The organism is Hyphomicrobium sp. (assembly GCF_041674905.1).
GTDB lineage: Bacteria > Pseudomonadota > Alphaproteobacteria > Rhizobiales > Hyphomicrobiaceae > Hyphomicrobium_B.
The window spans coordinates 1-57,671 of record NZ_JBAYUV010000009.1; the positions used below are offsets into that span (position 1 = coordinate 1).

Sequence of the window (57,671 nt, forward strand, 5' to 3'; positions counted from 1 at the left end):
CGGGCATCATGAAGGGCACCGAGAAGCCAGACTATGCTGCGGCGGTCGACCTTCTGACGCGCGCTGCAATCAAGGAAATGATCATTCCGTCATTGCTGCCCGTGCTGTCGCCAATCGTGCTGTTCGTCGTCATCAATGCCATCGCCGGCAAGGGCGCGGCGTTCTCGGCCGTCGGCGCGATGCTACTCGGCGTGATCGTCACGGGCATCTTCGTTGCCATCTCGATGACCTCGGGCGGTGGTGCCTGGGACAACGCCAAGAAGAGCTTCGAAGACGGTTTCGTCGACAGTGACGGCGTGAAGCACGTCAAGGGCTCGGAAGCGCACAAGGCATCGGTCACGGGTGATACGGTCGGCGATCCCTACAAGGATACAGCCGGTCCCGCCGTCAATCCGGCGATCAAAATCACCAATATCGTGGCGTTGCTCTTGCTCGCGGTGCTCGCGCACTGGTGAGCCGACGCTGATCCATCAAATGAAAAAGGCTCCGGGTCATCCGGAGCCTTTTTTTATTTCGCCGAACGTTCGCGGGCGAGAGATATGCGTCGCTGGAGCCTTTCCGATTTTGGTGGAAGCGCGGACAGGCTCTAGCTCTTTGTTTTGTCGTGCTTCTTATCGGAAAATCGGTGCCCACTTTTCCGGAAGCACTTTAGCCGACGAGATTCGGATCCTCGCTGTCGTGCTCATGCCCGATCGCCTCGAGCAGCCGCTTATCGAGACGATCCGCACGCAGGATCACTTTCTGAAAATGGACGTCCTTGACGGCTGTGCGCGGCACGGCGAATTCGCCGGCATTTTCGACGTAAATGACGATGGACGTTTCGTTGACCTCGCGAACGGCGCCGATGCCTTCCTGGCCGTCGGCAATGAAAGCTATGAAGCCTTCTTCGATATTTTCGGTCATGACGCTACCTGCCCGGTGTTGAGAGGCGAGCATAGAACGGGACGGCGAGAATTTCGCCCGTCAATTTAGGATCGCGCATCAGGCCGACACGGCGAGCCAGCACAGCAGCGCTAGCGCGCGGCACAACCAGCATTGCCGGACGCGGCACGGACGTCGTTAACCGCCGAATGCGCTGCCGGCTCCGAAGAGCTGCTGCTTCCCGAGATTGCGGAACATCTGGTTCAGGATGGTTTCGTCGCGGCCGCCTGGAGCCGGGGTCTTGCGGCTGACGAAGTCGAAGACCTTGCCGTCCTTCAAGCCATAATTGGCGACGTGATCGACGGTGCCGCCTTTGGTGAAATAGACGGCAACCACCTGGCGGCTTTGCTCGGTCGGAAGGAAGAAGGAGGTCTGCGTGTCGGTGCTCGAGATGTAATAGAAGGCGCGGCCATCGCCGATGATGGCGGTCGTCGCAGGCGTACCGAGGGCAGCACGCACCTGGTCCTGGCTCATGCCGGCCTGGACGGCCTGCAGGTCCGTATCCTTGAACACCTGGCCATGCTTCGTGACCGTCCCGCCGCAGCCGGCCAGCGCCAAAAGAGAGGCGAGGGCGATAAGACGGCACGTCGCCGCCACAAGCCCTTCGGTCTTGCCATGCTGTCGCATTCGACCCTTCATCCCCTCAGAATCGCTTCGCTCTCTGACGTGCTGTGTTTAGAATGCGCATCAGAAGCGGGCAACGCGAGCCATACGCGATGCCGCGCACGATCCCCAGACATTTCCCTCGGCTCCCAGGCGGATCAAGGAACCTTACAAGCTATGTTGCACTGGTTCAGGCGACGCGCGGAAGCTCACCGCACAGCAGAAAAGCTTTATGGCAGCGTCGTGGCCGCGGCCCGGCATCCGGCTTTTTATAGGGACATGGGCGTCCCTGACACACCCGAAGGCCGGTTCGAATTGGTCGCAGCGCATCTCTTTCTGATGCTCGAGGGCCTGAAGGGGCAGAATTCGCCCGATCCGGACGTGGCGCAGCGCACCATCGAGACGTTCGTCACCGATATGGACGACTGCATGCGGGAGATGGGCGTCGGAGACATGGTTGTCGGGAAAAAGGTGAAACGTGCCGCAGGGGCTTTCTACGAGCGCACCTCGGTTTACCGGTCGGGGCTGGCGGCGCAAGGAACAGGTCTCGAAGACGGCATCGGCCAGTATGTTTTCGCAGGCGATGCGGCCGCCGGTGACGGCGCCGCTCGTCTTGGGCGATACATGCGGGCAGCGGCGGTTCTTTCATCGGCGGAGCCGTTCGACACGCTGGTGGAGCGTGGGGGCCTTGCTCATCTCCTGGAAGGCAACGGCGTGGAGGAGGCATCGTGAACGAACATTTGCGAGAATGGGTTCACAACGTGACGGATATTCCGGCGGGTGGGCTCGATCGCGAGCGCGAAGCGAGCGAAAGTGAACGCGCGGCCATTGCAGAGGCACTCAAACTGCTGAACCTCGGACGCCTGTCGGCGCGCTATCGCATTAAACTTCAGAGCGACGGCAGCTACCGGCTTGCGGGAAGAGCGACGGCTACCCTCGAGCAGGCTTGTGTCGTGACGCTCGAACCTGTGGCTGACGAGATCGACGCACCGTTCGACGTTGAGTTTCGCCACGAGGTCGCCAATGCGGAGGACGAGGCAAGCGTGCTCGCGGGGCCGGATGTCGATATTCTCGAACGCGGCGTTATTCCAGTCGGCCGTATCGTTTTCGAGACAGTTTCCGCGTCGCTCGACCCTTATCCGCGCCGCCAAGGGGCGGAGTTCGATTGGCAGGACCCGCGTCAGTCTGATCCAAAAGAAACAAGCGCGTTCGCGGCTCTGTCGCAGCTGAAGAGCAAAAAATAGCTCTCCTGCGGCAACCGTGCATGAGGCGCTATTTCGCCTTGTTCGCGGGCTTCAAAAGATTATGGTCTCGACGAATTTCGGGGTTAGAACAGGTTTAAGATCGAGTCCGGCGGAATGTTGCGCCGAACGCGAGCCTTGGCCGGTCGGCGAGCATGGCGAGCCAGAAGACAATCGCAATCGACGCAATGGGCGGCGACCACGGACCAGAAGTCCTGGTTCCTGGAGCCGCGCTTTCGCTCGAGCGGCAACCGGCGCTGGGTTTCATCTTTTTCGGCGACAAGACCCGTATCGATGGGGCGCTTGCGCAGCATCCGGCGCTCGCGGCGCGGTCGCGCGTTGTTCACACCGACCACATCATCTCGATGCACGAGAAGCCGAGCCAGGCCCTGCGTCGCGGCAAGGGCTCGAGCATGTGGCTCAGCCTCGAAGCCGTCAAATCGGGCGAGGCGGACGCCGCCGTTTCGGCAGGCAATACCGGCGCGCTGATGGCGATCGCCAAGCTCGTTCTCAGGCCGATCGCGGGCATCGAGCGCCCGGCCATTGCGGCGCTGTGGCCGACGATCAAATCGGAAAGCATCGTCCTCGACGTCGGCGCCAACATCGGTGCGTCGGCGGATCAACTCACTGTCTATGCGCTGATGGGCGCGGCGATGGCGCGCGCCTTGTTCCACGTCGAGCGGCCCTCGGTCGGGCTGATGAACGTCGGAACCGAAGAGATGAAGGGCAACGAGGAAGTGAAGGCGGCGCATGCGCTGCTCAAGTCAGTCGAGGCGCTGCCGCTCGACTACAAAGGTTTTGTCGAGGGGGATCAGATCGGGCAGGGCGCCGTCGACGTCGTCGTCGTCGAGGGCTTCGCGGGCAATATCGCGCTCAAGACCGCGGAGGGCACGGCCCGGCAGATCGGCACCTACCTCAAAGCCGCAATGACCAGCTCGTTCATGAGCAAGCTCGGTGCGCTTTTTGCCCAAGGCGGCTTCCGCGTCCTGAAGCAGAAAATGGACCCGCGACGGGTTAACGGCGGCACATTCCTCGGGCTTAACGGTATTGCGGTGAAGAGCCATGGCGGCACCGATGCCTTCGGATTTGCGAGCGCCGTCGATCTTGCTTACGAAATGGCGGATTCGGGTTTGATCGCGCGCCTGACGGCTGATATCGACGGTTTTCATCATCGGCTGTCGGCGGCCAGTGGCGGCGGTGTTTCGCCCGAACGTTCCGCCGGCGGCGCGCTCGGAAAGGTCTAGGCGTGGTCGCAGTCCTTCGTTCGGTTATTCGCGGTGTCGGCGCGCATTTGCCCAAGCGCATCGTCTCGAACGAGGATCTGTCGAAGATCGTCGACACGAGCGATGCGTGGATCCAAGAGCGCTCAGGGATCGCCAATCGTCACATCGCGGACGAAACGGAAAAGACGTCCGATCTCGGCGCGGCGGCCGCGAAGCAGGCGCTGGTGCGCGCCGGCATAGATCCGATCGACATCGACCTGATTGTTTGCGCGACGGCGACCCCGGACCGCACGTTTCCGGCGACCGCGGTTCGCATTCAGTCAATGCTTGGTGTCACCAAGGGCGCGGCCTTCGACGTGCAGGCGGTGTGCTCGGGCTTCGTCTACGCGCTGGCGATTGCGGACAATTTTTTGAAGACGGGGCAATCGAAACGCGCCCTTGTCATCGGCGCGGAGACGTTTTCGCGCATTCTCGACTGGTCGGACCGTTCGACGTGCGTGCTGTTCGGCGACGGTGCCGGGGCGGTCGTTCTCGAAGCTCAGCCGCAACACGGCACGCGCAACGATCGCGGCATCCTCGCGACGCGGCTGCGGTCGGACGGGCGCTACGAAGACCTGCTCTATGTCGACGGCGGGGCGGGTTCGACGAAAACGGTCGGACATCTGCGGATGAACGGGCGCGAAGTTTTCCGGCACGCCATCCAGAAGATCTCCGGCGTCATCGAGGAGACGCTCGTTGAAACCGGCTATGCGGCGGACGAGATCGATCTCTTCATTCCGCATCAGGCTAACAAGCGTATTCTCGACGGCATCGCGAAAAAGCTCGGTGTCGCGCCCGAGAAGATCGTCATGACGCTGCACAAGCACGGCAATACGTCGGCCGCGTCGATCCCGCTCGCTCTCAACGAGGCCTTCGAGGCCCATAGGGTCAAGGAAGGCAGCCTGATCCTGATGGAGGCGATGGGCGGCGGATTCACCTGGGGTGCGGTGCTGGCGCGCTGGTAGCCGGCACGCTCTTGCCTCAGAGGAAAAATTGCGCGCTCCGGCAACTTTTTATGTGCTTCTTCAACGCATTACGTTGACCCCGCGACCAACTGCCGCTACCATGATTGGTCTGCGGCGTGGATGGGAGAATAAAAAATGGTCGGCAAGACATTGACGAGGGCGGATCTGGCGGAAGCCGTCGTCTCAAAAGTCGGGCTGCCGCGCAACGAAAGCCAGGATCTCGTGGAGCGTGTGCTCGAAGAAATTTCGGGCAGTCTCGCGGAAGGCGATCCCGTCAAGCTCTCGTCGTTCGGCTCGTTCGGAATTCGGCAAAAGGGCGAGCGCGTCGGGCGCAATCCGAAGACCGGCGAGGAAGTGCCGATCACGCCGCGCAGAGTTCTGGTGTTTCGTCCTTCGAACATCATGAAGGACCGCATCAACAAAGGTCACGTGAAGCGCTAGCGGCGCTTCCCCGTTGAATGCGGGTGACGGCACGGGAGATATTCCCGCGACGACTTCGGCAAATTGGAAAGGCAGTGGCGATGAGCAAATCGGCGGAAGCGTTTCGCACGATCGGAGAAGTCGCTGACGAACTGGAAATCCCGAAGCACGTGTTGCGGTTCTGGGAAGGGCGTTTCCCGCAGATCCGGCCAATGAAGCGCGGTGGCGGCCGGCGCTATTACCGTCCCGAAGACATGGAGCTTTTGCGCGGCATTCGCACATTGCTGCACGCCGAAGGCTATACGATCCGGGGCGTTCAAAAGATTTTGCGTGAGCACGGCGTCGATCAGGTGAAGGCGGCCGCTCGGAGATCCGCCGCGCCGCAGGGTGCCGTTGATGGAGCGGCGGTAGCGCCGCAAGCGCGCAAACGCGGGCGCAAACCGATCGTCGCGCCAGCCGCCAGCGTATCTCTGCGGCAGGACGCGTCGGCTGCTCCGGAGCCGAAAGCTCCCAGCTGCGCGATGAACGTGCATGTTCTTTCCGCTATTCGCGAACTCCAGATCGCGCGCGCGATCTTGCTTGGGCAGCCTGTTGCTCAATCTACGAGCAGCCGCGTCGAGGAGGGGAAAAAGGCGCGCGTGAGCCGCACGTGAGCACGGCTGCGGCGACGGCCCGAGGAGAAGCTTCACGCGCGAGCCTTCAAGATCTCGACGTCGTGTTTGTCGATCTTGATCAATCCCGTGCGCTTATCGAGCGTGAAGAAGCGTGCACGCCTCGGCTTTCAGCGTCCGATCAGCTTCGCGCCGACAGGCTTTCCGATGATCCCGCGCGACAGACCCTTTGGCGCGGAGCGCGGATTGCGACGCGCATCGTTCTCGAGCGCACAGCAGGGCTGGAGATGCGTGGTGCGGAGTTTGTAATTGCGTCCGGTGGACGGCCGACGCTCGGTGAAGGCTGGCCGCACTTCAATGTTTCGCACACGGCGAGCGTGGCTCTGATTGCCGTTTGCCGGTCCTCGCCGGTCGGCATCGACATTGAATGCCGTCGAACATTGTCGATGTCTCCGGATCGGCGGCGGCGGATCGTTGCGGCGGCGGCTGGTCTTGCCGATGGCAACGCGATTGATCCTGAAAGCGACGTCGACGTGCTCAGGGCTTGGGTACGGCTTGAGGCCATCGCCAAGGCGCGCGGATCCGGTATCGGTGCCCTACTTACGGAAGAAGGCGTGATCGGAGGCGCCGCGAGGCTGGCGCAAAACTTCGAACAGTGTTCGCTGGCTACGGCGGCTCTCGATGTGGAGGCGCCCTATATCGCCGCCATCGCCGCCGATACGCTGCCGGTTGAGATCAGCATTCGACGCTTTCCGGTGAGCGCCGAGGCATTGCGAGATTTCCTGCACTAGCCGCGGCGATCAGCAATCGTTGCGCGCTCCTGCGCGCGCAACGTCAGGGCTTATATCCGAAGATCGTGTAGGGGTTATAGACGCGCGCCTGTTCCCTAGGCCGGTTGTTGTAGTATCGAACGCGGCGCCTTGGCGGGGCGTCGGCCTTGGATTCCCTGATCGCGGCTTTCGTCACGATCCGGCTTTTGCGTTGATCCGCATCCGCGACGGGATTCTCGGGCGGGATCACCATGGCAGTAACGGTGCCGTCCTTAACGGCATGCAGCAGGTTCGATTCCATCGGCCGCCAGCGATAGCCGAGACCGAAATCGATCGGTGTGGAGCGGCCTTTTCCGAACACGTCATTGAGCTGTGTCTGGCGTTGTCCGGCGAACAGCGGGATCGGTCCGACATAGCGGCCGTAGGGCTGCAGACGCCAGCCTTGCGCGAAGAAGCGGATCGGTATGCCGGAGTCGTCCTCCAGAATGGCATCGCTGTGCTTCAAGAGGTAATCGCGCACGGTCGAGAACTTGTCTTCGTGCATCAGGTAGGACGCGCTCTTGATGAAGCTGTCGCCGTGACCGAACGTATCGCAGAACTTCATGAAACCGCTGGCGTCGATGCCGCCGTTCGAAAGATCCGTGCTGAAATAATAGAGCGTGCGCTTCTTACCGGTATTGTCGGAGAAGATGATCTTCGCGGCCTTGGCCGTCGCGTTCGCGATCTTCTCGTCCTCAGGATGGAGCGTCCCGTCGGCCTGCAGGTCGAACAGCGAGACGTCGTAGATCGTCTTGCCCGACCGCGCCAGGAACGTCATCAGAACTGGGAGCGTGCCAGTCAACCGTCCGTGACTGAAATCGACGCGCATCGATTTGGTCCGGAAGAAGCTGTAGCTCAGCACCGAATTGAGCGAGCCGCGAAGCTCGCGCAGAGTGCCGGGAAGCTCGCCGCGCGAGAACTTGCCGAGATCGGGAACCGGGCCCGGCGGCTCGAGTCCCGCCATGATGTAAGTATCGGCCGATGGGAAGAATGCGTCCGCGTAAAGGAAGTCCGGGCCGCTGAAGAAATAGAACAGAACCGGCTGCGGGTTGGTCAAATTCTTTGAAACGAAAGAGCGGACCTTGCTCAGCTGCCGCTTTTCGAGGCCGTTCCAGGAATCATCGAAGCTTTTGGCGTGCTGTTTCCAGAATGCGTCGCCGGCGTATGTCGCGATCGGCGACGAAGCCGATGGCGGCAGGCCCGCAAGGAAGCGAGCCGTGTCATCCGGGCTCGTGCTCGCGGCGAATGAAACGTTCGATGCCGATGTCAGTGCAACGACGCATGCGCCGATGATGGTAGCGAGAAACCGCATTCTTGCCATGAGGTGATCCAATTAGATCCGAGCCGTAAGCGGGCGTGATTGGGACACTGCATAAACTCCCAAGCCCGCCAACATGATGGCGAGACCCGCGAGGGACTGTAGCGGCCGCTCTGCGATAAGGTGATACATCATAAAGCCCGTGACACCGAGAAAGATAAGTGGCGTCAATGGGTAGCCCCAAGTCCGATAAGGTCGCGTCAGGCCGGGTTCTTTTGCCCTCAACACGATGACGCCGAGCACCGCCATGAACGAGCAGAGCGTCAGACTGAATTGAATGACGTCGAGCACCGCCTCGAAACTTTGCGTCATGAGAAGGACACTGACGATCGCAAGCTGCAGCAGCAGGGCCGTCGTCGGCACGCCGTCACGTGAGGTCTGAGATAGTGGCGCGAGGAGGGGATGGTCGATGCCCATCGTCATCGTCACGCGCGGCCCGATCCACGTCATGGCGCTGATCGAGGAAATCAGTCCGATGCAGATCAGCGCGCCGACGATGCGGCCGCCGACCTCGCCGAAGATGTGCTTGCCGGCGATCAGGCCGATATCGAGCTGACCGGCCATCGCTTCGATCGGCGTCGTGTACAGGAATACCGCGTTCAGCGCGACATAGAGAGCGACGACGATGAGCGTCGCCGCGATGATGGCCCGAGGGAGACTGACCGCCGGGTCGCGGATTTCGCCGGCGATGTAGGTCGCGGCATTCCACCCGGAATAGGCATACATGACGAAGACGAGGCTCACCGCGAACGGTGCGCTCGCCATATAATTCACGTCGTTTGCCGATGGCGCGAACGAGATCGGCTGCGGTTCGCCGACGGCCAATCCGGCAATGATCAGTCCGACAATCAAGGCGGCTTTGATCAGCGTGGATACGTTCTGGAAGTTCGCCGAGTGCTTGACGCCACTCAGATGGATGAATGTGATGAGCCACGCGACGGCAAGGCCGAGAAGCAGCGGCGACGCACCCGGAACGATGCCTTTGAAATAAAAGCCAAACGCCATCGCTGCGAGCGCAATCGGCGCGGAAAAGCCGACGGTCGCGGAGATCCAGCCGGCGAGGAAGCCGATAGCCGGATGATAGATCCGCGACAGGAAATTGTATTCGCCGCCGGAGCGCGGAAAGGCCGCCGAAAGCTCGGCGTAGGACAGGGCGCCGCAAAGCGCCGCGACGCCGCCGACGATCCATAGCATCAGCACGGAGAACGCCGAGGGGATGTCCTTGACCTGAAAGCCGAGGCTGGTGAACACGCCGATGCCGATCATGTCGGCGACGGCGAGAGCGACGGCCGTCATCGTCGAGACGGTTCGGACATTGAGAGCGGGTGCCTTGGGAGACGGAGCGCTCGTGCTGGTTGAGCTGGTCATCAGAAAGGCTTGGCCCTAGCAAATTCGGCGACAGTATTGAGTCGCATAAGATCCAACAACGGTCGCCGCGACATGTTCAATTCGCGTTGCCAAAATACACCTGACGTCCAGCTGCACCGGGATTTTCGCGTTCGTGCTCGCAGGCAGGCGGAGTTCATTCGTTCTTTAACTCACGATCTGGACAATTTTGGACTTTATGGTCGCGAAAATGCTGCCTGACGCCAACTGCCTATTGCCGGCGAAGGTAAATGGAATTCTAAACTTGGCGGGACATACACTAGAGATCGATCTGTCCGCACAGAATTGCACCTAAGATCATGAATCACGGGCGACGGGGGTTCCTCGCGGCGGCATTTGGAGGTCTGGCATTAACTCTCGGTAGTGCAGGCGCTTGGGCCGCCCGCAAGACCGGAAATCATCGCCAGATTACGCCGTCAAAGACACAGGTCCGGTCGCGCACGGCGCCGCTCGCAACGGCGCGGACGGCGCTCGTCCCGTTCGACACCGCGCCATTTCCCTACCACGGCATGATGCCTGGCTCGGCTGCGCCTTTTCTGAATGTCGTCGAAGGCAGCCGCAAGGGCCACCGCACAGGCTCGGGTCGCGTCTATTGGGAAGATGAGACGTACAACGATAACCGTGTGCTACTGCACATCCCGAAGGGCTTCGACATCCGCCGTCCGGCGTTGATGCTCGTCTTCTTCCACGGTCACGGCGCGACGCTCGAGCGTGACGTGCTCGACCGCCAGAAGGTGCCGGCGCAGATTTCGGCTTCGAATGCCAATGTCGTGCTTGTGGCTCCGCAGCTTGCGATCGATGCGCGCGATTCGAGCGCCGGTAAGTTCTGGCAACCGGGCGCCTTCGGTCGATTTGTTGGTGAAGCCGGGCAGCAGCTGGCACGCCTTTTCGGCGATAAGCGGGCGCTGCGGACGTTCGCCAGCATGCCGATCGTTCTCGTGGCTTATAGCGGCGGCTACGTCGCGGCGGCGTCGGCGATCGAGCAGGGCGGCCTGAAGAAGCGCGTCCGAGGCGTGGTGCTGCTCGATTCCCTTTATGGTGATCTGGATAAGTTCGCGCACTGGATTGAGGCCGATCCGTCGGCATTTTTTGTCAGCGTCTATCTGGGATCGACGCGAAATCAGAATGCGCAGCTCGAGGGTATCCTCGCGGCACATGACGTTGACGTCAGTCCGGAACTCAACACACGGCTTGCGACGGGCGGCGTAACGGTCGCTCCCGGCGGTTCCGGCCGCCACCGCGATCTCGTAACCCATGCCTGGGTCGACTATCCGATCATCGACATCCTGAAGCGGTTGCCGGAATACCGGCGTTAGGCTTCGCGGGCGGCGCCCAAGACGTCCAATCGGGCATTTGTGATCCAGCCCACCTCATCGGCTGCCATCGCGCCTTGACGGGCGGGGAGCGTTCCTTTACCCAACGCGGACGACCGCGACGGTGGCCGTGAGGCCCGAAGAGCGGCTTTCATGACATTGGCGGGACGTCTGGGACGGAGCGTAGCGCAGCCTGGTTAGCGCACCAGTCTGGGGGACTGGGGGTCGGAGGTTCAAATCCTCTCGCTCCGACCAAACGACATGACATTGATGCTTTTGCAAATCTTCAACACGTGTCGGCGTTAAAACCGTTGGATGCGTTCCCCGATCTCGATGAAAAATTTGAAGATTTTATCCCATCAAAGACGAGTATCTAACCGTCGTTCCCGACGCGGCCAGACACCGGTTCGGTATCAACCATTCGTTGGCGAGCCGTCTGCGCCATTGTGTTGCTGAGTGCAATGCCATGCGGTTGTCTTCGGGTCGGCAAGACAAAACTCATCAAGTTCTATGCCTCGGTTATGAGTGACACAGCTCTTGCGAGCTGCCTGCTGCGCGGTCGCTTCAGTATCTCCTGACCCTGAATATGTTTTGTCGCCCATTTCACTGAAGCTCCAGACCGGTTCGCAGGTCCATGAAGCATTCGAGGCTTCCACGGCCATCGGGAAACTGAGAGCGCACATGATGACAAAACGGCGAAGCACGGCACGTCACTCCATAACGAGACCCCTTTGCTAACACCATTTGGTGGCGGGTGGGATCGGCCGTTTAGATTAGGACTGAGCTTTCTGCCTGCTACCGATGAAGCAGCCGTATTCTCATAAGATGCGCCTCGCGCGATGCCGTGCTGGCGCGGACCGTGGATCGCGAAGTCCTGCGCCGGTTCGCCCAAGTGAAGAGCGTGACCGGGCAGGCCCGGGGTAATAGCGCGCGGCGGAAAAGAGCGGACGTCTTTACCATTAATTCGAAACCTCTTTCGCGGATGCTTCCTACGCCATCCACGGCAGCTGTAATGGGGCCATGCCAAACAGCATCTATTTTCAGCCACTCCGGGATTCCGACGAACTTGGCCGAAAGGCTCTACGCGGCGGCGCGATTTCCGTTGTCGGCACGTATGGCAGCGCCATTCTACAAATTGGTGCCGCAGTCGTTTTGGCGCGGCTGCTGACGCCAGACGATTTTGGCTTGGTTGCAATCGTCACGGTTCTCACGAGTTTCGCGCCGTTTTTGATCGACTTCGGGCTGGGCGACGCCACGATGCAGCGGCGCGAGATCACCGAAGGCAATGTCAGCAGCCTGTTCTGGCTCAGCACGGCGATCGGCGCGGCCATAGCCTTACTCGTCGCCATCAGCGGTCCGGTTATCGCTTGGCTCTATCGTGATCCACGATTGGAGCCGATCGCATTCTTTTCCGCGCTTCCCTTTCTATTGGTCGGTATGACGGGGCAGCACATGGCACTGCTTCGGCGCACGATGCAGTTCACGATGATCGCACGCATTCAAATCCTGGCAACTTTAGCGGGCGTCGCCATCGCCATTCCGCTTGCGCTTCATGGGGCAGGCTACTGGGCTCTCGTTGCACGGCCAATTGTGAATGCGTTGCTTGTCGCCATCGGGGCATGGCTGGCGTGCAGCTGGAGGCCGGGTCTGCCTGAGTCCGGCGGCGAGGTCGCCTCGATGGTACGCTTCGGAATGCACGTCGTCGGATTTTCGACGACGGTGGCCGTGGCAAGATCGGTTGATCGCATTGCGCTCGGCTTATTCTATAGTCCGCACGACGTCGGGCTTTATCAGAACGCTCTCGTTTTTTATGATAACTCGATCGTCAATACGCTTGCCCAGGTTCACACCGTCGGCAGCACCGCGCTGGGCAAGCTGCAAGCCAGTCAGGAAGCCCTGAGACGGAAGTTTTATTCCGCGCTATCCGTGCTCTCCTTTTACGTCATGCCGGCCGCCGCGATCATATCCGTGACGGCGCATGATTTCGTTGTCACAATTCTCGGTGAGAAGTGGCGGGAAAGTGGACTTATCTTAAGCATCCTCGCAGTGCGCGGCATTTTTCATGTCGTACATAGTTCGCAGGGCTGGCTGCATCTCGCAATCGGCAGGCCGGATCGCTGGAGAAACTGGGGCGTCATGACGGCGTCGGCACAGGTGCTGGCGGTATTGGCCGGGCTACCGTTCGGTCCGATCGGAGTGGCGATCGCCGTTTCCATCGCCGGTTCTCTCATGGCCTTTCCGGCAATCACCTATGCAGGCAAGCCCGTCGGCATCGATGCGACATCCGCATTTCACGCGGTGAAGGCGCAATTGATTGCTTCAGTTCTAATCCTCTTGGCGGGTTGGTTCTTGCAGGATCTGTTTCCTGCCAATTTTTCAGGCGTGGCGCGGATGCTGTTATCCGGATTGTTTTGTAGTCTTTTGTATTTGAGCATTGTCGCCGGGCTATTCCACTGTACCGAACCCATTAAGGTTGCGGGAAAACTCCTGGAGGATCATCTGCCGGCAAGCTGGCGCAAACGTGTTTGAGGCTCAATCGTTGCTGCGATGCTCGGTTCGCAGGGTCAGCGAACCCGGTTAGGGATGCTGCGCGGTTCGCCTGTGAATGGCAAATAGCCGTGCTATAGCTCCCGTCCCGCGACGGGTATCGACTTGATTACGCTGTTGGGCTGCGGAGCTTGAGCACACAAGCTTTCTAGCCGGTGGGGCAAACGTACATGGGAACTGAATATCGCAGCGAGATCGTGTCCGAGAGCCGGTATGACGAGTGGCTTAAGTTCGTGGCCGCGTCTCCGGAGGGCACCATTTATGCGTTGCCACAATATTTGGCCGCTCTAAGTCGCGCGGACGGAGGACGCTTCACGCTGATTGGTGTGCGACGGGGCGATGAGCTTGCCGGAGGAGTGGCGCTCTATGAAAAAGATTCCAGATCCGGACCGTGCTCTTTCCCCCGGCCGCTCCTCTATTACAATGGCATTCTCCTGCGCCGGTTCGATACCCGCTATCCGTCCGAGCAGACGTCGCGATACCTGAAAATTATCGAAGTGCTGGAACCCGCGCTCAGGCAAAGAGGCTGCGGGCTTCTTACGTTGGCGAGCCCGAGTTCGCTGAGTGATGTACGGCCGTTCGTGGCAGCAGGCTGGGCCGCTACGCCGCGCTATTCTTATGTCGTCGATATCTCAGATACCGATGCACTTTGGAATCGCGTCGAGCAGAACTTGCGGCGCCTCGTGAAGCGCTGCGAGCGAGAGGGCGTATTGTTTCACGACAATGGTGATTTTGACGCCTTCTACAAGCTGCATGTTTCAATCATGGACCGGCGCGAGCACGGTCACTATTTGACAGACCGGACATTCAAAGCGTTTTTCCAAGACTTGCAATCGGCGTCGCTATGCCGGTTGTTCGAGGCGCGCGACACGTCTGGCCGTGTCATTGCCAGTCAGCTCGTTCTTCTTGGGCCCAATCCGATATGTCATATCGCTGCCGCGGCGACAGATCAGGAATTTCAGCGGAGTGGGGTTTCGGCGTTCCTGCGCTGGAAATCGTTCGAGGCTTTGTCGACACTCGGCTACTCTGGCGTCGACCTCACGGACGCCGCGCTGAATTCGGTTTCGCACTTCAAAAGCCAGCTTGGCGGTGAACTTCGAACGACATTCGTTCTCGATGCGCCGCGCCGTTTGTCATATCGCATGATATCGGGAGCAAGAGGCTTGCTGTCGAACATCAAAGGGTTGGCAAGGCGCTCGGGGGGGCGCGCCAAACAATGAAAACGGGCGCCGCTCAACTGTGCTCATATCTCGTTTCGCGCGGTGTCAGCCACGTGTTTGGTGTTCCAGGCAGTCAGAACATCGCGCTCTATGATGCACTCCGCCAAAGCAGCATTCATTCGGTGCTGACGACCAATGAACTGGCGGCCGGGTTCATGGCAATCGGCTATTATCGCGCTTCGGGCCGCCTGGCGCCGCTTTTCACGATTCCTGGACCTGGCTTCACGTGGGCGCTGACTCCGATTGCGGAAGCGTTGCAGGACTCCGCCGCGCTTCTCCATGTGGTCGGACGAACGCCCGGCACTGACCATCGTCGTTATCTGCAGGCCATCGATCAGCGGGCTGTCGTTGCACCGCTCTGCAAGGGAACTTTTCGGATCGATGTGGCCGCCGATATTGGGCCTGAACTCGAAAAGGCGATCGCGCTCGCTCTTAGCGGCGAGCCAGGCCCGGTCATCGTCGAAACCCTGCAAAGCGCTCTCGAAAGCGCTGCCCAATCTGACGAGCGTAGCGCGGAGCAAGATCGGCTCGATACTTCGTTGGCAGACTTGGATGATGTGGTTACGACTCTGGCGAATGCGAAGCGCCCGATTATTTTCGTCGGACAAGGTGCGATTGGGGGTTCGCAGCGTGTGCGCGAGCTTGCCGAGATGATTGGGGCGCCGGTTTGCAGCACTGCGTCTGGGCGCGGCGTATTACCTGAAGATCATCCTCTTGCACTTTGCTTCGACGGCGAGCGAGGCAACGTTCCCGAAATGAACCAGCTTCTGGAACATTCCGATCTCGTGCTCGTGCTGGGATGCAAGCTCGGATTTTCCGGAACAATAGGCTTTCAGTTGAAGCTTCCGTCCGATCGGCTCGTGCGCGTCGATCGAAGCGAAGATATTCTTGGAGTGACCTGCCCCGCCAGGGTGTCGTTTGTTGAAGACGTCGGATCTTTTCTCGATCGTCTGCTCCCAAAGCTCGTCAAACATGCGGGGCATTTCGAATGCGTCTGGACGAGGGATGAGATCGAGCGTCGTGCGAACCGTCTTCGCAAATCTGCCGCAAACATCGTCGAGCCGTTCGTGCAGGGCGTAGAGCATGCATCCGTAGCGCATTTTTTTGCGGCGCTTCGTCGAGCGTTACCACGCGATGCCGTCGTTTGCGCCGATTCAGGTTTGCATCAGCAGATGCTCCGGCGGCACTTTGACGTTTTGGCACCACGCGGACTGCTGTTTCCGAGCGACTATCAATCGATGGGATTCGCTATTCCAGCAGCCATCGGAGCGAAGCTCGGCGCTCCAGAACGAACCGTCGTCGCAGTGCTGGGAGACGGCGGATTCGCAATGTCGGGGCTCGAGCTTTTGACGGCGGTTCGAGAAGGCATTTCTTTAACGGTAATCGTACTCAATGACGGCTATCTGGGGCGCATCCGATTGGAACAGCTTGCCGCGCTCGGCCGAACAAGCGGCGTGGCACTGCACAATCCCGACTTCCAGGCATTCGCACGCTCCGTCGGCGCGAACTATGCCCTGATCGAGCGGGATACGGACTCATTGCTTCGAACGTGCATTGGAGAGGCTGGCGTCACGCTTGTCGAGGTTCGCTTGGCGGACAGCGTCAATACATACGTAGTTCGGGCCAAAGGTTTGGTACGCGCGGCGACGCGAAAGGCGTTCGGCCCGCGCATGATAAAGACGTTAAAGAAAATTCTTCCGCGCTAGGATTTTCATTTTCGATTTAACGTCACGATGACGAAGGTCAACCGAATACCGAAAGCATAAAAGAGTTTATATTTTACGAAAAAGTAATGAGCGCCGGATGTGCTAATCCTTCGCGGAATTATTGCGTTGGAAACAAACATCGGAGATACAGGCGACAGCGCGGTTTAATGGACGGCCGATGAGAGTCGCACCAAAAGTTCTTCTTGCAGATGCGACGTGGTTTGGAACGCTGGCGGCCGCGCGCGATCTCGCGAAACATGGCGTTTTCGTCACCCTTGCGAGCGACAGCTGGTCGGCTCCGGCGCGTTGGTCGCGCTACGTTTCCAAAGTCGTGTCCTGCCCCAGTTCAAAGGATGTGTCGGCGTTTTTGGCATGGCTTCTGCGTTTTGGCGCGGAGCAGCCGGGAACGGTTCTTTATCCGACGAGCGACGAGATCGCGTGGCTGGTCGCATCGCATCGTGAGGAGATTTCTCGTTATTACACACTTTATTCCCCGCCAATTACCTCGCTTATTAATATTCTCGACAAAGCGTGTTTAACGGAGAACGCCAAGAAGGCCGGCCTCGATGTCCCTGACGAGATCATGCCTCACAATGAAGCCGAAGTAGAACAATGCGGCCGGACTGCGAGCTTTCCGCTCTACGTCAAGCCACGCGGCCAGATGTTCGGGTTCGGCGTCGGCAAAGGCGTCCGTGTGGACAATCCTTCAGAGTTGATGGCGGCTTGGCGAAAGCAAGTTGCCACGGTGACCTATGACCCGGAGGTCGTGCGCCACATCCCCGAGGTTCATCTGCCGGTTCTGCAGCGGTGCATGTGCGGTGGAGGACGCATCTATACGGTTGACGGGTTTATCGACGAGACGGGCGATGTAAGTGCGATGCTTGCATGCGTTAAGGTTCTGCAGCGTCCGCGCGGCAACGGTCCTGGAATCATCTTCGAGCATGCTGAAATGGACGCGGATATCGAGCAAGGCTTGCGCCGATTGTTCCGCAACTTGGGTTTTCACGGGGTTTTCGACGCTGAATTTCTGGAAGTCGGATCTCGCAAGCTGCTGATCGATATCAATCCTCGATTCTACAATCATATGGCATTTGAAATCGAGCGCGGTTTGCATTTGCCGTGGCTGACGTATCTCGCGGCAACTGGCGATCGCGAAGCGTTGAAAATGGAAATTGCAATGGCCCGGCTCGCGTCAGCGCAGCGTCGTGCCTACGTTCACCGCTTGTCACTTGGTCTACTTTTTCGCGTTCAGCGGCTCGCGGGCCGGATGTCGGCTGCGGACGAGCAGGCTTGGCGCCGGCGGATCGCCGCATATGGAAACGCGATCACCGATCCGGTTTGGGCTGCTGGCGACGACAAGCCTGCAATCGCCGAGATGGCTATGGAACTCGTCTCGGCTGCGCGCCACCCGCGCTCGTATTTTCGAGGTTTGCTTAAGACCTGACCCGAAATCGCGGAAACACCCGAGCTCGCGGGCCGATAAAGAGCGTGGAAGAGCATCATTGAGCGGCAATTTCGCAGATACTGGCGCAAAATAAACCGCAATTGCTTTTCCTCACCACATGTCGTTGCGGTACTTATGTGCAGCAGATTAGAATTGTTAGGCCTCCATTAATTCAATCGTTGGCGAAACCGCCCAGACTGGCTTTGCTATCTGGCTCGATCATTGCAATTTCCATATTGCAACTTGAGCGGGTTCAAGACTTCTGTAGCGCTTTAAGACAATGGTGCCGAGAATAGTATTTCTGCGCCGTTTCGAATTGGAAGACGGAATGCTTTCAGCTTTCAACGATATCCTGCAGAGGCTGTGCGCAGCCGTCGCGGTGCGCAACCTTTGTTGAACTTGGTTAAATGTAATTCCGATATGGATTCTGCCGGTTTCCAGGTCGCGGCGGATTTTTGGGTGTAGTCGAGTATGAAAGTCGTTTTGTTCTGTGGGGGGCTTGGTACGCGCATCCGCGACTACGCCGAAAATATACCTAAGCCTATGATTCCGGTCGGGCCACAACCAATCATGTGGCACGTGATGCAGTACTATAGCCGGTACGGGCACCGTGATTTCATTTTATGCCTGGGTTACAAATCCAACGTCATCAAAGATTATTTTCTCAAGGCTAAGCCGTCTGCCTATAGCGACTGTGTGATCAGCGATTTCGGCAACAAGGTTGAATTGCTTGGTGAACGTCCGCCCGATTGGCGCATCACGATGGTCGATACCGGGGTGTGGAGAAATATCGGCGAGCGCCTGATGGCGGTGAAGCATCACGTCGAGAATGAGGAGTACTTCCTCGCGAACTACAGCGATGGACTCACTGATGCGCCCCTTCCGGAGATTGTCGATCGCCTGAAAAAGAGCGGAAAAATCGCGTGTTTCGTTGCGGTTCGCCCGCCGTTTAATTTCCACCTTGCCGAATTCGACCAGCAGGGTGCTGTACACCGCATTCGCTCCAGTCAGGAATCGGAAGTCTGGATCAACGGCGGTTATTTTGTCTTCAACAAACGAATTTTCGATTTTATCCGCGACGGCGAAGAACTCGTTCTCGAACCGTTTAATCGGCTTATTGCCGAAGGTCAGCTTCTGGCATACCGGCACGACGGATTCTGGCGCGCCATGGACACTCTACAGGACCGGCGCATCCTGGAGGACATGGTGGAACGAGGTGAAATGCCGTGGCAGGTCCGTTCAAGCGGCTGCGACCCATCATGATCATCAGAGCTTTGTCGAATGAGGCTCGTTACCGGCACGCGAACGCCGTTCTGCATGGGCATCGTTAAGCGAGGGAGAATGCGAGCTTTGACGATCGTTTTGGAGAATGGCACCCACAACGTCGCGTGTTGAATCAAAGGCCTTACAAGCCAGCCGCCCTAGTTATCCTGAATGGAAGTTGCGATGTTGCGGTTTTTACCTGAATTTCCGGCAGAAGGTACGGTCTTGTGTCTCGGAGCACATTCCGACGACATCGAGATCGGATGTGGTGGAACGCTCGTTGAACTCAGCCGCCGCCATCCTGGATTGCAATTCCATTGGGAAGTGTTTTCTGGAGACGACGCCAGAGAGCGAGAGACACGAAATGCCGCCGCGGCGCTGATGGGCGGGGCCGACGTGCACGTCAACGTGCATAAATTTCGCGGCAGCTACTTCCCGCACAGCGGCGCCGACATCAAGGACGCGTTTGAGGCCATTGCCGCGCGCGTCAAGCCCGATCTTATCATGACGCATTATCTGCCGGATCGGCATCAGGACCACCGGGTCATCTCGGAGCTGACCTGGAATACGTTCCGCAGCCACGCGATCATGGAATATGAGATCGCGAAGTATGACGGGGATCTCGCGCATCCGAGCGTTTTCTGTCCGTTGCCGGAGGAAACCGTTGAGCGGAAGGTTGCTACGTTGCTCAACTGTTTCGGATCGCAACGCAATCATCAATGGTTCGATGCGGATCTCTTCAAGGGATTGATGCGGCTGCGCGGGATCGAGTGCAACTCGCCGACGCGCTACGCCGAAGCCTTTCATGTACGTAAGCTCATCATCTAGCGCCGGAATGGTAGTTTAAAAATGCAACAACACAGACGTTCGATAGAATTGCGCCAGCTTCTGGATGAAGATCTGGATGCGATATGCGCGGATCTTTCGGAGGAATTCGGTGCCATGTCCGGGGGCAATCTGCTTGTAACCGGAGGCGCGGGCTTTCTCGGCTACTACCTGGTTCAAGCTGTTCTGCATTGGAATGACACGCGGGCGGCCGGAGCGAAGATCAATCTGACGGTCTACGACAACTATGCGCGGGGCATCGCCGATTGGCTGGAGGCGTTGCGCAGCCGCCCGGATCTGACGCTTCGCCGTCATGACATGATCGAGCCGCTGCCGAAAGATATCGGGCATTTTGATTACATCATCCACGCGGCCGGTATTGCGTCTCCGATTTATTATCGGGCCCAGCCGCTGAAATGCATCGATGCGAACATCAATGGATTGCGTAACCTGCTGGATTACGCCGTCGCCGAACGGAATGCAGGCCAGCCATTGCGCGGCTTTCTGTTCTACTCGTCCAGTGAGATCTACGGCGATCCGTCCGCCGACGCCATTCCGACACCGGAGACGTATCGTGGCAACGTCTCCTGCACGGGCCCGCGAGCCTGTTACGATGAGTCGAAGCGCTTCGGCGAAACGCTGTCGGTCGTGTACGCCAAGCACGAGGGCTTGCCCGTGCGCATCGCGCGCCCGTTCAACAACTATGGCCCGGGGCTGAAGATCACCGATGGGCGCGTCATTCCGGATTTTGCCAGCGACGTTTTCGCAGGGCGCGACATCGTCATGCTGTCGGACGGGAGTCCGAAGCGGACGTTCTGCTATGCGACTGACGCGGTCACGGGCTACTTCAAGGTTCTGGTGCGTGGCCGCGACGGCGAAGCTTACAATATCGGCATCGATCGTCCTGAGATTTCCGTCGCCGAACTCGCGCGTCTGACCGTCAAGGCGGCGCAGGATATCTGCGGTTATCGCGGCAAGGTCGTGCTCGGCGAGAGCAAGGAAGCCGATTATCTGATCGACAACCCGAACCGGCGCTGCCCGGTCATCGACAAGGCACGCGCCGATCTCGGTTTTGATCCGAAGGTTTCCGTTGAGGACGGCATCTATCGATCATTGATCTGGTACAGCCACAATCAGACTGCGGCGGCTGCGTGATGAAAGTCTCGATCATAGGAACCGGTTACGTCGGTCTGGTGACAGGCGCTTGCCTCTCCGAATGCGGTCATTCCGTCATTTGCGTGGATATTGATCCGCGCAAGGTCGACATGATCAATTCGGCCGACGCACCGATTTATGAGAAGGGGTTACCAGAACTCCTGCAACGGAATTCGGGCAAGCGCCTCAGCGCCACGACCGATCTCGCCGCTGCCGTCGCGGAGACGGACATCACCTTCATTGCTGTCGGCACGCCCGCGTCCGGCGGCAAGATCGACCTGAAATACGTCGAGACGGCCGCATCTGAGATCGGCGCAGCGCTGCGCAACAAGGCGAGCTACAGCACCGTGATCGTCAAGAGCACGGTTATTCCGGGGACGACTCTGGGCGTCGTCAAAAATGCGATTGAGAAAGCATCGGGAAAGAAAGCGGGGCAAGACTTCGGGCTCGGAATGAACCCGGAATTCCTCACCGAAGGCACCGCCGTCGATGATTTCACGACACCCGACCGGCTTGTGCTCGGCGCGATCGACGCGCGCACGCATGACGTTCTGCGCGAACTCTATGCGAGTTTCGATCCGTCCGTGCCGCGCATTCTTACCAATCCGACAACGGCGGAAATGATCAAATACGCGTCGAACGCTGTGCTCGCGACAATGATCTCATTTTCCAACGAGATCGCGCGCCTTTGCACGGCGACCGGCGGGGTGGATGCCATCGATGTCATGCGCGGCGTTCACGAGGCTGCGTATTTCACGGTCCGCCGCAACGGTGAAACCTTCAAGGCTCCGATCACGAGTTTCCTTGAACCGGGTTGCGGGTTTGGTGGCAGCTGTCTGCCAAAGGACGTGACGGCATTGCTCGGCCGTGGCGCAGAGAAGGGGCTGGAGCTCAATCTCCTCAAGAGCGTTCTCGATATCAATCGCGGTCAGCCGGACGAGATGATGCGCCTGATCGGGCGTCATTTTGCGTCGCTGAATGACGTCCGGGTGACGGTGCTCGGGCTCGCATTTAAGCCCGACACGGACGATCTGCGCGAGACGCCGGCCTTTCCGATTATCCGAAGGCTCAAGGCTCAGGGTGCGCGCGTCACCGCCTTCGATCCCATCGCGCACCCGGTGGAACACGAGGATCTGCGCGATGTCACGCTCGCGCAATCCTTGCGTGATGCCGTAGCTGGTGCGGAAATCGTCGTTCTTGTGACGCGATGGGCGGAATTTTCGGAATTGGCCGGTATGCTGAAGGATCTGAACTGTGACCCGCTCGTCATTGACGGGCGGCGCATGCTCGATCCCACGTCATTTGCCCACTACGAAGGTATCGGCCGATAGCGGTTATCGCTATCACCGATCCTACACTGAACTTTCTATGCGTAAGCCTCGCGGCTTGATATTCTGCGATGACCTCCGGTCTTTGCCGGATTGATGCGCCAGTCATGTCTTGAGCAATGGCAGTCCCCGATGAGTGGCAAACTTTCACATAGTCTCTCGCTCTGTGCTGGCGAATGGGTACAGATCCGGACGAAAGACGAGATTCTGAGCACGTTGGACGATCACGGACGACTGGACGAATTGCCGTTCATGCCGGAAATGCTCCGTTATTGCGGCAAGACGTTTCAGGTCGGCAAGCGCGCCCACAAGACCTGCGATCCGGCGATGGGGATTATCGGTAGGAAGATGGTCTCGACCGTTCATCTGGAAAACCTCCGCTGCGATGGGTCGGCGCACGATCATTGCGATGCCCGCTGCCTCATCTTCTGGAAGGAAGCCTGGCTGAAGCGCGTCGGGCATGAGGCAAAGACGGCGGACGTGTTCGCCGAAAACGCAATTTCGCCAGGTGCTGTCCGGTGCACGGAAGAAGCGCTTTTCTCGAGCCTCAAGGTCGAGCCCACGGCGGGTGACGGCGAGCTGACGTACATGTGCCAGAACACGCAGGTCAAATTCGCGTCGCAACCTATCAAGTGGTGGGATGTGCGTCAGTACGTCGAGGACTTTACCTCTGGCAACGTCACGCTCGGCCAATTGGCCGGTGCGGGCGTTTACACGGTTTGGCGCACGCTGGCTGAAGCCGGAGTGGGATTCGGTGCGGCGATGCGCTGGAGCTACGATACGTTTCAACGCATGATCGGCGGATCGCCATATCCACTGCGGCCTTACGGCGTGTCGGATGGCGCCAAGACGCCGAAATCACTCCTTGATCTTCACGCCGGCGATTGCGTTCGCGTCCGGCCCTTCGAAGAAATTCTACAGACTCTCGATTCCAGATACCGGAACCGGGGACTTTATTTCGACCCCGACTACGTTCCCTTTACCGAACGGGAATATAAGGTCGAATGCCGCATACGTCAGATTATCGATGAGAGAAACGGTAGGATGATCCGCTTCTCGTCGGATGCGATCGTTCTCGAGAACGTCGTTTGCGAAGGCAAATATGCCGTTTGCCGCCGCTTTTGCCCGCGCGCTATCGTTCCGTTCTGGCGCGAGATCTGGCTGGAGCGTGTTTCCGAAGACCAACTCGACAAGGATCAGGGCGCGCAGCAGCCCGTTATCAGCGTTGACAAGCAGAACTGACAGATATTTCGCCGAGCACAAGCCATTCGAGGGTCTTGGCCGCGCATCAGCCCGTAGTGGCGTGACGCTTGTCGTTGCGCGTGCGATCAACGCCTTTGTGCAGGTCGCGACGACGGTTCTGCTCGCCCGGCTGCTGACTCCGCATGACTATGGTCTCGTCGGCATCGTGACGGCCATGATGGCCTTCGCGCCGCTTCTCGTCGATCTCGGAACGACGGATGCGTCCGTTCAGAAGGGGCACACGACGCGCGGCGAAATCAGTGCGCTTTTCTGGCTCAATATGGCCATTGGGGGAGTGTGCACTCTGATATTCGCCGCTGCGAGCGGTCCTATCGCGGCTTTGTTTGGCGAGCCCGACATAGCCGGTATCGCGCTCGTTTCGTCGCTGACCTTCATTCTTACGGCGGTCACGATCCAGCATTACGCGCTGATGCGGAGGGCGATGGATTTTCGAACCCTCGCGATCAATGATACGGTCGCGAACGTGCTCAGCAGCATCGTCGCGATTGCCATGGCATTCACGTCGTGGGGCTACTGGGCGCTGGTGGCAAAACCTCTTTTTACTTTGGCTTTCACCGCCATTGGAGCCTGGATGAACTGTCCGTGGCTGCCAGGTCGTCCACAATTTACGGCAGAAGTAAAATCGCTTGTCCGCTTCGGATTGGGTGTAACGGGATTTACGGTCTCAGATAGCATCGTGCGCTCCGCCGATCGGATTGCGATCGGTTATTTTTACGGACCAGGCCCAGCTGGATATTACCAGAACGCATTTCTGCTTTATGGAAATGTTCTCAGCATTCTCACCGAGTCTTTGCACAACGTCGCCGTGGCAAGTCTCAGCAAGCTTCGTGGCAATCTCGATGATCTGAAACGATCCTGGTCGGCGGCACTGTCGACGGTCAGTTTCGTCTCGGCTGGGGTGTTTGCCGGACTTGCGGTCACCGGGCAGGACTTCGTGGTGCTGCTGCTCGGAGAGAAATGGTCGGAAACAGGTCCGCTTTTGTGCCTCTTCGCCATTCGCGGAATTGCGCAAGCGACCGAGCGGTCGCTCGGGTGGCTTCACGTCGTTGCAGGCCGATCGGACCGATGGGCGAAGTGGGGCCTCGTGAGCGCTGCCTGGCAGATATTGGCATTGATAGCCGGGCTTCCCTTCGGGCCGCTTGGCATTGCTGTTTCATATGCCGTCGTCACATACGGATTGTCCGTGCCTGCGCTGGCCTACTCAGGCAGTCCTCTCGGTATTGGGGCGAAGGATGTGTTGGCCGCTGCTGGTCCACAAACCATTGCGGGCCTTTGCGCAACGGCGGTGGGGCTGGCCGTTCAGCACTTCTTTTTTGCCGAATTCACGATATGGGCGAGATTTTTGCTTTCCGGTCTTGTCTGTATGTCAACATATCTGTTGGTGGCTGTGGGAATATTCCGCGTCACAGGACCTCTCAAGCTTGCGTTTTCCATGCTGGGCGATCTCGGATTCCGGCAATCGCCGAAAATTCCATAGTCTCCGGAGGCCTCTCCATGAAGCCAATCGAACGCTTGGCCGTTGGCATCGAAAGCCCTCCGTGGGACGCATTGTGGAAAGTCGTCATCGGCTTTTTGACGTTGCCTCTGTTCCACGTCCTGCTGGGTCATACGAACTCGATCTTGCTAACCTTCGGATTATTTATTGCCGTTCTGGTGGCGTTGCGCATTGTTCCGGTCGTAATTAGACGTATGCTGCCTTTCTCATCCGAAGCTCAGGATATATGGCGTTCACGTCGCAACCTTTCGAAGCAATACGATTCCTATGCCTGGCAGAAACTATTTTGGATTGGCCTGGGACTTGCTTGCTACGCGGTCATCGGAAAGCTGCGCTACGGTGAACTTGAATTAACTCTCCTGTGCTTGGTCGCGGGTGGGGCGGGTCTGGTGGTGTGGCGCCGGACGCGCGCGACGGAATAGGTGCTGCAATGCTGGCGGAGAGATTGCGACTTGGTGAACCGGCGATCGGCGTCGGTATGCTGTTTCCTTTAGATAGCAAAGTTCTCTCCGGCTTCGAGTTTGTTAAATTCCTGCATATGCAATCTGAAATTGACGCACGCCGCTTAAGCCAACACGAGGAAATTCTCATTAAACGTCTCGCATCGGCGGAAGAATGCTGTATCGGCCCGGGTGAGAGCAACGGCCCCGAACGATCGTCGGACCGAATGGAGACGCAGACCCGTGCAAACTGACGTGTTGCTAATGTCTGAGCGCCGAATTTCGGATCTCGTCGCCTATTGCCTCGCCTATGAATTCGAGGATGTGATTGCGTCTCTGACCAACGCTCAGAGGATCGATGTCACCGACCGGCCGGGATTGGAATTTTCACGGCGTGCATACAAGCTCGCGCGCATCGCGAGCGGCTCGCGTCCTCTGGCGCGGAAGCTCGCTCCTTTCCCGCGCTCCAAGGTCGTGCTTGAGCGGGACTTCGATCTTTTTCTCCCGGTATTCAGTCACGCCGAGGAGCTTTATTCACTCGAGACGATTCCCAACTGGCGTGAGCGAAGCAAAAAGGCTGCATGCTTCATCGTCGAGATATGGTCGAATCGGCTGACCGGCTATCTCGTCGAGCTTCTTTCGAGCTTCGATCATATCTTTGTCGGGTTTCAACACAGCGTCGTGGACGTCGCGCGCATGACGGGGCGCCCGGTTTCGTATTTGCCTTATGCGGTCGACGTGCTGCGCTTTGCGCCAGCTTCACCGGATAGGCCGCGCCCGATTAACGTCTGCAACATCGGACGACGCTCTGCGATAACGCATCAAGCACTTCTCGATGATGCCGAGAAGCAGCAGAGCTTTTACTATTACGACACGGTTGCGGCCAGCGGTTCCAATCGTCAGGACCGCACATTCCGTGTCGACAATGCGGAAGAGCATCGCCGCATGCTCGCGACGATCTTAAAGAATACGTCGTATTACATCGCAAATCGCAGCCATGTGAATAATCCGGATTTCAAGGCAAGCCAGGATGAAGTCTCTGCGCGGTTCTACGAAGGCGCGGCGGCGGGAGCGATTTTGATCGGCGAGGCGCCGAGGACCAACGAATTCAAGCGGCAGTTTGATTGGACTGATGCCATGTTCCACCTGCCGTTCGACAGTCCCGATGTCGGTCGCATTCTCGCGGACCTCGATTGCGACAAGGAGAGAATGCAGGCGGCGCGGCGTCGGAATATTCGCGAAGCCGCATCCAGGCACGACTGGCTCAATCGCTTGCAAGTGATCTTTGCGACGCTGGGTCTGGAGCCTACCGAGCAGATGAACTTGCGCGCGCGGCAACTCGATCAAATCGCGTCGGCGGCATAGGAGCGGCGGGAAGGGATGCTTGAGGTCATGACATCATGATTTTCACGGAGACTAAAATTGCCGGGGTTTTTGTGATCGAGCTTGAGCGCAGAAGCGACGAACGCGGTTTTTTTGCGCGGCAATGGTGTGCGGAAGAATTCACGCGCGCGGGACTCAATCCGGCGGTTGCGCAGATCAACGTCGCGCGCAGCACCGCCGCCGGAACGTTGCGTGGGGTTCATTATCAAAAGTCGCCGCACGCCGAGGTCAAGCTCGTGCGTTGTACTCGTGGCTCGGTATTCGACGTCGCTGTCGATCTGCGGCCGGAAAGCCAGACCTTCCGTCAATGGTTCGGCACCGAAATCGACGCGGAGTCGGGGCGCATGCTCTACATTCCCGAGGGATGCGGTCACGGATACCTGACGCTGACGCCGGATACCGATCTCGTTTACCAGGCGTCGGTGCCGTATGCGCCGACGAGCGCCACGGGTGTTCGTCATGACGATCCGGCATTCAATATTTCATGGCCCGAAGCGGTCAAGGTCATCTCGTCTCAGGATCGGAATTGGCCTCCCTTTACGGGGAACGGGGGAGCTAGCGAAGGACGATGACTGCGCGGCGGGTATTAGTTACGGGTGCGAGTGGTTTCCTTGGAAGCCATTGTCTGACGCCGTTGGCCGAGCGGGGCTATGACGTCATCGCGCTTCATCATGCGCGGACTCCGTTCGATGTTCCTGGTGTGCGCTGGGTTCATGGCGATGTCATGGACCGTGATGCGATGCGCCGCATTATTGGGGCGGAAAAGCCCGATGGGCTTTTGCATCTCGCCTGGTTTGTCGAGCCGGGAAAGCTCATCGCCGATCCAAGCAATCTCACTTGGGTCGCAGCCAGCCTCGATCTGATCCGCGCCTTTCGTGAGGCGGGCGGCGAGCGCTGCGTGATCAGCGGCTCCTGCTACGAGTACGATTGGCGCTACGGATATTGCTCCGAGGACGTCACGCCGTGCGAACCTGATACGCTTTACGGCGCGGCGAAAGACAGCTTGCGGCGCGCGTTTCTTTCGTATTGCAGCGTCTCAGGACTTTCGGGAGCTTGGGGCCGCGCGTTCTTCATGTACGGGCCGCGCGAAAATCCGGCGCGTCTGGTTTCGTCGGTCATTCTTTCATTGCTGAAGGGCGTGCCTGCAAAATCCTCGCACGGCCTGCAGGTGCGCGATTACCTGCACATCCAGGATGTCGCCGACGGACTTGTCGCGCTGTTCGCGTCGGAAGCCAACGGCCCCTACAATATTGCAGCTAACGCACCTGTCACCATTCGGCAGATCGTCGAGCTGATAGGTGTGATCACCGGGAAAAGCCATCTATTGCAGATTGGCGCGTTGCCGGCACGTGCCAATGATGCGCCTCTGGTGCTTGGCGATGGGCGCCGCGCGTTGAATGATTTTGGCTGGAAACCAAAGCTTACGCTCGAAGAGGGACTTTCTGAGACCGTCGAGTGGTGGCAGTTGCATGCCGATGATGCAGGAGATCGACGATAATGAGGCGCATTGCGATTTTGGGCACCGGAATGGCCGGTTTTGGAGCGGCCCACGCTGCGCATGCGGCCGGTGTGCGCCCTGTCATGTATGACATGCACGACCATATCGGCGGTCATACGGCGTCCTACGAATTTCCCGGCGGCTGGACCTTCGACGAAGGTCCGCACGTTTCGTTCACCGACAATACCCGCGTTCAGGATTTGCTGGCGGCGAATGTCGAGGGGAAATACGAAGCGTTCGCAACGAAGGTCAACAATTACTGGAAAGGGCATTGGATCAAGCATCCAGCCCAGATCAACCTGCACGGTCTACCGCCTGATCTCGTCACAAAGATCATGATGGAGTTCGTCGAGATTTCGCAGCGGACCGAAGAACCGACGATCCGCAACTATGAAGACTGGTTGCGGGCGAGTTTCGGCAATACGTTTTCCGAAACGTTCCCGATGGAATATACCGTCAAGTATCACACGACGACCGCCGCCAACATGAACACGGAATGGATCGGGCCGCGCCTTTATCGGCCGAAGCTTGAGGAAGTCTTCCGCGGCGCGCTGCAGCCGAAGTCCGATGACGTTCACTATATCGCGGGCTTTCGATATCCGACGCACGGCGGCTTTGTTTCTTATCTGCATCCATTCCGGAAAATCGCCGACATCCAGCTTGATCATCGTGTCGTAAAAATCGATCCGAAGGAACGGGTTATATATTTCGCAAACGGCGCGAAGGCGGATTACGACGGCGTCGTTTCATCCATCCCGCTGCCCGAACTCGTTCCGATGATCGCCGGTGCGCCGCGCGATGTGGTGGAGGCGGCGGAACGGCTCGCCTGTAGCGAGGCCGTCATCGTGAATCTAGGTGTCGACCGCGCCGATCTGGTTGATGCGCACTGGTCTTATTTCTATGACCGCGACATCTGCTTTGCGCGCCTGAGCACGCCGCATCTGCAATCGCCGAACAATGTACCGCCGGGTTGCGGGAGTTTGCAGGCCGAGTGCTATTACTCGAAGAAATACCGTCCGCTAAACCAGCGTCCGGAGGATTGCATCGAACCGGTCATTGCCGACTTGAAGCGTTGCGGGGTCCTGCGCGAAACGGACAAGATACTCTTCCGCCAGGCGATGCACATTCCCTACGCCAACGTGATCTTCGATCTGGAATCGATGCCGGCGACCAAGTTGGTGCATGGCTATCTGGAGGATATCGGTATCGGCTATTGCGGCCGCTACGGCGACTGGGCCTACATCTGGACGGATCAATCGTTTGTCAGCGGCGAAAATGCTCTGCAGAAAGTTCTATCGAAGGTTTAGATCTGCGGCGCAGAGGTGACAGCATGCGCATGACGGGCAAGTCTAGTCCTGGTTTGAGGCTTCGGTCGACGCTTTTGCGATGTGTCGCTTCGCACCATGAGGCTTGGGCGAGGTATAAAATACTGCGGAAGGTCTCGTGGTTCGAGTCGAGCGCAATCAATGCAGACATATAAGTTAGATCAGCCCGGCTGGGCGGCCTCCTTGTTCTCGATTCCGAATCTCGGATGCATTTTCGCGGTTATCGTGGCGCCGCTGGTGCTTTTCTTCACCGAGTCCGCATCCAATGTGCCGGGCGTGATGGAGACGCGATACGAGAATAAAATCTTCTGGCCGTTGATGGGTTTGGCTACTCTGATTTTCGCCGCGAGGAATTTTCCGCGCCGTGGCGAACTCGTTTGGCCTGTGCATGTCATTTGTCTTTTCGCATATCTCGCCTTCGCTGGATTGAGCGTCACCTGGGCATTTGCACCGCACCTCTCGGTCATACGGTTTATTCAGCAAGCCATGGTCGTCACGTCCATTGTCGTGCCGGCCATGCTGGCTTCGCGTTCAATGGATTTGATGCGCGGGCTGTTTCTCTGTTTCGCGATCTCCGTCGTATTGAATGTTTTTTTCCTGATCGGGGGATACCAGACGTTCGCGGATAACGTTGCTATCGGCTACTCGGGATACTTTTTGGGAAAGAATTATTTGGGAGAATGCGCAGCGATTGCTTTGCTGGTGTCGATGCATGAGCTGTTTTTCTCAGGCATTCGGCGCTTTTTCGGGTTGGTCGTCATGGCGCTCTGCGTGGTGCTTATAGCCTACGCAAATTCGAAGACGGCACTGGGTCTGGCATTGCTTTGCCCGGCGATCGCGGGCGGACTTCTTCTCATCCAGAGAGCGACGCGAATTTCGCCTGTGGCATCCATCTGTATTGTGGTCGTCGGATATCTTGTCTTTGCGGCTGTCACCGGCTTCACGATGGGCCGCGTGTCGTACATGCTTTACGGCGACTCGAGTTTCACGGGACGTCAGGTCATCTGGGATTTCGCAAAGCTGGAGATCGAGCAGCGCCCAATCCTAGGCTGGGGCTATCAATCGTTCTGGCTTGTTGGCGCCGACGGTCCGAGCATTTTGAATGCTCCGGGATGGGTCAAGACGATGCCGAACGCGCACAACGGTTACTACGATACGATACTGGAGCTGGGGTACGTGGGCTTCATGCTCCTGCTGATGTTCCTGACGACGACCTTGCAGGGCGTCGGGCGCGTCTTGGATCGCGATCCGGCGCGCGGTTGGGTCATGCTTTCCGTTGCTCTTTACGTTATTATTCACAACGGCCTGGAAAGCGCATGGATGCGCGGCTTTGAACTTTTGTGGGTCGTCTTTCTCATCATCGTGGCAGAGGTCGCGCGGCAGTCGCAGCTTCGGCATTTGATCGGCCGGGCGTGGTCACGATCTCCGCAAAGAAAATTTCAACGTGGTTCCGCGAGGAAGCGGCCGGGATCGACTGTCGTCAATCGTCGAAGCTGGCATGAAGACCAAGCCGAAATATAGGATTGGCGTTTGGCGTCGGTCGTTCAAATAGTTTTGCCCTCTGGCATGCCGTTGATCTGTAGCCGAATGGCCGAATTGTTTCATGACGCCGAAATAAATACGGAGTATTTTTCCGCGGTTCCGAAATCTTAACTCGCATATTCCCGACGGAATGCGCCATAAGCTGGCGGCGCGATAACCGCGAGAACTCCGGCGACATCGCGTGAGTAAAGCGATGGAAAATGGATCAGATGACGTTGCCTTACGCGTACTCTTGGAGCATTCGCACTTGGCTTATGGCCCTTGCGATCGCGGGCATCGCTTCGATATGTCTTTTTTCGCAAGACGCGTGCGCGTCGCCGAGCAATTCCGGTCCGGCCTTCCTGGCTGGCGAGAGGGGCACACTCTGGAGTCCCGGAATGATGTCCGTCGGCGGCATTCCCAAGCGGTCGACGGTCTGCGCCAATCTATCGCCTCGAGGGGCAGGTCTCGACGACACCGCGCAGATTCATTTTGCCATCGAGAAGTGCCCCGAAGGCGAGATCGTTCAGCTTGGCGCCGGCACCTTTCTGATCAACAGCGGCCACTTTCTTCTGATTCATAAGGGCATCACGCTGCGCGGCGCCGGACCTGCATTGACGACCCTTGCGAAGACGGACGGCGCGAAACCGGGTCAGGAAGCGGTCGGCGCGCATCCCTCACCGCTCGTTATCGTGGGACCGTCGCAATACTCGGAAAGCGGCAATTCGAGCGGCGTCGCGGCATCTGTGGATCTTGCCGAAGACGCCGTCAAAGGATCGTATTCACTCACTGTCGCCGATGCTGCCGGCTTGCAGAAAGATGCGTTCGTATTGTTGGACGAAGCGTCCGGTGCGACTTGGCAAAAAGATCCGCAAGGGCGCGGCGAGATCTGGGCGGCAGCGGATTGGCGCGTCGTCTGGCAGAAACACAAGCCGGCCATTCCCTACGTCGACGATTTTTCAGCTGATGAATTTCCCTCTGCGCCAGGAGCAGCGGGCGGCTGGTTTTCTCGGCCCGACCGGCCGACCGCCGAAATCAAGCAGATTGCATCCGTTTCCGGAAACACGATTACCTTCACGACGCCAATACATATCTCCTATCGGAAGACGCACAGTGCACAGCTTTCACGATACGGCATGCGTTACGTCATGAATGCCGGGATCGAGGATTTGAAGCTTTCGGGCGGCGATGCGGGCAACCTGCGGTTCCATTGGGCCGCGTTTTGCTGGGCAAAGAATATCGAGAATACGAATTGGCATGATGAAGGCTTCGCGATCGAAAATGCCTTTCGGATCGAACTCAGGGAATTCTATGTGCACGACGCGGCATGGGCACAGCCGGGCGGAGGCGGCTATGCCATCAGCGTTTCGAGCGGCGCATCGGATGTGCTGATCGAAGACGGGATCTCGGTCAGGGCCAACAAATTGATCGTCGCACGCTCGGCGGGTGCAGGCTCCGTTGTTGCCTACAACTATATGGACATGGGCTACATCAACACCCTGGGGAGCTGGATTGAGGTCGGTCTGAACGCCAGCCATATGGCCGGGTCTCACCACGTCCTGTTCGAAGGCAACTATGCGCAGAATGCCGATAGCGACGATACGCACGGAAATAGCGTTTATCACACTTATTTTCGTAACTATTTGCCGGGTGTTCGCGCATCGTTCGAAAATCAACTTGGCGGCCGGATCGATGATGCGGCTCAAGCAGAAAACGGACCGAAACGCAGCGCCGGTTTAATGGCCTACTCCTATTGGATGTCGTTTGCGGGTAATGTCCTCGGAGTTCACGGAAAAATGGCCGGATGGGTTTACGAGAAGACATTTACCCAGAACACGCCCGGCATCTGGATGCTGGGCTGGGACAGCGTGCAACCCTATCCAACGGATGCTCGCGTTTCCGCCACGACGCTACGTCATGGGAACTTCGACTATGTGACGAATACGGTGACGTGGGATCCGAACATTGCCGACCGTGACTTGCCGAATTCACTCTATTTAACGGAGAAGCCGGCATTCTTTTCGCTCGGGAGGGGCTATGCATGGCCGTGGGTCGATCCCGTCGCAGCCGATAAAATTCATACTTTGCCTGCCAAGGCTCGGTATGATGCTGGCACGCCTTTCGAACAACCCTGACTTCCGCAGAGGAGAATTCGGAAGGTGGTTAAGGATGTTGCGATCCGGCTTTCGATTGACGGAGGATGCCGAAGCCAAGCCGTTAACGCAATCGCGATACGCTTAACGATATGACCACGGTCCACATGGAATTGGTGGCATCGATATTGCACTATTGCCGATGAGATATCCCTGCCGCTTAGGCAATTTTAGCGTCATATCGATCGGATAGATTGGCGCCGTATTTGTGTGAGTTTTTGCGTGAGCTTGCGCCGTTATTTGCTTGTTTCCCCATGTCGTGACGAGGGCCAGTATCTCCGCCGTACGCTCGATAGCGTGGCGGCGCAGACGGTTCCTCCCGCGCTTTGGATCGTCGTCGACGATGGGTCCACCGACGACACGCCCGCCATCCTTGAGGAATACGCAAAGCGTCTCCCGTACCTGCGTGTGGTGCGTCGCGAGGATCGCGGCCGGCGCCAGGTGGGGCCTGGTGTGATCGAAGCATTTTATGCCGGTCTCGACACGGTTCGTCTGGAAGACTTCGACTACCTGTGCAAGCTCGACATGGACCTCGATCTGCCGGTCCGCTACTTCGAACTTTTGATGCAGCGGATGGAGGCAAATCCACGGATCGGAACGACGTCGGGCAAGCCGTGGTTCGTGCATCCGCAAACCGGTGCCCTCGTGCCGGAAGTCTGCGGCGATGAAATGTCGGTCGGCATGACGAAGTTCTACCATGTCGACTGCTTTCGGGAGATCGGCGGGTTCGTCAGGCAAGTCATGTGGGATGGCATTGATTGTCATCGCGCGCGCATGCTCGGCTGGATTGCCGAAAGCGTCGATAACGAGCCGATTCGGTTCACGCATCTGCGTCCACAGGGCGCCAGCCAGAAAAGCATCTGGACCGGACGCGTCCGCGCTGGGTTCGGTCAGTATTTCATGGGAACCTCGCCGCTCTACTATCTGGTCGTCGCCGCTTACCGCCTACCTGCGCACCCGCCAGTCGTCGGCAGCGTGGCGATGCTATGGGGCTACCTCACGAGCTGGCTGAAGGGGCTCCCGCGCTACAATGATCTGGAGTTCCGGAGCTTTCTGCGATCCTATCAGCATCTTTGCCTGCGCAAGGGCAAACGCGCGGCAACGGCTCAGGTCAACGACGAGCGGGCGCATATCTGGCAGGCGGCGCATGTCGGGGGCGGCAGTGCAGCCGTTCCGGCGAAGTCTCCTGAGAAGGCCGATTTGCTCGGGGTTTCGATCGACGGCGTCAGCATGGATGAAGCGGTCGAGACGTGTCTTGAATTGTGCCGCGCGCCGCGCGCCGCTCACACGATCGTCACGCTCAACGCCTCGCATCTGTGCATGATGCGCAGCGATCCCGAGCTGGCCACCGCATGCCGTGCAGGCGATCTCACCGTCGCCGATGGCATGTCGGTCGTCTGGGCTTTGCGCGCCTCAGGCCAGTCCATTCCCGAGCGCGTGACCGGCGTCGATCTGATGCAGCGGCTGTTGCAGGCGGCTGGCGATCATAAGCTGCGCGTCTATTTTCTCGGTGCGAAACCCGACGTCGTCAAAACGCTGGTCGAGCGCGTGCGTGCGGAACATCCGGGTGCAGAGATTGCAGGATATCGCGACGGTTACTTCACGGCGGCCGATCATGCGAACATCGTCGAGGAGATCCGGGCGAGCGGTGCGGATATGCTGTTTGTCGGCATGCCGTCGCCGTTCAAGGAGACTTGGTGCGAGCGCTACCGTGATCAGCTCAACGTGCCAATCATCATGGGTGTCGGCGGTAGTTTCGACGTGCTTGCGGGCTTCATTAAACGTGCGCCGGTTTGGGCGCAGCGATGGGGGCTCGAGTGGTTATGGCGTCTTCTCATGGAGCCTGGGAAGCTTTGGAAGCGCTATCTCACCTACAACAGCCAGTTCATCTGGCTCGCAGGGCAGGAAATTTTTGCCCGGCGTCTCGGCCGTATGCCGACGCCGGTCAGTCACAAGTAATGCATGCTGGAGCACGTCGTGAGTAAGCCGAGCACCATCGCCGTTTTCATGGGAACGCGCCCCGAGGCGATCAAACTCGCGCCGGTGGTGGCGGCCCTGCGTAGCGATAAGGATTTTGACTGCTCGGTTGTCGCCACGGGGCAGCACAAGGAAATGTTTCGTCAGGTCGCCGATACCTTCGGCTTTGCCGTCGACGCCGACCTCGACGTGATGCGTCCCAATCAAACGCTTGCGGGTCTGACCGCGCGGCTGATGGAGAGCATCGACGGGTGGCTGGAAACGGCCAAACCCGATATGGCGATCGTGCAGGGCGACACGACGACGGTGCTGGTTGCGGCACTCGCCTGCTTTTATCGGCGTATTCCTATTGGACACGTCGAAGCCGGGCTGCGGACCGGCAATATCTGGTCGCCGTTTCCGGAAGAAGTGAACAGGCGTCTTGCGACGCCGCTCGTGGCGCTGCATTTCGCACCGACGGCTGCCGCGCGTGCGGCGCTGCTGCGGGAAGGTGTCGCCGACGAGACGATCACCGTCACCGGCAACACCGTCATCGATGCGTTGCGCATCGAGGTGGCGGCGCAAACGGGCGATGCGGGCTTGCGTGCGCGGATCGACGAAGACCTTGCTAAGGCGATCGGAGGCGATGATTGGGCGAAATCGCCGATGGTGCTGATCACCGGGCATCGTCGCGAAAACTTTGGCGACGGCATCGAGCAAATCTGCCGCGCCATTGCAACGCTTGCGGAACGGTTTCCAAGCCATCTGTTCGTTTATCCAGTCCACCTCAACCCGAATGTGCAGGTGCACGTCAAACGGCTGCTGGGGGGGCTGTCGAACGTCCGGCTGATCGCTCCGCAAGGCTATCGGAATTTCGTGACGCTGATGTCGCGGAGCCGGCTCGTGCTGACCGATTCCGGCGGCGTGCAGGAAGAGGCGCCGTCGCTCGGCAAACCGGTGCTCGTCATGCGCGACACGACCGAGCGGCCGGAGGGTGTCGCCGCGGGGACCGCCTTGCTGACAGGTCCGAAGGCGTCTGAAATCGTCGATCACGCGACCCGGCTTCTCACCGACGAAGCGGCGTACCGTGCGATGGCCACGGCCAAGAATCCTTACGGCGACGGCTACGCGGCGGAGCGCATCGTCGAGCGCATTCGAGGATACTTTTCTTCTCGCGAAAAACATCCCGCAGATTTGATGACGGCGTGAAGCAGATCGTAACCGCAGGAGCGGTTGCTTCGTTTAGGATTCGCGAAACGTGCCCAGTGCCATCCAGCAGTTGCGAGTGCCGGGCAGTATTTGCGACGTGGGCGCAACGGCGGAGGGCCGCCGCTTAAATCTGAGCACCCATATTCCCGTCCTCGATGGCATCCGCGGACTAGCGATCCTGATGGTGCTGGCGCTGCACTTCATTGGCGATGCGCTGGTGACCAATCGCGCCGAGGCGGTCATTGTCGGCGTTGCCAAATACGGCTCCTACGGAGTTGAGCTTTTCTTTATCCTCTCGGGTTTCCTGATCACCGGCATCCTGTACGACGCCCGCGAGCGGCGAAACCATTTTCGCGATTTCTATATGCGGCGCGTGCTGCGGATTTTTCCGGTCTACTACGGCGTGCTCATACTCGTCTTTCTCGTCGCGCCCGCGATTTCGATCTTCCAGGGACCGACGCTTCAATATCTGGTCGACCGGCAAGCGTGGGCTTGGCTCTACGCCGTCAATATCTATATCGCCAAGCAGGGTGATTGGGTGTTTTCCTACCTCGATCATTTCTGGTCGCTTTCAGTCGAGGAGCATTTCTATCTTTTCTGGCCGTTCGTGGTGTTTGCTCTGGCGCGACGGCCGCGCATGCTGATTGCCGTCTGCCTCGTGCTGTCGTTCGGCGCGATGGCGAGCCGCATCATCGGTTCGCTGATGGGGGTGAACTGGTGGACGCTCTATGTCCTGACGCCGTTTCGCTTCGACGGTCTGGCGCTCGGTGCATGTCTGGCCATTGTGATGCGTCAGCCGGGCGGGACGGACCGGATCGTTGCATACCTGCCGCGTGTGGCGGCACTGCTCGGCGTCATTCTTGTTGCGACTTTCGGTTTGTCGCGGGGCCTGCCGAATGAGGGGATGGACCTGATAAGGCCGGTGCGCGCCGTTGTCATTCTGATGCTGCTTGCGTGCCTGCTCGTTCGCGTGATTACCACGCACGAAACATCTATTTTATCCCGTCTGTTTCGTAGCCGGGCGATGATCTTCTTCGGCACCTACAGCTACGGTCTGTATGTCTATCACCACTTCATTTCGTATTACATGCTCAACAACCGCACCGAGCTTGAGCTTGGGAGGGTTCTCGGATCGCATACGTTGGCGGTTGGCGTACAGGCAGCCGCAGGCGTGGCTGTTTCGATCGCCATCGCCTACGTCAGCTACGAGTTTTTCGAGAAGCGCTTTCTTCGGTTGAAGCGCTATTTCGAATCCGGTCGGAATATGCCCGGTCAGTCACCGGTTCCGGAGCGGGTTGTCGCCCCATAAGTTCGCGCCAGGCACTCCTGATAATCGAGCGGCGGCGTCCAGGACAACGTCTGGCGAAGCTTGCTGTTGTCAAACTTCAAGGGTTTCAGGCGAGATTCAAGCCGGCGCGGGATCAGGATGCTCGGCACTTTCGTCGCACTTCTGAAGACGGTCGCGAAGGCCAGCCGGACGGTTGAAATGCTGAGACCGTAAGGCAAGGGAAGGCGCCAGCCGCGTTCGCCGGTGCCGCGCATGTAGTCCGACAGATAGCTCCAGATCCGTTCGCCCGGTCCATCGACGATGTTGAGCGTTTGACCTGCGGCGCTCGGATTGACGGCCGCGAGCGCGAAGACGTCGGCACAATTCTCTACGTGGGTCATCGGAATGCGCGTCATCGGTCCGATGACCAGATGATGGCGTCCGACCTGCTGTCCGAGCGCGGCGAGGTAGCCGTGGTCGCGACCCCAGATGAAACCGGGACGAAGGACGGTTAGATCCCAGCCGTACTTTTCGGCGAAGCGGCGCGTCACGCGCTCCTGCCACCATTTGGCGATCGTATAGCCGTCGCGCGTATAGACGTCGGGCAGTTTGTGAAGCGGTGACTGTTCGTCGAGCGTGCCGCGCGTCGAGCTGTAGTCGTATACGGAGAAACTACTGCATAGAATGACGCGCTTGCAAGACGTCGTCGCCATCGCTTCCAGCAAGCGTTCGGTTCCGGCAACGGTTCCGGCGAACTGAGCTTCGTCTCCGCCCGAGACGACGGCCGCCAGATGGATCAAGGCATCGACGCCATCGAATGCGGCGGCTAGGTCGCGCGATGTGCGCAGGTCGGCGCGGAAAATCTCGACCGATGAATTCCAGGCAAGATTTTCAACGCGCGCGGCCGGACGGACGAGCGCGCGGACGTCGATCTTCCGCTTCATCAGGGCGTCGACCACGTGCCGGCCGAGGAAGCCGTTGGCGCCTGTTACAAGAACTTTCACTGTGCGCCCTCTTTCGGTTTCAGAGCTTCGATCATGCGATTGACGTCAAGCACCTGCTGCTCCGTGATCGGAAGCGTGGTGCCGTCGCCCAGGGCGCGATAGGTGCGCGCGAGCAGCGCCCATAAGCCTTCGTAGGAGCCGGGACCTTTGAACTTGCGGAGCAGCGTCGCAAGAGCCGCGCGCCGGATCCTCTTGCCTTCCTCAAGCCCGCTGAAGAACGGACGGAGGGGCTTGGGCACGTTGCGGGGACCGTCGAACGTGAGGCGCGTTTCGAAGAGGTTGGCCGAAGCCTGCATGCGTTCGCCATAAACGCGAAGCCAGAACGCGTCCGGCTGGCTATTCGAGCTGAAGGCGATCGCCGCCGTCGCGCGCTCACCGTCGACGACGGCGCGAAACTCGTCGTAGGGGAGGGGCGAGGCTGCGCGCTTGGTCCAGACGGTGTGGGCCGCACGATGCGGGCCGATGAACATGTGCGCGAGCGATGCCAGATGGGGCAGGAAGTCCGCGATCGCACCGCCGGACAGACGCAACGCCGGATGCGGCGAATTCGGATCGGCGAAGCCGTCCGGTCCGAGAATGTTCAGGCTGATGAAGATGTCGACGTGAGTGACTGCGCCGAACTCACCGGACTTGATGAGATCGAGGATCTTTTGCGGAGCGGTATTGTACAGATAATTGTAGTCTTCGACGACGTGAAGCCCTGTCTTGCGCGCGTGGCCGAGCAGGGTTTCAAGTTCATCGAATGTGCAGGTGGCCGGCTTTTCGAGGATGACGTGAGCGCCGGCATTGAGCGCGTCCATCGCGAGCGGGAAGTGGGACGTCGGTGGCGTCGTGATGTGAACCGCGTCGGGGCGAATTTGCTCCAGCATTGCGCGGTGGTCGGTGAACCAGGCGCCGATGTCGTAGCGCTCGGCGGTCGCTTCGGCTGTTGCAGCCGAGAGATCGCAGACCGCGGCGAGTTCGACGCCGGGCAGCGTCTTCAGGCATGCGAGGTGCTGCCGGGCGATCTGTCCAGCTCCGATGAGTGCAAGCTTCAAGACATATCCCCCAAAATCCGTTCGTAGAAATTCTCGAGTGTTTTGGCCGCCCCGGCCCAGGAATATCGCTCCACGGCCAGCGTTCGGGCCGCCACGCCGATGCGTTGGGCAAGGCCTGGCTCGGCGAGTAGTCGATTGACGGCATCGGCGAAAGCGGAGGGCTGATCTTCGATGATGATGTCGCGACCGGGTTCTGCGTCGATCCCTTCGGCGCCCAGAGAGGTCGAGACGATGGCTTTGCCCATGGCCATCGCCTCCACGATCTTGAGGCGGGTTCCGCCCCCCAGGCGGAGCGGCACGACGATCGCGGCTGCTCCGGCGAGATGCGGCCGCAAGTCCTCGACGAAACCCGTCAATGTGATCCGTGCGCCCGCCAGTGCCTGCAACGCAGGAGGAGGCTTGCCGCCGATGATCTTGAAGTGCGCGTCGGGGTGGGCGGCCGCGATCCGCGGCCAGATGTTTTCGACGAAGTGAATGACTCCGTCGACGTTCGGCGCCGTCGAAAGCAACCCGAAATAGACAACCGTCCGGCCATCGGCTGGCCGATCGGACGGAGGGGGCTGAAAATACGTGACGTCGGCGGCGTTCGGGATGACGGCGGTCCGGACGCCCGGAACCTGATCAAGCAGCCGCTGTTCATCTGCGACGCTGCACAGATAGACGCCGTCGGCGTCGCGATAGGATTTGAGTTCTTCACGCCGAAGCTTGCGCCAATTGATGCCTGCGTAAGCGCGCCGGAAGCTCGTCGCTCCGGTTTCGGCAAATTGCCGTGCGAGATCATAGGCAATTTCGTGGGAGTCGACGACGAGCGCCGGCGTCTTCTCGCCGGGCGGAGCCTGCCGGAAGTCGAGATGTCCGAGATAGGGGAATTCGAGGTTTATAATGTCAAAGCGTTTGGCTCGCAAAATCTCGTTCAGAGCGCCCTGCAACTTGGGCGCTGTCGTGCGAAGGCGCTCGAAACTTTGGGTCGACGTCAGGGAACGGAGCTGGAGGAGCCGCTTGGTAACGCCGTCCTTGCCGTTGGAGTTGGGCAGCAGGGTGACCTCACGGCAGTAAGCCTGCATGTGACGCCGGCATTCCTCCGCGTCGAATTCCTCGTCGATCAGCGTTAGCGCGGTCAAGTCATGATGTTGCGCCAACTCGTTCATCAACCCGTGGATGCGCGCCTGTGCGCCAAAACGGGGAGGGCTGGCGGGAAGGTGGGAAACGTAGAGGATGCTGAGGCGTCTGGGACTGGAACTATTCATGCGAACTGCCGGTGACACACTGTCTGAAGCACTGAGGCGTATTGGATGCCCCGGGAGCTTTCGCAATATTCATGCCTCGATTTGAGGAATGAGCGCTTTGCAGAAAATAAGCCATGAGCGTGTACGACCCTGGAATTTAATTGGAAGCGATCGATTGAACTGGAGCCCGTTAAAACCGGCATGCTTTTAGCTCCAGGATCTATCAATCACGTGATGCGTATCGCGGTGGGTCACAGTCTGTGCTAAATCGCGACAATGGAGCTGGGCAGGTGTTTAGAAAGCTCCAATTTGGGTCGCCGCATGCGTCAACCAACTGCCCATGTTATTGCGAAATCTTATAAATTCATCGCTAATCGAACGTCGAAGATAGTATCTCTTGCCAAAGCGGGTGCGTAAAAAAAATGGTCGCGATGTCTGACAATTTCTCAATCCCGCCGGACTATGTTCAGCCCGCAAACCTAGGTTCCGACCTCTCTCTCGCGGACGCTCGGTGGATCGTGTGGCGCGGCTGGCGGCTGCCCGCTACCGGAGCATTGATAGGGCTTGCGTTGGCAGCGACCTACCTGCTGTTTGTTCCGGAAGTTTATAAGAGCAGCGCACGCATCCTGCTGGACCGGAGCGTGAATAGGTATTTGCAATCGAGCAAGATTTCCGACGAGCCGACCTTCGATGATACCGACATCGGCGGCCAGATCTATGTCATGTCGTCGGACAGCATTGTCGTTCCGGTCGTGCGGAGTTTGAATTTGGCGCACGATCCGGAGTTTGTCGGCCAGCGGGGTCCCGAGGGCAAAACCGGCATCAAAAAATTCATTGCGAATGCAGCGAATTCCGTTTTCAGCCTTCAGACGAAAATTTTTGGTTTCGATTTTCCGGAAATTCAATTCAGCTTGGGCGGATGGAAACGCGCGTCTTCTAATATCGATCCTAATACCGTGCTTGAAAGAACCGCCGTCGAAAACCTTCTCCGGCAATTGACGGTTTATCGTGAGGATGCGCCGAACGTCATCAACGTCACCTATGCGTCGCGGGATCCCGTCAAGGCCGCGACCGTCGCAAATGCGCTTGCCGACAAATACATAGAGATGACGGAAGAGCGAAAGCTCAAATCAAATAAGATGATCGGCCGGCTTCTCGAGGACCGGCTCATGGACCTGAAGCGGCAGAGCGACGACGCCGATCGGGCGTTGCAAGACTTTGCCACCGCCCACAACCTCGTCGGCATTACCTCGGGGCGTCTTGCGCCCGCCAATGCCGACGGAACGCAAGCTCAGGCATTCCCGAACAACGAACTTATTCTGAAGCTGCGAACGCAGTACGTCGATCTCGCCGCGAAGGCGAGCGAACTCGAACGTCAGCTGGGTCCCACGCATCTTGCCGTCGTGAAGCTGCGCAATCAGATGCAGCAGCTGAACCAAGCGATGAAGAACGAGGATCAACGCAATGGTCTCGGCGATGCGGACCAGGCCAAATTGCGCGATCTGGAAAGTTCGGCGGCGACCTTGCACAATCTCTATAATGCGGCACTGCGCAAATCCAACGAGGTCAATCAGGTTCAGCCGGAAACCGAGGATGCGCACATCATTACGCGTGCAGCGCCGCCGCTATCGAAAAATTACAAGAAATCCCTCGCGCTGCTTGGCGGCGGCTTGATGTTCGGGCTTCTGGCCGGGGCCGGATTGGCGCTGGGACGAGAGTGGCTTGCATCTGTATTCCGCACCCCTGCGCAGGTGCGCAAGGCGACCGGAGTATACTGTGCCGTGCTTCCGACGGTTGTTCCGGTATCCCCAGGCAAGGGAGTTTCGGACTACGTCCTGGACGCGCCCTATACGCGCTTCACGGAAGCAATTCGAAACGCGCGCGCCTTGCTGAAAACAGATCAGCGGAGACACGGAAACAAGGTTATCGGCATCATCTCAGCGGCGTCCAATGAGGGCAAGACGACGGTCGTATCGAACTTGGCGACACTTTTGAATGCAAGCTCGAGAGAGCGCACGCTCATCATCGATGGCGACCTGCATCGGCGAACGGTGACGGCTGAACTGGCGCCGGGTGCACGCGAGGGGTTGCTTGAAGCGCTCGAGGATCCGTCGCGTCTCAAAGAGCTTGTCGTTAAGCGCGAACGGTCGGGCGTTGACGTCCTGCCGTGCGCTGTGTCCGAGCGCAATCCACACGCGGCTGAGCTTCTCGGATCGGCTCAGATGGATAAGCTGCTCGACGTTGCTCGTGCATCATATGATTTCATCATCGTCGAAATTCCGCCGATCATGTCGGTCGTCGATATCAAGATGGTCGAGCGTTTCATCGACAGTTTCATCTTCGTCATTGAATGGGGCAAGACCAAGCGCGGCCTTATCGAAGAGGCTCTCGACGAGGTGGATAACATTCGCGATCGGGTGTTGTGCGTACTCCTTAACAAGGCGGACCCAGCTGCGTTGCGGACCATCGAAGCCTATAAGGGCGCGCGAGGTGGCGACTATTACGTTAGTTAAAACGCCGCGGGCGATATTCTCGAGTCGCCCACAGAATGTGCATTTACCATTTATTTATCCCCTTTGAGGGTGGTCGTGGTTAACGAATCAGTCTCAATTGAGGTTGTTTAGCAACGTGTCGGCTAAATAGTTTTGCTTGAGTGTTCAATTTAGCTTTTCAAGCTCTCGCCATTCCTCGAATCACCTTACGCCTTCATCCGTACGCAGAATTTTGATCGCGGTTTGCCGGGGTGGAGGCGCATTTTGGGGGAAGTCGATTTTGAGAGAGCCGATCGGGGCTTTCCTAATTATCAGGCTGTCTCGTTTCGCCAGCCGCGCTTGATACGCGCTTTGACTCGCGGGCAGCGCCGGTCACTCTCTATTAGATCGTGCGCGCCAATGCTTGTTGCGCTCGCGCTTGCCGGTTGCTCTCATATGCCGATAAACGGACCGGAGTATCGCGATATAGATCGCGGCGCCACGTCATCCATCGCAAATCCTCGTGGCTCGATCGTTTATGATTACGTGCTCCTCGACGTTAATCCGGTTGTCCTCGGGGTTCTGGATACGATCTCGTCGGATTCCTTTTACCGGACGTTCGGCGCACGCCGCCGAGGCATCCCGATTGTTAAGGTCGGCATTGGCGATGTCGTGCAAACTTCGATCTTCGAGTCATCTTCGGGCGGGCTTTTCGTGCCTGGAGAGGCAACGAGCCGAGGCGGCAATTACGTAACGCTCCCCGCGCAGTCTGTTAGCAGCAGTGGAATGATTTCAATTCCGTACGCTGGGGCGGTGCAGGCATCCGGGCGAACGGCTGCAGAAATTCAGCGGGACATCGAAGTTAAACTCGCTAAGCGTGCGATCGAGCCTCAAGTCATTGTCAACGTGCTCGAACAGAATTCCGATTCAGCTACGATCATCGGTGACACCGGCAGCAGCAAGATCAAAATCACCGGTGCCGGGGATCGCATCTTGGATATGATTTCCAAGGCGGGCGGCGCTGGTGCCGGCGGTGGTAAATTCGCCGGCTATGAACTTCTGGTGACACTGCAGCGCAGAGGTCGGATCGCGACGGTTCCGTTCACGACGCTCATCAACGATCCGCAAGAGAATCTCTACGTAGCCGCCGGCGACGTGGTTTATGTGAAGCGGCAACCGAAGTCGTTCGTCGCATTTGGCGCTCTCGCCTCCATCGGGGGTGAGGGAACTGTAGAGAACGGCCAGACGGCTGCGGTCAGCACGCAGTTTCCGTTTGGTCAGGAACACTTGAATCTTAACGAGGCGCTTGGGAGAGCAGGCGGTTTGGCGGACGGACGCGCAAATCCCGGGCAGGTTTTTATCTTCCGTCCCGAGCGTCGCGAAACCCTCGATCGGATGGGCGTAAATCTAAAACCCTTCGCGCCTGATCAACGCATCATTCCGACAGTCTATCGTGCCAACTTCCGCGATCCATCGAGCTTCTTCTTTGCTCAAAGGTTCATGATGCACGACAAGGACGTGATTTACGCGTCGAATTCGGATGCGACGGAAGTCCTCAAGGTTCTCGGTTACGTCAACGCATGGATGTCCACGGCATCGAATGCCTTCGTTCAAGGACGGACGATTGGCGATATCGCTGGCGGAGCGCACGTCCTGACGAACGCCTCGACGGTTGTCGTCAGCCCCTAATTGACTGCGGTTTGAGGCCGGTTTTGAGACTGGCCTCACTCCTCTTTCTTTCGGTCGTGGCTCATTTCAATTTATCGATCCGATCCCTTGATCCGGTATCGTGAAGCGTCCGCTGGCCGCGTCGGCATATGCCGATATTTATCTCTCAAATTCGAGGCCACCTTTTATTGAGGGGCGATTGGTGCGTATGGCAGCGCAGGTTGTCGTGGTGGGGTGCCGTTCGATAGCCATTGCGCAAGGTAGAGATTGTAAAGAGTAACCCCTTGCCAATCGATATCGAGTTCATTCGTTGACCAGCTGTCATTGTCGGTATAGCGGCCCGCGAACGGCGTAGCGGAACTCCGGGGCATGGCCGGATCACCCCAATATCGCCAGGTTGGACGCGGGCGATGGCCGGGATAGGAAATGTCATTGGATTCAGGATTGGCGTTCGGCCCACCCGCGACGATGCCGGGGAATAGATAGGGTTGAACGTCGAGGGCCGCGAGCCATTCGTGGAAGCCGTGCCGTCGCCCTCGCGTAACGCCTCGCAACCCGCTGACGTAGGAAAACAGCTGATAGTTTCGGCCGAACGCGTGATGCACATTGGCGAGGATCTGTTCGCAATCGACAGCATCGTTGAGAGGATCTTGCAGGCAACGCGGCGCGCTGAATCCGGCCGTTCGTTGGAAGCCTGCGGCGATCGATCCCCAGAAATCGCGCCCAGTCCAGCCAAAGGCGTTATGGCCTCCATCTCTGACAACCATTGCGGCGTGCCGGCGAAGCTCTCCGTCGAGTGACGTTTGCCGTTTCGGATTTCCGGCGCGAGTTCTGAGGTACAGGAGCGCCGCGTAGACGTTACTCCTCAGATAGCTGGGATCGTTCTCTAGCGGTTGGAAGTTGGCCTCGAAGTCCGTGTTGAAACGCGCTTCGCCGGTTGCAAGCAGCATCCCCGCTGCAGCGTACATTCGCACATCCCGTCCTATGTCCGGCATTTGATCCTGACGCATCGCCGGGCACGTTGGACCGTCGCTGTTTTCAGCAGGATGATCGTGAAGAAATCGGTAGCCCAGCATCGCTGCATTCAGCATCTTGTCCGCGAAGGCCGGGTCGTGACCGCGATAGAGCGCCGAGGCGAATGCGAGGGCTCCGACGGCACGCCCAGTCGCGGTGGTTCCGATCTCTCCAAGGCGATAGGGAGACATGCTTTCGGGCAAATTTGTTCCGTAGGGTCCGTAGTGCTCCTGGCAGGTCGTATTATGAAAACCTCCGCTGCTTGCTTGCATCGACAGCAGCCACTCCAACCCCCATCGCGCCTCGTCCAGGAGATCCGGAACACCATTGGACGATTCCGGGATGCCCGTTTGATCGTCCGTGGGCGCGAAATCCGCAAACGCCGACAGCATCCAGAAAAGGGCGGAGTTGGTCGAGGCGCTATAGAGCGAGAAATCGCCGGCGTCATGCCATCCCTTTTTGATGCCGGGCGGCGCTAACGCTGCGTCGCTGGCGTGGGTCCATGGACCTTCGGCATGCTTCGCATCGATGTCGGTGAACGCGCGTTGATAGTAGAAGACGTGTTGAACGGAACGCAGGGCATTATCGAAGATCCGGATGCGGATGTCGAACGGGAAACTGGCAAGGCCGTTGTCCGCTACGATGCGATAGCGGCCTTCAGAATTAAGCGACGAAAAATCTCCGACCCAGACCGTGCGTATGGCGCCCGTGTCATCAGAGGCGATCGTTCGGATGGGTGCGCCGCCACGAAATTCCGTTTCGCCCTTTGCATCGACGCGAATGACTTGAAATGACGTGAATGGCTTCGGAGATGAGAATTCCTTCCGCATGTGCGTGCCATAGCCGACCTGCGACGCGGCGAGCCCATCGAACGGAGCCGGTTCAAGATGAAGGGCGGCACGTCGATGCCATGCCAGGTGTTTGGAAATCAGGTTTCCGGGATCAACGAGCACCAGCAGTGCCGCAACGATTATTATAAATGATGCGGTGAAGCCGACTGCCTTGAAAGAAAATTTGAAGAATGGGTTCATTCAGAAAACGGTAATTCCGGCGGATGCGCATCAGCGGATATGTGCCGAGCCATATATGCAGATGACTCCGGCTAGACCAAAATTCTTTCAATATGCGCGTCCGACTTCGAATATGGCAAATTAGTTAATCGGCATAATCTATATTGAAGGATAGCTAAACCGTGAAAGACGGTCTTCGGCTGGGTCGAATGCACGTCTTCATAAGAATGACGATCACCAACGCGTCGATGTAGCCAGAGTCTTGACCGGATGTCGCGGTCAGCATAGGTAGCTGCCTGCCTATTTGCAGGGATATTGTGATTGCGTACGGCCTGAATGGCGGTGAGACACGGGCCGTTGCCTGTGTTCGCCCTGCCGCCAGATCGTGAATTTTATCGCGCTATTTCGAGGGCATTCGGCTGTGTGTGGTATCGCTGGGATTATCGGGCGGCTGGATGATGCAAATCGCGGCGCACTGAAGCGTATGAGCGGAGCGCTCGTACACCGCGGTCCGGATGCAGAAGGGACTTGGGTTTCCGAGCCCGACGCGAACAATTGCGGCGTCCTGCTGGCCCACCGGCGATTGGCGATCCTCGACCTGTCGCCGGCCGGTATTCAGCCGATGGCCGATCCCGTGACCGGCCATGTCGTGGTCTTTAACGGCGAAATTTATAATTTCAGGGATTTGCGGCGGCGCCTGGAGGCCGAAGGGCAAACGTTTCACTCGAGCGGCGACACTGCCGTCATGTTGCGTGCGCTGGGACTGCACGGCACGGACGCCATCGGTTGGCTGCGCGGCATGTTTGCATTCGCTTGCTGGGACCCTCAAGGCCGCCGTCTTTTGCTGGCCCGCGACCCCCTCGGTATCAAACCGCTCTATATCGCCCGGCCTGCTCATTCGAATGCCAGCTGGTCGGTTGCCTTCGCGTCCGAGCTGCGAGCGCTTTTGGCGTCGGGCCTTCTCGAAAACCATGAGCTTGATCCATGCGGAGTCGCGAGCTGCGTGTCGAATGGCTTTGTGAACGGGCCAACGACGATCGTCCGAGGCGTCGAACTTGCCTGGCCGGGAGAATTCCTGGAATTTGATACGGCTGGAGAAGACGTGCGGCGAGAGCGGTTCTGGACAATTCCGGATCGGGCTCCTGAACCAACGATGACGGAACCGGAGCTAGCAGGCATTCTGGAGGAGGGGCTGAAACTGCACCTCGCCAGCGATGTCCCGCTGGCCGTGTTTCTTTCGGGCGGCATAGATTCGTCGGCGATCGCCAATCTCGCTCAGCGATCGGCGCAGACTCCCATACATACATTTACGCTTGCCTTCGAAGAGCAGCAGCTGAACGAGGGGCCGATTGCGCGGCGGATTGCGCAAGCTATCGGAACCGATCATCACGAGGTGGTGCTGACCGAAGGAGACTTCGTCGACAACCTGGATGCTGCGCTCAACAGTCTGGATCAGCCGACGTTCGACGGACTGAATGCATATTATATGTCGCGTTCCATCCGCGACGCGGGCTTCACCGTGGCGTTGTCGGGAACCGGGGGCGACGAGCTCTTCGGTGGCTACAGTTCATTCCGGGATTTGCCCGTTCTGCAGAAGCTGCTGGGAATTGCGTCCTTCGTGCCGCGCGGGTTGCAAGTTGCGGGAGCCAAGCTTGCGACCTGGCCATTGCGCAATCGTGCGGGCGGCGTGCCACCGCAAACCCGTTGGGCGAAGCTTCCGGATATGGTGCGCCGGGGAGACGATCTTCTAGGTCTTTATCAGCTGGCTTATGCGCTATTTCTCCCTGAATTTCAGCGCGAATTGCTGGCGGCAGGTTTTGCCGACGCGCTGGATGATGGCCTGCATCCGGCGATGCGCCAGCGCCTCTTGAGCGAAACGCGCCGACGATCGCCGCTCTCCGCGATCAGCGTGATGGAGCAGCGGCTTTTCCTCGGCGAGCGTCTTTTGCGGGACAACGACGTGGCAAGCATGGCTTGCTCGCTTGAGCAGCGTGTGCCGCTTGTCGATCAAATTCTGTTCGAGAATGTCAACCGTCTGCCGGATGGATTGCGATTTCATCCGCTCGGCAAAAAAGCGATGCTTCGACGCATTGGTCTTCGCGGTCTAGATCCGGAGGTCTTTAACCGGCCGAAGAGCGGTTTTGTCATGCCGTTCGATCGCTGGATCCGGCGCGGGCTAAAGAAGTCGATGGATGAAACGCTGCGCGATCCCGTCGCGATTGCCGCGGCCGGACTCAATCCCGTTGCGGTCGGTAAACTGTGGCAGGCTTTTCTCGAAGGCGTCTCGGGAATGTACTGGTCGCGGATATGGGCCGTATACATCCTTGTCCAATGGTGCCACCGAAACAAGGTCTTCCGAGATTTCCGCGCATGAGGGCAGGCCGTCGTTAGAGGCCCAAGCGCCATCTGCGGTGGTCCGCCAACCAAACCAGAAAATAGACGGTGATCAAAACCACGATCGCAAAGGCCAGCGATGCGATATGAGGTTGAAGCATCGGCGCGAGAACACTCGTGTAGAGAGACTTTCCGGCGAGGTGCACGCGCGGGATGTTCGCGATGGGCCGTGACAACAGGTATGCGACGATCGCGTTTCTGCCCAGAATATCGAGAGGTTTGTACCACGTTTGCGGCGCATGACCGTCGACGACCCACACCGTGCCGGCGAGCGCAATCGCGGATAAACCGGCCATGAAGACGGCGAACGACGTGGTCCAAAGGTGCTTGTTGATCGGCATCCAGATTGACAACAGCATGCCTGCGGTCAGCAGGAGCAATCCAGCTTCCAGAAGGTGCAGCGCGCGACGCGGCGCGTCTGGCTGACGGCGAACGATTTCACCCGCGAGCACACCGAAGAGAACTGACGAGATCGCAGGCAGGATGGCACCGATCCCGTCCGGATCGAAGGCCGTGCTGTTCCATTGGAAGTGATTCAGCACGAGGTGATCGAGATAGCCGGGGAAGCTGCAGTCGATCGTCAGAACGCCGGGGCCGCAGTGCGGCACAGGATATAAATAGAGCAAGGCGATATAAACGAGATTAAGCCCGACGATCGCAACGAGAGAGCCGCGTAAGCCGGTCCAGAGGTATATTTGTAGGGCTGCGAGATAGCAGATGGCGATTTTCTGCAGCACGCCTGTGAGCTGGAGATGATCCTGCACGCCGACATAGGGAAATGTGTGGGAAGGAATACGCAAATAGTCGATTGCGACGCCGAGCGCGAAGAGCAGCAATGCCCTTTTCAAGGCATGTGTCATGAGCCTCGATCGGGTGTCTCCGCGCGCCAGGCGTACGGGGATAGCGAGCGAGATCGAGACACCGACGATGAAAAGGAAAGCCGGGAAAACCGTATCCGCGAACGTCCAGCCGTTCCAGGCCGAGTGGACAAGCTCACGATAGCTATCGCCGTCGGAAAACTGTGCGTTGACGAGGATCATCGCGACGATTGCTGAGCCGCGAAAAACATCCACGGATTTGAATCGAGATGGCGTGCCCTGTGCCGCGCGTGTGTCAGTAGGCCCCACGAAACAGCACCAGAATCGTGCGGACCATGATTTCGATATCGAGCCATATCGACCAGTTGTCGATATAGTAGAGGTCATATTGCAGGCGATTGAGGATGTCTTTTTCTGTCCGCGTCTCGCCTCTATGACCGTTAACCTGCGCCCAGCCCGTCAGGCCCGGGAGGACGCGACGGCGCTGTGAGAAGTGATCCAATTGCTGCTCGAAGAGAGTGTCGTGAGCCAGCGCATGCGGCCGTGGTCCGACGACGGACATCTCGCCCTTGAGGACGTTGATCAGCTGCGGCAGCTCATCGAGGCTTGTCCGGCGCAGGAACCAGCCAATGCGCGTTACTCTCGCGTCATTGCGCTGGGCCTGTTGAACGTTCTCGCCGTCTTCCGCGACGGTCATCGTCCTGAACTTGAATATCCGGAAGACGGCGTTGTTCTGGCCATAACGACGTTGACGGAAGAACACCGGTCCCGGGCTGTCCAACTTGATGGCCAGCGCAATGAGCGCAAGCAAGGGAGCCAGGAGCGTCAGGGCGATTCCGGCGACGACAAAGTCGAGCAGCGACTTCAGCAATCGATTGCGCTCGGACAAGGGAACCAGATTGACGATGCTGGTTCTGAGCTTGCCGAAGGTGCGCCCACCTCGAACCGTGACAGGGAACGGATTGAGATCCGTGCACAGCAGAAGATCGGTGGAGAACGATGCGAGTTCGCGGACGCTCTCGTGAATGCCGGCTGCTTCAGAGGCGGGAAGGCAAATAATGACCGTGTCGAACTTGCGGTGGGCGATCGCGCCTTTCAGATCGAGAAGGCTTCGGGTTGTCGCCGATGGGGCCTGTTCAGCCTCAGACGGTTCACTGATGTAAAAACTTTCAATGGCAAGCGAGTGATCGGCGTCTTGCGCCTCGCTCTTTATCGCGTTCACGTAGTCCGGCGAGCCGTAAAGCGCTACGCGCTGGAATAGGCTGCCATTCGCGATATGCTCGCGCACGCGCACCATCGCGAGAATTCTTAACGCAATAAGCATGGTGCCGCTTAGCGCGAACCACGTCAGGAACCAGCCGCGCGAATACCAGTCCGCAAACTTGAGTACGAAAAGAATGCCGAGGAGCACAAGGAACGAGGTCGCGAGTGCGCCCCACAGTTTTCCGTAAGAAACCGTCGGATCTTTGATTGTTCCAACGTCGTAGAGCCCGGCCTGTTTCAAGACCAGATACTGGATCAGCGCGAGCAGCACTGCGGGAGCAAGATATGGCCACTCGGGTTGCTCGACGTGCAGAAAGAGATTCAGATAAAGCCACTTCGCCGTATAGGCGGCGAGGACGACGCCTGCGGCTTCGGCGATTGCGATGAACGCAATGCAGGTATCAAATTTGGAAAATAGATTTTGCCACGAGACAGAGCGGCGAAAACTGCCGTACGTGGCATTTGCACTGCTATCGGTCATCTACGCACACAACTTCTGATTAAGCCATCACCGGAAATTCGTTCGATTCAGCGAAGGCGTCTCGTAACGATGCAATCTATTGTCTTTGCAAAAAATTTTTCATTTTTATTAAACCCATTATTAATAGGGCTTAAGCTTTTTGCAAGCATTAGCATTGCCGTTTCGCGGAGCCTATGAAGCGATCTACGCAAGAGTCGGGCCACGCAACTTTGATGTTTTTTGGGGCTAGCGTGCACGTGCCACGCGATTGGCTGCTACTTGCGATTGTGCAGCAAAATTAAGCGATCGGATGTTGGCGCAATTTCCGGTTGATTGGCGAACGCGAGATCGCCGTTTCAGGAAGCCGGTCGCAATGCAGTTAACCAACTCAGCACATCGACCGGGCCGGTAAACGCGGCTTCCTGTCTTGCGAAGAGTTCGCCAGCGACCTTTAAGCCAAATCCGCCCAGCTCTTCAGCGGCATGGAAAGCGCCGATATCGGCGATGTCATCGCCGATCATGACGGGGATACGACCGGCAAATTCGGGCAGGCCCGCCAGCGTGCGAAGTGCACGGCCCTTCGAAAATCCGATAGGAAGGATCTCGACGACTTTCCGGCCTTCCCATATCGCGAACTGGTCGGGATATTTTGGGACAAGAGATTCAAGTGTCATCATAAGGGAATCCCGCAATTCCGGCGCGAGCCGGTAGTGCATCGCGATGCCCGTACCTTTGTCCTCTGTCACAATGCCCGGCATCGAGACGGCCGCCGTTCGGATGTCATGCAATAGGTTCGGACTGAATGCCGGCGTCAGAGGTTTAATCTCTCCCGTTACGGTTGTGCGCATTTCGGCGCCGTGAACTCCGGCCGCAATAAACTTCATCGGCGTAAGCAGCTCGTCGGCTTCCGCGATGGGTCGTCCCGTTACAATCGCCATCGCGCCCGAGAGGCGCGTCGCGACAACAGCCAGCAACTCGGCTAGCCCGGGCGGGATACGGACCGTCGTCGGTGTGAGCGCCATTTCGAGCAGCGTTCCGTCAATGTCGAGGAACAGCCCTATCGGCGTTTGCTCGCGGAGGAGTTGTTCGACGCGATTGCGTGCGGATGTCGCCGGGCTCGGCCGTGACGCCTCTGTCGCGCGCGAAGCCGTTTCCTTCTTCAGATTGTGCATCTCGTCCTTCCCTAGAGCCTTTCCGCGTTTCGTTGATAGCGGATTGGCTCTAGATTTTTGTTTTATCGTGCTTCTGATCGGAAAACCGGTTCCCACTTTTCCGGAAGCACTCTAGATCGACCAGCTATGGAGCGACGGGGCTGATGCTCCGGCGCGCTCGATCTCGGTTTCCAATGCTTGCAATGTCAAAAGTCCTGACTGAGTGTCGACGAATTGGACGACGCTCGCGGCATTGAGTGCGGCCGCGCTCAACGCCCGCGCGACATCATTTGTCTGAGATGAGTAGCAGGCAAACGTGGCGGAGAACGCATCGCCCGCGCCCGTGGTTGCCGCCGCGACGACATTCGGTGCTTCGCGAAAATAGAGATCGTTGCCTCTGGCGAGGAATGCTCCGTTCGCGCCGTCCGTCAAAACGACCGTGCCGACGTCAACTTTTATAAGGGCGCCGAGAAATTTGCCGAGGCTCATTTCGTAACCGCCACTGCGCAACCCGCGCTTTGCGAGGAGAGGCGTCGGCTCGCCGCTGCGGATTGCGAGCGGCGCTCCGCCATCGCCGAATGACTGCAATAGCCGAGGCATCAGCGCCTGTGCTTCCGAGCGATTGATCGAGAGAATATCGATGTGGCCGAGGCTCGCCCAGAAATCATCGTAACGCGCCGTCAGCTGGCGCACGCCGGGGTTCACGGCAAGCTTTGCGCCAGCTGATTTAGCGCGTTCGACGATCAACGGATAGCAGTCGGCGGATTGATTGCTAAGGTTGGCAACGTAAACGAGATCCATGCGTTCGAATGCGGCGGTCGGGATGTCGGCGGCTTCGAGCTTGGTGTTGGCGCCGCGGTAGGTGAAGACGGCGGCATTGCGGTCGTGCGAGGAAACGATCACGGATGCGCCGGTCGGCGCGTCGTCGTCCGTTGCAATCCAGTGCGGATCGACGCCTTCCTCTGTCAGCCGATCGAGGATGGTGCGCGCTTTCGCATCCTGACCGAGTTTGACGATCGTCGATGTTGCATTTCCGAGCCGGGCAGCAGCGACCGCCGCGTTGATGGCGCCGCCTCCCGTGCTCGTCGAAATCTGATCGGCTTCCGTCTTGATGCCTTCCTCAAGGAGCAGATAGGAGCTTTCGGCATTGAGCATTTTCATCTGCTCGATGCGATCGCTCGCGATCGTGACGATGGTATCGACCATCGCGCCGCCGATGGTGAGGACATTCATGCGCGGACCTGCGTTTCCTCGATCGCGGGTTGCCTCGGCTCGAAGCGGCGGTCCATATCGGAATGCCAGAGCCGTGCTCCTCCGGCGACGCCCGACGAGGGTTGGACGATGGTTGCCCATTCCGGTAACGCAAAGGAAATGCGCCGCGAGTTGCCGCCTCCGAGATAGATGCGATCGCTGTTGGTCAGGGCATGAACGGCCATGATGGCGCGTTCCGCCCGCGCGTTCCATGCCTCGAGTCCAAGCTCGAGATAGGCGGCGTGGCCGACGTATTGGTCGTAGTTCTGGCCGTCACGGGCATAGTGTTGGCCAAGCTCGAGGCCGCAGAATATCGCGCCGTCGTTGAAAAGGGCGCAGCCCATGCCGGTGCCGAACGTCAGCACGCATTCGCGTCCAGGCCCTTGCGCAACGCCAAGGCCGTAGACGATTGCATCATTCAAGATCCTCACCGGCGCTCCGAATGTGTCGTGCAGCGCTTGCTCGAGGTCGAAGTTTTTCCAATGCTCGGTGCCGAGATTGGGCGCTGTGGCGATGTGGTCGCGATGTACGACGCCGGGGAAGCCGACCGATATCAATCCGAAGTCCGGCAGTGGAGCGGCGATGCGCGTTATGAGGGCGATGACGGTGTCAGGCGTCGCGGGGTGCGGTGTCGGGGTCGTCACGAATTCCGAAACGAGCGCTCCAGATCGATCGATGATCGCGGCTTTGATCAGCGTGCCGCCAATATCGACCGACAAGATGTTCGGATTGCCGCCACGAGCGTCCTGGCGAAGCCCCTGCCTTCTGTCGCCAACTGCGGGCATTAGCCACCTACATGCGCGGCAACGGATTTCTTGGGACCAGCCTTTTTCGGCACCGTGTCGAGACGTTTCATCGCGGCCCTGACGCGGGCCGACGGTTGTCCCCGGCCGGTGCGCCGCTTTCCGGCTTTAACAAGGGCGGAGAAAAACGACGTGCCCCACGCATCCGATTTGCAAACAATGCTCGCAAGCTTGTCGTGCCGCGCGACCCGTTCATCAATCGGCATCTCCAAGGCCTTTCTCAGACCCTGCACCATGTCATTGGGATCGTAGGGGTTGACGAGAACGGCATCGCGCAACTGCTCCGCCGCGCCTGCAAACTTCGACAAGATCAGCACCCCGGGGTCCTTGGGATCTTGCGAGGCGACGTACTCTTTCGAAACCAGGTTCATGCCGTCCATCAGCGGGGTGACCCAACAAATGCGCGACGAGCGATAGACATCGCGCAACTCGCTTCGCGGGATCGGCCGATGGATGTAGTTGATCGGCACCCAGTCGAGTTCGCCGAAACGCCCGTTTATCGCGCCTGACAGCGATTCAAGCTCAGACCGGATGTCCGCATAGGCTTCAACGCTTTCGCGCGTCGGCGGAGCGAATTGCGAGAGCACGATGCGCCGGCGATGCTCCGGGCAATCTTCGAGTAACTTGCCGAAGGCGCGGAATTTCTGTGGCAGTCCCTTCGTATAATCGAGCCTGTCGATGCCGATAATGCGGCTTGCCTCCGGATTTTCGCCATCCTGTGTGATCGGCGAATTCGCGAAATAGTTGGAGTCGATGCCAACCGGAAAGCATCCGATGTCAAACTCGGCGTCGCAGGCGCGAATGCGCCCCGAGGGGAGAAGGCTTCCGAATACGCTCTGCTGAAGGAAGTCGATGAGGTTGCGGACGTCGCGATGCGTTTGCACGCCGACGAGGTCATATGCGCCCAAGGCGCGGGCAATCTCGCGGTGTTCGGGGATCGCAATCAAGGCTTGTGCGGGGCCGACTGGGATGTGCAGGAAAAAGCCGATCGGGTTTTCGATGCCGCGCTTGCGCAATTCGAGCGCCATAGGAAACAAGTGGTAGTCGTGAATCCAGATCACGTCGTCCGGCTCGATCAGGGGGGCGAGGTGTGTCGCGAATTTCTCATTCACCGCGACGTAGCGTGAATAATATCCCGCCTCGAACTGGGCGAGATCGAGGCGGTTGTGAAAAACCGGCCAGAGCACCGAGTTGGAATAGCCAAGGTAGAAATCGTTGTAATCAGCTGCCGTCAGCGGGATCGTCGCGGTCGTGTGGTTGCCATCGCGGGACACCACGGTCTCGGGTGTCTCCGTCTCTTCAACCTGGCCGTTCCAGCCGAACCAAAACCCGCTGTGACGGGCAAGGGCATCGTAGATTGCGACGCTGACGCCGCCAGCTTGCGATGCGGCGCCAAAATCGATGACGCGATTGGATACCATGACAAGCCGTGACAACGCCTTTTCCTTCCGTGCCGCCATCGCTCTGGCTGAGATGAGTGACTGAAATGACCGGGCGGATGCGCCAGTTCCAAAGTGCTAAACGTCCGAGATTGCTTAGAGTTCCGTAGTTTGTGCGGTGCCAAAAAGTAGCGGTATTACTGATTATGCAACATATCCGGCGACCCTTCTCGGCGATTTTAACCAATGACCTCAAGCGATAGCGCCTTTGGCCCTCTGAAGCAGGACTGGCCCGGTCAGCAGCCATTGCGGCATTCAGCTATTCTTCAGGTCGTGCTGGCATGAACATTGTCGACCGTTAGTGTGCGGTCCTGGCGTCGCGCTCTGCGGACGAAAGATTTTAGACGGCCATCGCTCACATGAAAACTGCTCGTCCGACCCGGTCATGACATGAGCACTCTACGCCGCGCGGTCGTCTGGGCATCGGTCGGACAATATTTCATCATCGCCATCAATTTTTCGGCGACGTTATTTCTTGCCCGATTGCTTACTCCGGCGGAGTTCGGCGTTGCTGCTCTGGGCGGAGCTATCATCGGCGTTGCAGAGGCGGTGAGGGAAGTCGCGGGGGGTACATTCCTCATTCGAGAAGGCGATCTCACTCACAACAAAATCCGTTCGACTACGACTATCAATTTTCTCGTGACGGTGATGGTTACAACGGTGCTGGTTGTGCTGGCCGAGCCGCTCGCCCGCGTCTTCGGAATGTCAGAACTCGGATCGTATTTGCGCATCGCCGTGTTGGGATACGCACTTGGCACGCTGCTTTATCCGCAGCAGGCGCTCTTGAGCCGCAATATGGCCTTCAATCGTCTGGC

48 protein-coding genes and 1 tRNA gene (1 of these 49 running past the window's edge) are annotated in these 57,671 nt (G+C 58.6%); 35 read left to right on the forward strand and 14 right to left on the reverse strand.

The window, feature by feature from the left end; all coding sequences use genetic code 11:
- A partial coding sequence (locus tag WC026_RS05650) for a sodium/proton-translocating pyrophosphatase (protein WP_372709857.1) occupies window positions 1-455 on the forward strand: 455 nt, incomplete at its 5' end.
- 193 nt (window positions 456-648) lie between these two features.
- Here WC026_RS05650 and WC026_RS05655 read toward each other — a convergent pair.
- Window positions 649-903: a hypothetical protein gene (locus WC026_RS05655; protein WP_372709858.1), complete on the reverse strand. Its 255-nt coding sequence runs from the start codon at window positions 901-903 to the stop codon at window positions 649-651.
- 156 nt (window positions 904-1,059) lie between these two features.
- Window positions 1,060-1,548, reverse strand: coding sequence for an outer membrane protein assembly factor BamE (locus WC026_RS05660; protein ID WP_372709859.1), 489 nt, complete (start codon window positions 1,546-1,548; stop codon window positions 1,060-1,062).
- A gap of 255 nt (window positions 1,549-1,803) precedes the next feature.
- Between WC026_RS05660 and WC026_RS05665 the strand changes: the two genes are divergently transcribed.
- From WC026_RS05665 to WC026_RS05695, 7 genes are all read left to right on the forward strand, one after another.
- Window positions 1,804-2,256 (forward strand): ubiquinol-cytochrome C chaperone family protein, encoded by a 453-nt coding sequence (locus WC026_RS05665; RefSeq protein WP_372709860.1) that lies wholly within the window; start codon window positions 1,804-1,806, stop codon window positions 2,254-2,256.
- Complete coding sequence (locus tag WC026_RS05670; protein WP_372709861.1) at window positions 2,253-2,768, forward strand: DUF177 domain-containing protein; 516 nt, start codon at window positions 2,253-2,255, stop codon at window positions 2,766-2,768. Before WC026_RS05665 ends, WC026_RS05670 begins: the two co-directional genes overlap by 4 nt.
- A 152-nt stretch (window positions 2,769-2,920) precedes the next feature.
- Window positions 2,921-4,009, forward strand: coding sequence for a phosphate acyltransferase PlsX (gene plsX, locus WC026_RS05675; protein ID WP_372709862.1), 1,089 nt, complete (start codon window positions 2,921-2,923; stop codon window positions 4,007-4,009).
- 2 nt (window positions 4,010-4,011) lie between these two features.
- Window positions 4,012-4,992, forward strand: coding sequence for a beta-ketoacyl-ACP synthase III (locus WC026_RS05680; RefSeq protein ID WP_372709863.1), 981 nt, complete (start codon window positions 4,012-4,014; stop codon window positions 4,990-4,992).
- Between the two features lie 135 nt (window positions 4,993-5,127).
- The gene (locus WC026_RS05685) at window positions 5,128-5,433 is read left to right on the forward strand and encodes an integration host factor subunit alpha (RefSeq protein WP_372709864.1); all 306 of its coding nucleotides are present in this window, start codon (window positions 5,128-5,130) and stop codon (window positions 5,431-5,433) included.
- Window positions 5,434-5,513: 80 nt separating this feature from the next.
- Complete coding sequence (locus tag WC026_RS05690; protein ID WP_372709865.1) at window positions 5,514-6,065, forward strand: MerR family transcriptional regulator; 552 nt, start codon at window positions 5,514-5,516, stop codon at window positions 6,063-6,065.
- A complete protein-coding gene (locus tag WC026_RS05695) occupies window positions 6,062-6,814 on the forward strand; it encodes a 4'-phosphopantetheinyl transferase superfamily protein (RefSeq protein ID WP_372709866.1) in 753 nt (250 codons plus the stop codon). The genes WC026_RS05690 and WC026_RS05695 overlap by 4 nt, the downstream gene beginning before the upstream one ends.
- A 43-nt stretch (window positions 6,815-6,857) precedes the next feature.
- Here WC026_RS05695 and WC026_RS05700 read toward each other — a convergent pair whose 3' ends face one another.
- Both WC026_RS05700 and WC026_RS05705 read right to left on the reverse strand, forming a co-directional pair.
- On the reverse strand, window positions 6,858-8,153 hold the full coding sequence (locus tag WC026_RS05700; RefSeq protein ID WP_372709867.1) for a hypothetical protein: 1,296 nt from the start codon (window positions 8,151-8,153) through the stop codon (window positions 6,858-6,860).
- A gap of 12 nt (window positions 8,154-8,165) precedes the next feature.
- A complete protein-coding gene (locus WC026_RS05705; protein WP_372709868.1) occupies window positions 8,166-9,518 on the reverse strand; it encodes an APC family permease in 1,353 nt (450 codons plus the stop codon).
- 317 nt (window positions 9,519-9,835) lie between these two features.
- Between WC026_RS05705 and WC026_RS05710 the strand changes: the two genes are divergently transcribed.
- From WC026_RS05710 to WC026_RS05820, 23 genes are all read left to right on the forward strand, one after another.
- Window positions 9,836-10,852: an alpha/beta hydrolase gene (locus WC026_RS05710; RefSeq protein ID WP_372709869.1), complete on the forward strand. Its 1,017-nt coding sequence runs from the start codon at window positions 9,836-9,838 to the stop codon at window positions 10,850-10,852.
- 174 nt (window positions 10,853-11,026) lie between these two features.
- Window positions 11,027-11,104 (forward strand) — tRNA-Pro (locus WC026_RS05715).
- A gap of 765 nt (window positions 11,105-11,869) precedes the next feature.
- A complete protein-coding gene (locus WC026_RS05720; protein ID WP_372709870.1) occupies window positions 11,870-13,378 on the forward strand; it encodes a lipopolysaccharide biosynthesis protein in 1,509 nt (502 codons plus the stop codon).
- Between the two features lie 188 nt (window positions 13,379-13,566).
- Entirely contained in the window at window positions 13,567-14,616 is a 1,050-nt protein-coding gene (locus WC026_RS05725; RefSeq protein ID WP_372709871.1) for a GNAT family N-acetyltransferase, read from the forward strand.
- Window positions 14,613-16,322: a thiamine pyrophosphate-binding protein gene (locus WC026_RS05730; RefSeq protein WP_372709872.1), complete on the forward strand. Its 1,710-nt coding sequence runs from the start codon at window positions 14,613-14,615 to the stop codon at window positions 16,320-16,322. Before WC026_RS05725 ends, WC026_RS05730 begins: the two co-directional genes overlap by 4 nt.
- A gap of 178 nt (window positions 16,323-16,500) precedes the next feature.
- Window positions 16,501-17,766: a hypothetical protein gene (locus WC026_RS05735; RefSeq protein ID WP_372709873.1), complete on the forward strand. Its 1,266-nt coding sequence runs from the start codon at window positions 16,501-16,503 to the stop codon at window positions 17,764-17,766.
- Between the two features lie 471 nt (window positions 17,767-18,237).
- Window positions 18,238-19,029, forward strand: a complete 792-nt coding sequence (locus tag WC026_RS05740; RefSeq protein WP_372709874.1) for a glucose-1-phosphate cytidylyltransferase — start codon at window positions 18,238-18,240, stop codon at window positions 19,027-19,029.
- A 183-nt stretch (window positions 19,030-19,212) separates the two neighbouring features.
- Window positions 19,213-19,857, forward strand: a complete 645-nt coding sequence (locus WC026_RS05745) for a PIG-L deacetylase family protein (RefSeq protein ID WP_372709875.1) — start codon at window positions 19,213-19,215, stop codon at window positions 19,855-19,857.
- Window positions 19,858-19,971: 114 nt separating this feature from the next.
- Entirely contained in the window at window positions 19,972-21,009 is a 1,038-nt protein-coding gene (locus WC026_RS05750; RefSeq protein ID WP_372709876.1) for an NAD-dependent epimerase/dehydratase family protein, read from the forward strand.
- Entirely contained in the window at window positions 21,009-22,340 is a 1,332-nt protein-coding gene (locus WC026_RS05755; RefSeq protein WP_372709877.1) for a UDP-glucose/GDP-mannose dehydrogenase family protein, read from the forward strand. Before WC026_RS05750 ends, WC026_RS05755 begins: the two co-directional genes overlap by 1 nt.
- A gap of 129 nt (window positions 22,341-22,469) precedes the next feature.
- Window positions 22,470-23,579 carry a hypothetical protein gene (locus WC026_RS05760; protein WP_372709878.1) on the forward strand — a complete coding sequence of 370 codons (1,110 nt, stop codon included), beginning with the start codon at window positions 22,470-22,472 and terminating at the stop codon, window positions 23,577-23,579.
- Window positions 23,563-25,077, forward strand: a complete 1,515-nt coding sequence (locus tag WC026_RS05765; RefSeq protein WP_372709879.1) for a lipopolysaccharide biosynthesis protein — start codon at window positions 23,563-23,565, stop codon at window positions 25,075-25,077. Before WC026_RS05760 ends, WC026_RS05765 begins: the two co-directional genes overlap by 17 nt.
- Before the next feature lie 17 nt (window positions 25,078-25,094).
- Window positions 25,095-25,517 carry a hypothetical protein gene (locus tag WC026_RS05770; protein WP_372709880.1) on the forward strand — a complete coding sequence of 141 codons (423 nt, stop codon included), beginning with the start codon at window positions 25,095-25,097 and terminating at the stop codon, window positions 25,515-25,517.
- A gap of 8 nt (window positions 25,518-25,525) precedes the next feature.
- Window positions 25,526-25,789: a hypothetical protein gene (locus WC026_RS05775; protein ID WP_372709881.1), complete on the forward strand. Its 264-nt coding sequence runs from the start codon at window positions 25,526-25,528 to the stop codon at window positions 25,787-25,789.
- 10 nt (window positions 25,790-25,799) lie between these two features.
- Window positions 25,800-26,900, forward strand: a complete 1,101-nt coding sequence (locus tag WC026_RS05780; protein ID WP_372709882.1) for a glycosyltransferase — start codon at window positions 25,800-25,802, stop codon at window positions 26,898-26,900.
- Window positions 26,901-26,935: 35 nt separating this feature from the next.
- Entirely contained in the window at window positions 26,936-27,490 is a 555-nt protein-coding gene (gene rfbC, locus WC026_RS05785) for a dTDP-4-dehydrorhamnose 3,5-epimerase (protein ID WP_372709883.1), read from the forward strand.
- Window positions 27,487-28,416 carry an NAD-dependent epimerase/dehydratase family protein gene (locus tag WC026_RS05790; protein WP_372709884.1) on the forward strand — a complete coding sequence of 310 codons (930 nt, stop codon included), beginning with the start codon at window positions 27,487-27,489 and terminating at the stop codon, window positions 28,414-28,416. The genes rfbC and WC026_RS05790 overlap by 4 nt, the downstream gene beginning before the upstream one ends.
- Window positions 28,416-29,723, forward strand: coding sequence for an NAD(P)/FAD-dependent oxidoreductase (locus WC026_RS05795; protein WP_372709885.1), 1,308 nt, complete (start codon window positions 28,416-28,418; stop codon window positions 29,721-29,723). The genes WC026_RS05790 and WC026_RS05795 overlap by 1 nt, the downstream gene beginning before the upstream one ends.
- 159 nt (window positions 29,724-29,882) lie before the next feature.
- Entirely contained in the window at window positions 29,883-31,262 is a 1,380-nt protein-coding gene (locus tag WC026_RS05800; protein ID WP_372709886.1) for an O-antigen ligase family protein, read from the forward strand.
- Between the two features lie 230 nt (window positions 31,263-31,492).
- Window positions 31,493-33,397, forward strand: a complete 1,905-nt coding sequence (locus WC026_RS05805; RefSeq protein ID WP_372709887.1) for a hypothetical protein — start codon at window positions 31,493-31,495, stop codon at window positions 33,395-33,397.
- Between the two features lie 240 nt (window positions 33,398-33,637).
- Window positions 33,638-35,374, forward strand: coding sequence for a WecB/TagA/CpsF family glycosyltransferase (locus tag WC026_RS05810; RefSeq protein WP_372709888.1), 1,737 nt, complete (start codon window positions 33,638-33,640; stop codon window positions 35,372-35,374).
- Between the two features lie 18 nt (window positions 35,375-35,392).
- A complete protein-coding gene (gene wecB / locus WC026_RS05815; RefSeq protein WP_372709889.1) occupies window positions 35,393-36,580 on the forward strand; it encodes a non-hydrolyzing UDP-N-acetylglucosamine 2-epimerase in 1,188 nt (395 codons plus the stop codon).
- A gap of 97 nt (window positions 36,581-36,677) precedes the next feature.
- On the forward strand, window positions 36,678-37,889 hold the full coding sequence (locus WC026_RS05820; RefSeq protein WP_372709890.1) for an acyltransferase family protein: 1,212 nt from the start codon (window positions 36,678-36,680) through the stop codon (window positions 37,887-37,889).
- On the opposite strand, the gene WC026_RS05825 is transcribed toward WC026_RS05820, so the two are convergent.
- Genes WC026_RS05825 through WC026_RS05835 form a run of 3 tightly spaced genes read right to left on the reverse strand, consistent with a single transcriptional unit; the run spans window position 37,853 to window position 41,135 of the window.
- Entirely contained in the window at window positions 37,853-38,851 is a 999-nt protein-coding gene (locus WC026_RS05825; protein ID WP_372709891.1) for an NAD-dependent epimerase/dehydratase family protein, read from the reverse strand. The two genes, WC026_RS05820 and WC026_RS05825, sit on opposite strands and share 37 nt — an antisense overlap.
- On the reverse strand, window positions 38,848-39,888 hold the full coding sequence (locus WC026_RS05830) for a Gfo/Idh/MocA family protein (RefSeq protein ID WP_372709892.1): 1,041 nt from the start codon (window positions 39,886-39,888) through the stop codon (window positions 38,848-38,850). Before WC026_RS05830 ends, WC026_RS05825 begins: the two co-directional genes overlap by 4 nt.
- Complete coding sequence (locus WC026_RS05835) at window positions 39,885-41,135, reverse strand: glycosyltransferase family 4 protein (RefSeq protein WP_372709893.1); 1,251 nt, start codon at window positions 41,133-41,135, stop codon at window positions 39,885-39,887. Before WC026_RS05835 ends, WC026_RS05830 begins: the two co-directional genes overlap by 4 nt.
- A gap of 410 nt (window positions 41,136-41,545) precedes the next feature.
- On the opposite strand from WC026_RS05835, the gene WC026_RS05840 reads away from it, so the two are divergent.
- Both WC026_RS05840 and WC026_RS05845 read left to right on the forward strand, forming a co-directional pair.
- Window positions 41,546-43,627, forward strand: a complete 2,082-nt coding sequence (locus tag WC026_RS05840; RefSeq protein WP_372709894.1) for an AAA family ATPase — start codon at window positions 41,546-41,548, stop codon at window positions 43,625-43,627.
- Window positions 43,628-44,041: 414 nt separating this feature from the next.
- Window positions 44,042-45,274: a polysaccharide biosynthesis/export family protein gene (locus WC026_RS05845; RefSeq protein ID WP_372709895.1), complete on the forward strand. Its 1,233-nt coding sequence runs from the start codon at window positions 44,042-44,044 to the stop codon at window positions 45,272-45,274.
- Between the two features lie 164 nt (window positions 45,275-45,438).
- Here the strand turns inward: WC026_RS05845 and WC026_RS05850 are convergent, their stop codons facing one another.
- Window positions 45,439-47,298, reverse strand: a complete 1,860-nt coding sequence (locus WC026_RS05850; RefSeq protein ID WP_372709896.1) for a glycoside hydrolase family 9 protein — start codon at window positions 47,296-47,298, stop codon at window positions 45,439-45,441.
- Window positions 47,299-47,698: 400 nt separating this feature from the next.
- On the opposite strand from WC026_RS05850, the gene asnB reads away from it, so the two are divergent.
- Complete coding sequence (gene asnB / locus WC026_RS05855) at window positions 47,699-49,651, forward strand: asparagine synthase (glutamine-hydrolyzing) (RefSeq protein ID WP_372709897.1); 1,953 nt, start codon at window positions 47,699-47,701, stop codon at window positions 49,649-49,651.
- A 13-nt stretch (window positions 49,652-49,664) separates the two neighbouring features.
- Here the strand turns inward: asnB and WC026_RS05860 are convergent, their stop codons facing one another.
- From WC026_RS05860 to WC026_RS05885, 6 genes are all read right to left on the reverse strand, one after another.
- Window positions 49,665-50,744: an acyltransferase family protein gene (locus WC026_RS05860; protein WP_372709898.1), complete on the reverse strand. Its 1,080-nt coding sequence runs from the start codon at window positions 50,742-50,744 to the stop codon at window positions 49,665-49,667.
- Window positions 50,745-50,784: 40 nt separating this feature from the next.
- Window positions 50,785-52,233: an undecaprenyl-phosphate glucose phosphotransferase gene (locus tag WC026_RS05865; RefSeq protein ID WP_372709899.1), complete on the reverse strand. Its 1,449-nt coding sequence runs from the start codon at window positions 52,231-52,233 to the stop codon at window positions 50,785-50,787.
- A gap of 335 nt (window positions 52,234-52,568) precedes the next feature.
- Complete coding sequence (otsB, locus tag WC026_RS05870; protein ID WP_372709900.1) at window positions 52,569-53,384, reverse strand: trehalose-phosphatase; 816 nt, start codon at window positions 53,382-53,384, stop codon at window positions 52,569-52,571.
- 111 nt (window positions 53,385-53,495) lie between these two features.
- The gene (locus WC026_RS05875; protein WP_372709901.1) at window positions 53,496-54,596 is read right to left on the reverse strand and encodes a carbohydrate kinase family protein; all 1,101 of its coding nucleotides are present in this window, start codon (window positions 54,594-54,596) and stop codon (window positions 53,496-53,498) included.
- Entirely contained in the window at window positions 54,593-55,399 is an 807-nt protein-coding gene (locus WC026_RS05880) for an ROK family protein (RefSeq protein WP_372709902.1), read from the reverse strand. The genes WC026_RS05875 and WC026_RS05880 overlap by 4 nt, the downstream gene beginning before the upstream one ends.
- Window positions 55,399-56,877, reverse strand: a complete 1,479-nt coding sequence (locus WC026_RS05885; RefSeq protein WP_372709903.1) for a trehalose-6-phosphate synthase — start codon at window positions 56,875-56,877, stop codon at window positions 55,399-55,401. The genes WC026_RS05880 and WC026_RS05885 overlap by 1 nt, the downstream gene beginning before the upstream one ends.
- A gap of 369 nt (window positions 56,878-57,246) precedes the next feature.
- On the opposite strand from WC026_RS05885, the gene WC026_RS05890 reads away from it, so the two are divergent.
- Window positions 57,247-57,671, forward strand: partial view of an oligosaccharide flippase family protein gene (locus tag WC026_RS05890; protein WP_372709904.1) — the beginning only. 1,042 nt of this gene lie beyond the right edge of the window; only the first 425 of its 1,467 coding nucleotides appear in the window; the start codon lies at window positions 57,247-57,249; its stop codon lies beyond the right edge, outside the window.

What these genes read in the sequence shown, in the direction of transcription:
- WC026_RS05655 (WP_372709858.1), bottom strand. Translation starts at nt 903, where the DNA reads ATGACCGAAAATATCGAAGAAGGCTTCATAGCTTTCATTGCCGACGGC.
- WC026_RS05660 (WP_372709859.1), bottom strand. Translation starts at nt 1,548, where the DNA reads ATGCGACAGCATGGCAAGACCGAAGGGCTTGTGGCGGCGACGTGCCGT.
- WC026_RS05665 (WP_372709860.1), top strand. Translation starts at nt 1,804, where the DNA reads ATGGGCGTCCCTGACACACCCGAAGGCCGGTTCGAATTGGTCGCAGCG.
- plsX (WP_372709862.1), top strand. Translation starts at nt 2,921, where the DNA reads ATGGCGAGCCAGAAGACAATCGCAATCGACGCAATGGGCGGCGACCAC.
- WC026_RS05685 (WP_372709864.1), top strand. Translation starts at nt 5,128, where the DNA reads ATGGTCGGCAAGACATTGACGAGGGCGGATCTGGCGGAAGCCGTCGTC.
- WC026_RS05690 (WP_372709865.1), top strand. Translation starts at nt 5,514, where the DNA reads ATGAGCAAATCGGCGGAAGCGTTTCGCACGATCGGAGAAGTCGCTGAC.
- WC026_RS05700 (WP_372709867.1), bottom strand. Translation starts at nt 8,153, where the DNA reads ATGGCAAGAATGCGGTTTCTCGCTACCATCATCGGCGCATGCGTCGTT.
- WC026_RS05705 (WP_372709868.1), bottom strand. Translation starts at nt 9,518, where the DNA reads ATGACCAGCTCAACCAGCACGAGCGCTCCGTCTCCCAAGGCACCCGCT.
- WC026_RS05710 (WP_372709869.1), top strand. Translation starts at nt 9,836, where the DNA reads ATGAATCACGGGCGACGGGGGTTCCTCGCGGCGGCATTTGGAGGTCTG.
- WC026_RS05720 (WP_372709870.1), top strand. Translation starts at nt 11,870, where the DNA reads ATGCCAAACAGCATCTATTTTCAGCCACTCCGGGATTCCGACGAACTT.
- WC026_RS05725 (WP_372709871.1), top strand. Translation starts at nt 13,567, where the DNA reads ATGGGAACTGAATATCGCAGCGAGATCGTGTCCGAGAGCCGGTATGAC.
- WC026_RS05730 (WP_372709872.1), top strand. Translation starts at nt 14,613, where the DNA reads ATGAAAACGGGCGCCGCTCAACTGTGCTCATATCTCGTTTCGCGCGGT.
- WC026_RS05735 (WP_372709873.1), top strand. Translation starts at nt 16,501, where the DNA reads ATGAGAGTCGCACCAAAAGTTCTTCTTGCAGATGCGACGTGGTTTGGA.
- WC026_RS05740 (WP_372709874.1), top strand. Translation starts at nt 18,238, where the DNA reads ATGAAAGTCGTTTTGTTCTGTGGGGGGCTTGGTACGCGCATCCGCGAC.
- WC026_RS05745 (WP_372709875.1), top strand. Translation starts at nt 19,213, where the DNA reads ATGTTGCGGTTTTTACCTGAATTTCCGGCAGAAGGTACGGTCTTGTGT.
- WC026_RS05750 (WP_372709876.1), top strand. Translation starts at nt 19,972, where the DNA reads ATGTCCGGGGGCAATCTGCTTGTAACCGGAGGCGCGGGCTTTCTCGGC.
- WC026_RS05755 (WP_372709877.1), top strand. Translation starts at nt 21,009, where the DNA reads ATGAAAGTCTCGATCATAGGAACCGGTTACGTCGGTCTGGTGACAGGC.
- WC026_RS05760 (WP_372709878.1), top strand. Translation starts at nt 22,470, where the DNA reads ATGAGTGGCAAACTTTCACATAGTCTCTCGCTCTGTGCTGGCGAATGG.
- WC026_RS05770 (WP_372709880.1), top strand. Translation starts at nt 25,095, where the DNA reads ATGAAGCCAATCGAACGCTTGGCCGTTGGCATCGAAAGCCCTCCGTGG.
- WC026_RS05775 (WP_372709881.1), top strand. Translation starts at nt 25,526, where the DNA reads ATGCTGGCGGAGAGATTGCGACTTGGTGAACCGGCGATCGGCGTCGGT.
- WC026_RS05780 (WP_372709882.1), top strand. Translation starts at nt 25,800, where the DNA reads ATGTCTGAGCGCCGAATTTCGGATCTCGTCGCCTATTGCCTCGCCTAT.
- rfbC (WP_372709883.1), top strand. Translation starts at nt 26,936, where the DNA reads ATGATTTTCACGGAGACTAAAATTGCCGGGGTTTTTGTGATCGAGCTT.
- WC026_RS05790 (WP_372709884.1), top strand. Translation starts at nt 27,487, where the DNA reads ATGACTGCGCGGCGGGTATTAGTTACGGGTGCGAGTGGTTTCCTTGGA.
- WC026_RS05795 (WP_372709885.1), top strand. Translation starts at nt 28,416, where the DNA reads ATGAGGCGCATTGCGATTTTGGGCACCGGAATGGCCGGTTTTGGAGCG.
- WC026_RS05800 (WP_372709886.1), top strand. Translation starts at nt 29,883, where the DNA reads ATGCAGACATATAAGTTAGATCAGCCCGGCTGGGCGGCCTCCTTGTTC.
- WC026_RS05805 (WP_372709887.1), top strand. Translation starts at nt 31,493, where the DNA reads ATGACGTTGCCTTACGCGTACTCTTGGAGCATTCGCACTTGGCTTATG.
- WC026_RS05835 (WP_372709893.1), bottom strand. Translation starts at nt 41,135, where the DNA reads ATGAATAGTTCCAGTCCCAGACGCCTCAGCATCCTCTACGTTTCCCAC.
- WC026_RS05840 (WP_372709894.1), top strand. Translation starts at nt 41,546, where the DNA reads ATGTCTGACAATTTCTCAATCCCGCCGGACTATGTTCAGCCCGCAAAC.
- WC026_RS05845 (WP_372709895.1), top strand. Translation starts at nt 44,042, where the DNA reads ATGCCGATAAACGGACCGGAGTATCGCGATATAGATCGCGGCGCCACG.
- WC026_RS05850 (WP_372709896.1), bottom strand. Translation starts at nt 47,298, where the DNA reads ATGAACCCATTCTTCAAATTTTCTTTCAAGGCAGTCGGCTTCACCGCA.
- WC026_RS05865 (WP_372709899.1), bottom strand. Translation starts at nt 52,233, where the DNA reads ATGACCGATAGCAGTGCAAATGCCACGTACGGCAGTTTTCGCCGCTCT.
- otsB (WP_372709900.1), bottom strand. Translation starts at nt 53,384, where the DNA reads ATGCACAATCTGAAGAAGGAAACGGCTTCGCGCGCGACAGAGGCGTCA.
- WC026_RS05875 (WP_372709901.1), bottom strand. Translation starts at nt 54,596, where the DNA reads ATGAATGTCCTCACCATCGGCGGCGCGATGGTCGATACCATCGTCACG.
- WC026_RS05880 (WP_372709902.1), bottom strand. Translation starts at nt 55,399, where the DNA reads ATGCCCGCAGTTGGCGACAGAAGGCAGGGGCTTCGCCAGGACGCTCGT.
- WC026_RS05885 (WP_372709903.1), bottom strand. Translation starts at nt 56,877, where the DNA reads ATGGCGGCACGGAAGGAAAAGGCGTTGTCACGGCTTGTCATGGTATCC.